Source organism: Serratia sp. FS14, assembly GCF_000695995.1.
GTDB classification, from domain to species: Bacteria; Pseudomonadota; Gammaproteobacteria; order Enterobacterales; family Enterobacteriaceae; genus Serratia; species Serratia nematodiphila.
In genome coordinates this window covers 4181947-4236658 of the sequence record NZ_CP005927.1, presented here as the reverse complement: position 1 = coordinate 4236658, position 54712 = coordinate 4181947, and the positions used below count along the sequence as shown (strand labels likewise).

General features: G+C 57.9%; 60 protein-coding genes, 4 tRNA genes and 1 pseudogene (1 of these 65 cut by a window edge). 32 read left to right on the top strand and 33 right to left on the bottom strand.

The window, feature by feature from the left end; translation table 11 throughout:
• A complete protein-coding gene (locus tag L085_RS19395) occupies positions 1 to 855 on the bottom strand; it encodes an AraC family transcriptional regulator (RefSeq protein ID WP_031300114.1) in 855 nt (284 codons plus the stop codon).
• Between the two features lie 389 nt (positions 856 to 1244).
• Here L085_RS19395 and L085_RS19390 point away from each other — a divergent pair, with 389 nt between their 5' ends.
• From L085_RS19390 to L085_RS19380, 4 genes are read left to right on the top strand one after another with little or no spacing between them, the layout of a single operon-like run.
• Positions 1245 to 2192 (top strand): 4-hydroxyproline epimerase, encoded by a 948-nt coding sequence (locus tag L085_RS19390; protein ID WP_015377398.1) that lies wholly within the window; start codon positions 1245 to 1247, stop codon positions 2190 to 2192.
• Positions 2192 to 3316, top strand: coding sequence for an FAD-dependent oxidoreductase (locus L085_RS19385; protein ID WP_044031501.1), 1125 nt, complete (start codon positions 2192 to 2194; stop codon positions 3314 to 3316). Before L085_RS19390 ends, L085_RS19385 begins: the two co-directional genes overlap by 1 nt.
• The gene (locus L085_RS24855) at positions 3313 to 3573 is read left to right on the top strand and encodes a (2Fe-2S)-binding protein (RefSeq protein WP_071841650.1); all 261 of its coding nucleotides are present in this window, start codon (positions 3313 to 3315) and stop codon (positions 3571 to 3573) included. Before L085_RS19385 ends, L085_RS24855 begins: the two co-directional genes overlap by 4 nt.
• On the top strand, positions 3566 to 4834 hold the full coding sequence (locus tag L085_RS19380; protein ID WP_044031500.1) for an FAD-dependent oxidoreductase: 1269 nt from the start codon (positions 3566 to 3568) through the stop codon (positions 4832 to 4834). Before L085_RS24855 ends, L085_RS19380 begins: the two co-directional genes overlap by 8 nt.
• 40 nt (positions 4835 to 4874) lie before the next feature.
• Here the strand turns inward: L085_RS19380 and L085_RS19375 are convergent, their stop codons facing one another.
• Positions 4875 to 5234 carry a hypothetical protein gene (locus L085_RS19375; RefSeq protein WP_004927961.1) on the bottom strand — a complete coding sequence of 120 codons (360 nt, stop codon included), beginning with the start codon at positions 5232 to 5234 and terminating at the stop codon, positions 4875 to 4877.
• A 544-nt stretch (positions 5235 to 5778) separates the two neighbouring features.
• Here L085_RS19375 and L085_RS25445 point away from each other — a divergent pair.
• Together L085_RS25445 and L085_RS19365 are read left to right on the top strand one after the other, a co-directional pair.
• On the top strand, positions 5779 to 6093 hold the full coding sequence (locus L085_RS25445) for a hypothetical protein (protein ID WP_033633390.1): 315 nt from the start codon (positions 5779 to 5781) through the stop codon (positions 6091 to 6093).
• 171 nt (positions 6094 to 6264) lie between these two features.
• The gene (locus L085_RS19365; protein WP_028128013.1) at positions 6265 to 6696 is read left to right on the top strand and encodes a hypothetical protein; all 432 of its coding nucleotides are present in this window, start codon (positions 6265 to 6267) and stop codon (positions 6694 to 6696) included.
• A 17-nt stretch (positions 6697 to 6713) separates the two neighbouring features.
• Here the strand turns inward: L085_RS19365 and L085_RS19360 are convergent, their stop codons facing one another.
• Positions 6714 to 7055 (bottom strand): GlpM family protein, encoded by a 342-nt coding sequence (locus tag L085_RS19360; protein ID WP_004927953.1) that lies wholly within the window; start codon positions 7053 to 7055, stop codon positions 6714 to 6716.
• A gap of 123 nt (positions 7056 to 7178) precedes the next feature.
• Positions 7179 to 7403 (bottom strand): DUF2594 family protein, encoded by a 225-nt coding sequence (locus L085_RS19355; protein WP_004927950.1) that lies wholly within the window; start codon positions 7401 to 7403, stop codon positions 7179 to 7181.
• 704 nt (positions 7404 to 8107) lie between these two features.
• On the opposite strand from L085_RS19355, the gene uvrY reads away from it, so the two are divergent.
• From uvrY to L085_RS19325, 6 genes are all read left to right on the top strand, one after another.
• Positions 8108 to 8764 carry a UvrY/SirA/GacA family response regulator transcription factor gene (uvrY, locus tag L085_RS19350; RefSeq protein WP_004927947.1) on the top strand — a complete coding sequence of 219 codons (657 nt, stop codon included), beginning with the start codon at positions 8108 to 8110 and terminating at the stop codon, positions 8762 to 8764.
• Complete coding sequence (uvrC, locus tag L085_RS19345) at positions 8757 to 10589, top strand: excinuclease ABC subunit UvrC (RefSeq protein WP_004927940.1); 1833 nt, start codon at positions 8757 to 8759, stop codon at positions 10587 to 10589. Before uvrY ends, uvrC begins: the two co-directional genes overlap by 8 nt.
• Before the next feature lie 58 nt (positions 10590 to 10647).
• Positions 10648 to 11196, top strand: coding sequence for a CDP-diacylglycerol--glycerol-3-phosphate 3-phosphatidyltransferase (gene pgsA / locus L085_RS19340; RefSeq protein WP_004927937.1), 549 nt, complete (start codon positions 10648 to 10650; stop codon positions 11194 to 11196).
• Positions 11197 to 11340: 144 nt separating this feature from the next.
• Positions 11341 to 11416: transfer RNA gene (locus tag L085_RS19335), tRNA-Gly, on the top strand.
• Positions 11417 to 12129: 713 nt separating this feature from the next.
• A tRNA-Cys gene (locus tag L085_RS19330) sits at positions 12130 to 12203 on the top strand.
• A gap of 10 nt (positions 12204 to 12213) precedes the next feature.
• Positions 12214 to 12299: transfer RNA gene (locus L085_RS19325), tRNA-Leu, on the top strand.
• Between the two features lie 162 nt (positions 12300 to 12461).
• On the opposite strand, the gene L085_RS19320 is transcribed toward L085_RS19325, so the two are convergent.
• Positions 12462 to 13802 carry an anaerobic C4-dicarboxylate transporter gene (locus L085_RS19320; protein ID WP_044031499.1) on the bottom strand — a complete coding sequence of 447 codons (1341 nt, stop codon included), beginning with the start codon at positions 13800 to 13802 and terminating at the stop codon, positions 12462 to 12464.
• A gap of 237 nt (positions 13803 to 14039) precedes the next feature.
• Here L085_RS19320 and L085_RS19315 point away from each other — a divergent pair, with 237 nt between their 5' ends.
• The 3 genes from L085_RS19315 (at position 14040) to L085_RS19305 (ending at position 15433) form a co-directional block, all read left to right on the top strand.
• Complete coding sequence (locus L085_RS19315; RefSeq protein WP_044031498.1) at positions 14040 to 14492, top strand: PaaI family thioesterase; 453 nt, start codon at positions 14040 to 14042, stop codon at positions 14490 to 14492.
• A 142-nt stretch (positions 14493 to 14634) separates the two neighbouring features.
• On the top strand, positions 14635 to 14916 hold the full coding sequence (locus L085_RS19310; protein WP_004927927.1) for a hypothetical protein: 282 nt from the start codon (positions 14635 to 14637) through the stop codon (positions 14914 to 14916).
• Entirely contained in the window at positions 14882 to 15433 is a 552-nt protein-coding gene (locus L085_RS19305) for a hypothetical protein (RefSeq protein ID WP_004927924.1), read from the top strand. The genes L085_RS19310 and L085_RS19305 overlap by 35 nt, the downstream gene beginning before the upstream one ends.
• Before the next feature lie 57 nt (positions 15434 to 15490).
• On the opposite strand, the gene L085_RS19300 is transcribed toward L085_RS19305, so the two are convergent.
• The 6 genes and pseudogenes from L085_RS19300 to L085_RS19275 form a co-directional block, all read right to left on the bottom strand.
• The gene (locus tag L085_RS19300; protein ID WP_004927920.1) at positions 15491 to 15760 is read right to left on the bottom strand and encodes a hypothetical protein; all 270 of its coding nucleotides are present in this window, start codon (positions 15758 to 15760) and stop codon (positions 15491 to 15493) included.
• A 96-nt stretch (positions 15761 to 15856) separates the two neighbouring features.
• On the bottom strand, positions 15857 to 15994 hold the full coding sequence (locus tag L085_RS25560; RefSeq protein WP_162138956.1) for a hypothetical protein: 138 nt from the start codon (positions 15992 to 15994) through the stop codon (positions 15857 to 15859).
• Positions 15995 to 16129: 135 nt separating this feature from the next.
• The gene (proP, locus tag L085_RS19290; RefSeq protein WP_015377406.1) at positions 16130 to 17632 is read right to left on the bottom strand and encodes a glycine betaine/L-proline transporter ProP; all 1503 of its coding nucleotides are present in this window, start codon (positions 17630 to 17632) and stop codon (positions 16130 to 16132) included.
• A gap of 414 nt (positions 17633 to 18046) precedes the next feature.
• Entirely contained in the window at positions 18047 to 19414 is a 1368-nt protein-coding gene (locus tag L085_RS19285) for a TolC family protein (protein WP_044031497.1), read from the bottom strand.
• A 3-nt stretch (positions 19415 to 19417) separates the two neighbouring features.
• Positions 19418 to 21355, bottom strand: a complete 1938-nt coding sequence (locus tag L085_RS19280; RefSeq protein ID WP_015377408.1) for a MacB family efflux pump subunit — start codon at positions 21353 to 21355, stop codon at positions 19418 to 19420.
• A pseudogene (locus L085_RS19275) lies at positions 21352 to 22556 on the bottom strand (efflux RND transporter periplasmic adaptor subunit). The gene L085_RS19280 and the pseudogene L085_RS19275 overlap by 4 nt, the downstream one beginning before the upstream one ends.
• Before the next feature lie 216 nt (positions 22557 to 22772).
• On the opposite strand from L085_RS19275, the gene cho reads away from it, so the two are divergent.
• The 5 genes from cho (at position 22773) to L085_RS25905 (ending at position 25143) form a co-directional block, all read left to right on the top strand.
• Positions 22773 to 23621: an excinuclease Cho gene (gene cho / locus L085_RS19270; RefSeq protein ID WP_044031496.1), complete on the top strand. Its 849-nt coding sequence runs from the start codon at positions 22773 to 22775 to the stop codon at positions 23619 to 23621.
• A gap of 112 nt (positions 23622 to 23733) precedes the next feature.
• Positions 23734 to 23830 (top strand) — tRNA-OTHER (locus tag L085_RS19265).
• 185 nt (positions 23831 to 24015) lie between these two features.
• A complete protein-coding gene (locus tag L085_RS19260; protein WP_021504894.1) occupies positions 24016 to 24315 on the top strand; it encodes a sigma-S stabilization anti-adapter protein IraP in 300 nt (99 codons plus the stop codon).
• 123 nt (positions 24316 to 24438) lie between these two features.
• Positions 24439 to 24942: a YlaC family protein gene (locus L085_RS19255; RefSeq protein ID WP_015377412.1), complete on the top strand. Its 504-nt coding sequence runs from the start codon at positions 24439 to 24441 to the stop codon at positions 24940 to 24942.
• A gap of 69 nt (positions 24943 to 25011) precedes the next feature.
• Positions 25012 to 25143, top strand: a complete 132-nt coding sequence (locus L085_RS25905; RefSeq protein ID WP_015377413.1) for a hypothetical protein — start codon at positions 25012 to 25014, stop codon at positions 25141 to 25143.
• Between the two features lie 61 nt (positions 25144 to 25204).
• Here L085_RS25905 and L085_RS25900 read toward each other — a convergent pair whose 3' ends face one another.
• The 4 genes from L085_RS25900 to mdoC all read right to left on the bottom strand — a co-directional run bounded on the left by L085_RS25900 (position 25205) and on the right by mdoC (position 29235).
• The gene (locus L085_RS25900; protein ID WP_016928228.1) at positions 25205 to 25333 is read right to left on the bottom strand and encodes a hypothetical protein; all 129 of its coding nucleotides are present in this window, start codon (positions 25331 to 25333) and stop codon (positions 25205 to 25207) included.
• A 240-nt stretch (positions 25334 to 25573) separates the two neighbouring features.
• Positions 25574 to 27295, bottom strand: coding sequence for a potassium/proton antiporter (locus L085_RS19245; protein WP_015377414.1), 1722 nt, complete (start codon positions 27293 to 27295; stop codon positions 25574 to 25576).
• 282 nt (positions 27296 to 27577) lie between these two features.
• On the bottom strand, positions 27578 to 27802 hold the full coding sequence (locus L085_RS19240; protein ID WP_004927891.1) for a hypothetical protein: 225 nt from the start codon (positions 27800 to 27802) through the stop codon (positions 27578 to 27580).
• Positions 27803 to 28104: 302 nt separating this feature from the next.
• Positions 28105 to 29235 carry a glucans biosynthesis protein MdoC gene (gene mdoC / locus L085_RS19235; RefSeq protein WP_044031495.1) on the bottom strand — a complete coding sequence of 377 codons (1131 nt, stop codon included), beginning with the start codon at positions 29233 to 29235 and terminating at the stop codon, positions 28105 to 28107.
• Positions 29236 to 29494: 259 nt separating this feature from the next.
• On the opposite strand from mdoC, the gene mdoG reads away from it, so the two are divergent.
• From mdoG to L085_RS19220, 3 genes are all read left to right on the top strand, one after another.
• On the top strand, positions 29495 to 31063 hold the full coding sequence (gene mdoG / locus L085_RS19230) for a glucans biosynthesis protein MdoG (RefSeq protein WP_004927882.1): 1569 nt from the start codon (positions 29495 to 29497) through the stop codon (positions 31061 to 31063).
• Positions 31056 to 33614, top strand: a complete 2559-nt coding sequence (mdoH, locus tag L085_RS19225; RefSeq protein WP_015377416.1) for a glucans biosynthesis glucosyltransferase MdoH — start codon at positions 31056 to 31058, stop codon at positions 33612 to 33614. The genes mdoG and mdoH overlap by 8 nt, the downstream gene beginning before the upstream one ends.
• Positions 33615 to 33776: 162 nt before the next feature.
• Positions 33777 to 34010, top strand: coding sequence for a YceK/YidQ family lipoprotein (locus L085_RS19220; protein WP_044031494.1), 234 nt, complete (start codon positions 33777 to 33779; stop codon positions 34008 to 34010).
• Between the two features lie 6 nt (positions 34011 to 34016).
• On the opposite strand, the gene L085_RS19215 is transcribed toward L085_RS19220, so the two are convergent.
• Positions 34017 to 34562, bottom strand: coding sequence for a GNAT family N-acetyltransferase (locus L085_RS19215; RefSeq protein ID WP_044031493.1), 546 nt, complete (start codon positions 34560 to 34562; stop codon positions 34017 to 34019).
• A 33-nt stretch (positions 34563 to 34595) separates the two neighbouring features.
• Entirely contained in the window at positions 34596 to 34973 is a 378-nt protein-coding gene (locus L085_RS19210) for a MysB family protein (protein ID WP_004927872.1), read from the bottom strand.
• Between the two features lie 209 nt (positions 34974 to 35182).
• Between L085_RS19210 and leuA the strand changes: the two genes are divergently transcribed.
• A complete protein-coding gene (gene leuA / locus L085_RS19205) occupies positions 35183 to 36871 on the top strand; it encodes a 2-isopropylmalate synthase (protein WP_044031492.1) in 1689 nt (562 codons plus the stop codon).
• Here leuA and L085_RS19200 read toward each other — a convergent pair.
• Positions 36822 to 37622: a helix-turn-helix transcriptional regulator gene (locus L085_RS19200; protein WP_044031491.1), complete on the bottom strand. Its 801-nt coding sequence runs from the start codon at positions 37620 to 37622 to the stop codon at positions 36822 to 36824. The genes leuA and L085_RS19200 overlap by 50 nt on opposite strands.
• A gap of 135 nt (positions 37623 to 37757) precedes the next feature.
• Here L085_RS19200 and L085_RS19195 point away from each other — a divergent pair, with 135 nt between their 5' ends.
• Genes L085_RS19195 through L085_RS19180 form a run of 4 tightly spaced genes read left to right on the top strand, consistent with a single transcriptional unit; the run spans position 37758 to position 39319 of the window.
• Complete coding sequence (locus L085_RS19195; RefSeq protein ID WP_004927863.1) at positions 37758 to 38075, top strand: metalloregulator ArsR/SmtB family transcription factor; 318 nt, start codon at positions 37758 to 37760, stop codon at positions 38073 to 38075.
• Positions 38065 to 38499, top strand: coding sequence for a membrane protein (locus L085_RS19190; protein ID WP_044031490.1), 435 nt, complete (start codon positions 38065 to 38067; stop codon positions 38497 to 38499). Before L085_RS19195 ends, L085_RS19190 begins: the two co-directional genes overlap by 11 nt.
• A 2-nt stretch (positions 38500 to 38501) precedes the next feature.
• A complete protein-coding gene (locus L085_RS19185) occupies positions 38502 to 38930 on the top strand; it encodes a YeeE/YedE family protein (RefSeq protein ID WP_044031489.1) in 429 nt (142 codons plus the stop codon).
• The gene (locus L085_RS19180; protein WP_044031488.1) at positions 38921 to 39319 is read left to right on the top strand and encodes a VOC family protein; all 399 of its coding nucleotides are present in this window, start codon (positions 38921 to 38923) and stop codon (positions 39317 to 39319) included. The genes L085_RS19185 and L085_RS19180 overlap by 10 nt, the downstream gene beginning before the upstream one ends.
• Before the next feature lie 49 nt (positions 39320 to 39368).
• On the opposite strand, the gene L085_RS19175 is transcribed toward L085_RS19180, so the two are convergent.
• The 4 genes from L085_RS19175 to L085_RS19160 form a co-directional block, all read right to left on the bottom strand.
• Complete coding sequence (locus L085_RS19175) at positions 39369 to 40922, bottom strand: peptide MFS transporter (RefSeq protein WP_044031487.1); 1554 nt, start codon at positions 40920 to 40922, stop codon at positions 39369 to 39371.
• Between the two features lie 474 nt (positions 40923 to 41396).
• A complete protein-coding gene (gene mdtG, locus L085_RS19170) occupies positions 41397 to 42635 on the bottom strand; it encodes a multidrug efflux MFS transporter MdtG (protein WP_044031486.1) in 1239 nt (412 codons plus the stop codon).
• Between the two features lie 198 nt (positions 42636 to 42833).
• On the bottom strand, positions 42834 to 43118 hold the full coding sequence (locus L085_RS19165; protein WP_004927842.1) for a YciI family protein: 285 nt from the start codon (positions 43116 to 43118) through the stop codon (positions 42834 to 42836).
• A 101-nt stretch (positions 43119 to 43219) separates the two neighbouring features.
• Positions 43220 to 44140, bottom strand: a complete 921-nt coding sequence (locus L085_RS19160) for a Kdo(2)-lipid IV(A) acyltransferase (RefSeq protein WP_015377426.1) — start codon at positions 44138 to 44140, stop codon at positions 43220 to 43222.
• A 261-nt stretch (positions 44141 to 44401) separates the two neighbouring features.
• Here L085_RS19160 and L085_RS19155 point away from each other — a divergent pair, with 261 nt between their 5' ends.
• On the top strand, positions 44402 to 44560 hold the full coding sequence (locus tag L085_RS19155; RefSeq protein ID WP_015377427.1) for a hypothetical protein: 159 nt from the start codon (positions 44402 to 44404) through the stop codon (positions 44558 to 44560).
• A gap of 118 nt (positions 44561 to 44678) precedes the next feature.
• Positions 44679 to 45746, top strand: coding sequence for a rhodanese-related sulfurtransferase (locus L085_RS19150; protein ID WP_015377428.1), 1068 nt, complete (start codon positions 44679 to 44681; stop codon positions 45744 to 45746).
• Between the two features lie 43 nt (positions 45747 to 45789).
• On the opposite strand, the gene L085_RS19145 is transcribed toward L085_RS19150, so the two are convergent.
• Positions 45790 to 46368 (bottom strand): YceI family protein, encoded by a 579-nt coding sequence (locus L085_RS19145; RefSeq protein WP_015377429.1) that lies wholly within the window; start codon positions 46366 to 46368, stop codon positions 45790 to 45792.
• A gap of 23 nt (positions 46369 to 46391) precedes the next feature.
• Positions 46392 to 46946: a cytochrome b gene (locus L085_RS19140; protein ID WP_044031485.1), complete on the bottom strand. Its 555-nt coding sequence runs from the start codon at positions 46944 to 46946 to the stop codon at positions 46392 to 46394.
• A gap of 442 nt (positions 46947 to 47388) precedes the next feature.
• On the opposite strand from L085_RS19140, the gene L085_RS19135 reads away from it, so the two are divergent.
• Complete coding sequence (locus tag L085_RS19135; RefSeq protein ID WP_044031484.1) at positions 47389 to 48447, top strand: AI-2E family transporter; 1059 nt, start codon at positions 47389 to 47391, stop codon at positions 48445 to 48447.
• Here L085_RS19135 and L085_RS19130 read toward each other — a convergent pair.
• From L085_RS19130 to pyrC, 8 genes are all read right to left on the bottom strand, one after another.
• Positions 48395 to 49399 carry a zinc-dependent alcohol dehydrogenase family protein gene (locus L085_RS19130; protein WP_044031483.1) on the bottom strand — a complete coding sequence of 335 codons (1005 nt, stop codon included), beginning with the start codon at positions 49397 to 49399 and terminating at the stop codon, positions 48395 to 48397. The genes L085_RS19135 and L085_RS19130 overlap by 53 nt on opposite strands.
• A gap of 3 nt (positions 49400 to 49402) precedes the next feature.
• Positions 49403 to 49519 (bottom strand): DUF2770 family protein, encoded by a 117-nt coding sequence (locus tag L085_RS24850; protein ID WP_004927822.1) that lies wholly within the window; start codon positions 49517 to 49519, stop codon positions 49403 to 49405.
• 122 nt (positions 49520 to 49641) lie between these two features.
• Complete coding sequence (locus tag L085_RS19120; protein WP_044031482.1) at positions 49642 to 50268, bottom strand: LuxR C-terminal-related transcriptional regulator; 627 nt, start codon at positions 50266 to 50268, stop codon at positions 49642 to 49644.
• A 216-nt stretch (positions 50269 to 50484) separates the two neighbouring features.
• Complete coding sequence (gene solA, locus L085_RS19115; RefSeq protein WP_021504910.1) at positions 50485 to 51600, bottom strand: N-methyl-L-tryptophan oxidase; 1116 nt, start codon at positions 51598 to 51600, stop codon at positions 50485 to 50487.
• A 139-nt stretch (positions 51601 to 51739) separates the two neighbouring features.
• A complete protein-coding gene (bssS, locus tag L085_RS19110) occupies positions 51740 to 51994 on the bottom strand; it encodes a biofilm formation regulator BssS (protein WP_004927812.1) in 255 nt (84 codons plus the stop codon).
• A 201-nt stretch (positions 51995 to 52195) separates the two neighbouring features.
• Positions 52196 to 52474 carry a hypothetical protein gene (locus L085_RS19105; RefSeq protein WP_004927809.1) on the bottom strand — a complete coding sequence of 93 codons (279 nt, stop codon included), beginning with the start codon at positions 52472 to 52474 and terminating at the stop codon, positions 52196 to 52198.
• 130 nt (positions 52475 to 52604) lie between these two features.
• The gene (dinI, locus tag L085_RS19100; RefSeq protein ID WP_015377444.1) at positions 52605 to 52844 is read right to left on the bottom strand and encodes a DNA damage-inducible protein I; all 240 of its coding nucleotides are present in this window, start codon (positions 52842 to 52844) and stop codon (positions 52605 to 52607) included.
• Positions 52845 to 52919: 75 nt separating this feature from the next.
• Positions 52920 to 53966, bottom strand: coding sequence for a dihydroorotase (pyrC, locus tag L085_RS19095; RefSeq protein WP_004927803.1), 1047 nt, complete (start codon positions 53964 to 53966; stop codon positions 52920 to 52922).
• A 213-nt stretch (positions 53967 to 54179) separates the two neighbouring features.
• Between pyrC and L085_RS19090 the strand changes: the two genes are divergently transcribed.
• The gene (locus tag L085_RS19090; protein WP_015377446.1) at positions 54180 to 54467 is read left to right on the top strand and encodes a putative quinol monooxygenase; all 288 of its coding nucleotides are present in this window, start codon (positions 54180 to 54182) and stop codon (positions 54465 to 54467) included.
• Between the two features lie 60 nt (positions 54468 to 54527).
• Here the strand turns inward: L085_RS19090 and rne are convergent, their stop codons facing one another.
• A protein-coding gene (gene rne, locus L085_RS19085) for a ribonuclease E (protein WP_071841649.1) crosses the window boundary here: on the bottom strand, positions 54528 to 54712 show its end. Its footprint extends 3148 nt past the window's final position; only the last 185 of its 3333 coding nucleotides appear in the window; the start codon falls outside the window, past its right edge — the gene reads right to left on this strand; it ends in the stop codon at positions 54528 to 54530.

Sequence of the window (54712 nt, the reverse complement as noted above, 5' to 3'; positions counted from 1 at the left end):
TTAAGCGGAAAGCGTCAGGCGAAAATCGCGCGGCGTGGAGCCGGTCATCGCTTTGAACTGACGGCTGAAGGCGCTGTGATCGGTATAGCCGCACTGCAGCGCGATGTCCGTGATCGGCAGATCGCCGGCCAGGAGTTCCGTGGCCTTTTCCAGCCGCACTTTGTGGATCATCTGGCGCGGGGTGAGGTGGAAGATACGTTTGCAGTAGCGTTCGATCTGCGCCACCGATAACCCGGTCAGCGCCGTCAGCTCTTCAAGCGCGATCGGTCTGGCGTAGTGGCGGCGGATATGCACGTCGATCGCCGCCAGCCGCTGGTAGGCCGGGTGATTGGCTCTGGCCTCCTGCAGATCGTGAGAAATACCCGCCATACCGATGATTTTTCCCTGCGCGTCATACAGCGCCAGCTTTTGCGTCAGGCACCAGCCGGTTTCTCGGCCGTTGTACAGGTGCATTTCCAGCTGATCCTGGATCAGCACGCCGTGGCGCAATACCCGCAGATCCTGCTCGGTATAGCCGGATCCGAGCTGAGCGGGAAAAACATCGGCGGAGGTTTTGCCCAGCAGCGGCGTCACGGTTTTGAAACCGCAGCGCCTGGCCAGCGTCAGGTTAGCCAGCAGGTAGCGAGCCTGGGCGTCTTTGATAAAGAACACCACGTTGGGGATCGCGTTCAGCAACGGCGCGATCAGCGCCAGCGTATTCAGCAGATCGCGCAGGTTGTTCGGGCGCTGCTGCGCCAGCCCGTCGCACAGGCGCGACAGATGTTCGACGGCAAAAACGTCCTCCTGCTCCGGCAGCCCCACAAGCGAAGGCGGCGAGAGCGAAACCGGAGGCGGGTAGTCTGAAGTGGATCGCATAACAGTCCCTTTTCGGTCGTTAGCCGGAAAAACAGGCGAGCCAGGTTGGCGCTTTCGCATCAATATTAACTTTTTTGTAACGAAGCAAGCGCTATTTCCGGCGGGCTGCCAAATATGCGGATTGCCGCATACTTTTGCCGGACGGTGTTTGGCGGTTGCTTGAAAACTGCGGCGTTTCTCGCTACGCAAGGGTTTAGCATAAAAATAACGACATGATAAATAAGTCATTATTATGACAACCGTTAAACTCATACCCGCGACGCGTCAGGCCTGACGTTTGTCACTGTGCTGATTTCTTCATTCGCTGCGCCGAAACGCATCAAGCCGTCATGCTCACATTCGTTCAGGCTAATGCCATTGGTAACATCTCATTAACCCAGGAGACGCCGATGGCACTTTCTGCGCATATCACCGCTTTGCGGGCGATCGATTCTCACACCGGCGGAGAGCCGACCCGCCTGATCGTGGAAGGTTTTCCCGATCTCGGCGAGGGTAGCATGGCGGAACGGCGGGCGCGTTTCGCACAACATTATGACGATTGGCGCTGCGCGGTGATGCTCGAACCGCGTGGCAATGACGTGCTGGTGGGGGCGTTGCTGTGCCGCCCCTGCTCGCCACAGGCCACCGCCGGGGTGATCTTCTTTAACAACAGCGGCTATCTGGGCATGTGCGGGCACGGCACTATCGGGCTGATCGCTTCGCTGGCTCATCTGGGGCGCATCCACGCCGGGCGCCATCTGATCGAGACCCCGGTCGGCCCGGTAAGCGCCACGCTGCATGATGACGGCAGCGTCACGGTGGAGAACGTGGCGGCTTATCGCTACCGCCGCCAGGTGCGGCTTGAGGTTGCCGGTCACGGGCCGGTGACGGGTGACATCGCCTGGGGGGGCAACTGGTTCTTCCTGATCGGCGAGTCACCGTTGCCCATCGATAAACACAATCTGGAGGCCTTGACCGCGTTCACCTGGGCGGTGCGGCAAACGTTGGAACAGGCGGGCATCCGCGGTGAAGACGGCGGTGCGATAGACCATATCGAACTGTTCGGTGACGATCCGCAGGCCGACAGCCGCAGCTTCGTGCTGTGCCCCGGCAAAGCCTATGACCGTTCTCCGTGCGGTACCGGCACCAGCGCCAAACTGGCGTGTCTGGCGGCGGACGGCAAACTGCCGCCGGACACGCAGTGGCGGCAGGCCAGCGTGATCGGCAGCGAATTCCAGGCCTATTATCGTTGGAACGGCGATCGCATTGCCCCCTTTATTCGCGGGCAGGCCTATGTGTGCGCCGATAGCCAACTGCTGCTCGACGAACGCGATCCCTTCGTCTGGGGGATACGCTGATGGGCGCCGAGCGGGGAGCCGATGTCATCGTGGTCGGTGCCGGTATCATCGGCGCCGCTTGCGCCTGGCGGCTGGCGCGGGAAGGGTATCGTGTCTCGGTAGTGGACGATCGCCGCGCCGGCGCCACCGCCGCCGGTATGGGGCATCTGGTTTGCATGGACGATAATCCTGCCGAGCTGGCGTTGAGCGCTTATTCGCTGGGGTTGTGGCGCGAAGTGACGGGGCACATGCCGGAAGCCTGCGCCTGGCGTGGCTGCGGTACGCTGTGGTTGGCGGATCAAGCGGATGAAATGGCCATCGCCGAGCAAAAGCGGGCGCGGCTGGCGGAGCAGGGCGTGGCCGCGGAACTGCTGACGGCAGAGCAGCTCGCCGTCATGGAGCCGATGCTGCGGCACGGCCTGGCCGGCGGACTGCGGGTGCCGGGCGACGGCATTCTGTATGCGCCGCTCGCGGCTCGCTGGCTGTTGGCCGACCGTGGTGCGGCAATTGACGTCGTGCATGGTGAAGCGACAGCGTTGGAAGAGGAAGCCGTGCGGCTGGCGGACGGCAGACGTCTGGCCGCGCCGGTGGTGGTCCTGGCCTGTGGCCTTAGGGCCAATAGCCTATTATCGCAGACTTTGCTTCACGCCAAGAAGGGCCAACTGGCGATCACCGATCGCTACCCGCCGCGGGTGCGGCATCAACTGGTGGAGCTGGGGTATGGCGCCAGCGCGCATGCCAGTAACGGCACGTCGGTGGCTTTCAATGTGCAGGCGCGGCCCACCGGACAATGGCTGATCGGCTCTTCCCGCCAGTTCGACGCCGTCGATTCGGCGTTGGACATGCCGCTGTTGGCGGCAATGCTTACGCGTGCGCAGCATTTCTTGCCCGCACTGGCGCAGATGAACATCATTCGCTGCTGGACCGGGTTGCGCGCCGCCTCTGCCGACGGGCTGCCGCTGTTGGGCGTGCATCCGCAGCATTCCTGGCTGTGGCTGGCGCTGGGGCATGAGGGATTGGGCGTCACGACTGCGCTCGGCAGCGCTGCGCTGATTACTGCGCAAATTGGCCGGCAAACGCCGGAGATTGACGATTCCCCGTATTTGGCTGCGCGGGCGTTTGCCGCCGAGGAGTTGCCTGTATGAATGAAAGACAAAATACGATCGCGTTGAGCATCGATGGAGAACACCGGCGGGTGCCGGTTGGTCTCAGCGTTGCTGCGGCGCTCAGCCTGTGCGGCGACGATCGTTGTCGGTTGTCGGTTTCACGCCAACCGCGTACTCCCTTTTGTGGCATGGGCGTTTGTCAGGAGTGCCGGGTGACCATTAACGGCCTGCGTCGCCTGGCGTGCCAAACGCTGTGCCAAGCCGGCATGCGCATAGAGAGGAACGATGATGAGTAACTTCAGTTGTGAGGTGCTGATCGTCGGTGCCGGGCCGGCCGGCATGGCGGCGGCGCTGGCCGCTGCGGAAAGTGGTGGCCAGGTGCGAATGATTGATGATAATCCGCATCCCGGCGGGCAAATCTGGCGCGATGGACCGCAGGTGGCGTTGCCTGAAACGGCGAACCGCTATCGGCAGGCGGTGGCGGCGCGGGAAAATATTGCGCTGCAGTCTGGCTGCAAGCTGGTGGCGCAGTGTGGCGCTAACCGATTGGCATATGAAGACGCCGAGGGCTGCGGCGTGATTCGCTATCAAAAGCTGATTTTATGCAATGGCGCGCGTGAACTGTTGTTGCCGTTTCCCGGCTGGACGCTGCCGGGGGTGACCGGCGCCGGTGGTCTACAGGCGCAAATCAAGCAGGGGTTGGCGATCCGCGGCGAGCGAGTAGTGATCGCCGGCAGTGGTCCGCTGCTGTTGGCGGTGGCCGACAGCGTGAAACAGGCCGGTGGAGAGGTGGTCATGTTGGCGGAGCAGGCGCCGCTGTGGCGGTTGGCGGCTTTCGCCGGCGGCCTGTGGCGCTGGCCGGCCAAGCTGCGTCAGGCGTTTTCTTTGATGCCGCATCGTTACCGTGCCGGTAGCCGGGTGCAGGCGGCGTTGGGGCAAGCACGTTTAACCTCGGTGCGTGTCAATAACGGCGGGCGGGAAAGAACGATCGCCTGCGACAGGTTGGCCTGCGGTTTTGGTCTGGTGGCGAACATTGAGCTGGCGATGCTGTTGGGGTGTCGGATAGAACATGACGCCGTAGCGGTGAATCATTGGCAGCAAACCAGCCAGGTGCAAATTTTTGCTGCCGGGGAGTGTACCGGCATCGGCGGCAGTGAATTGGCGCTCACTGAAGGCGCCATTGCCGGCTATGCCGCCACCGGGCAGCGGGAAAAGGCAGAGCGCCTGGCGGCGCAGCGGCGGCGGTGGCGGCGTTTCGCCACGGCGGCGGCAAATGCCTTCGCACTCGATGAGCGCTTGAATTCGCTGGCCAATCCGCAAACGTTACTGTGCCGCTGCGAAGACGTTACGTTGGAACAGGTACGCCATCAGCCGGATTGGAACACGGCTAAGATGAGCAGCCGCTGTGGTATGGGGGCATGCCAGGGTAAAGTCTGCGCAACGGCGGCGAGGCAGCTTTTGGGCTGGCCTTTGCCGTCGCCGCGTGTGCCTTTAACGCCGGTCAGGACGGAAACGCTGGTTGCGCTGGGGCTGAACCGATGTGATGACGATGGTTGAATGGGTTAGCGGCATCTCGCCCCAGGCAAACGCCGCCACATTACCATTGCGGCCAATAGTAGGTTTTCTCCCGCCAGCCTTTGCCGTACATACAGGCTTCGATGGTGGCGTCTCGGGCGGACTGATTGCGATCGGTCTGCACTGTTTTAATCGACGGCTCCTTGTCGTAGCGGTATCCCGATGGACAGTCTTTCTTATTCTTCTCGCAAGGAATGTATTTGTTTTCGTAGCTGAACTCCACGTCCCGCACCACGTCCGGGGGGAAGCGATCGTATCCGCGGCTGCGGCATTCGGCATATTCGGCATTCCGGGTACTCTCAACTGCGCCAGGCCTTTCCCATTGGGTGCAGGCGGTCAACATCAATAACGGCAAAACAATCAAACAACGGCAATTCTTCATGGTGTCCCTAACTCTTTCTCTATCCTGAGGCTCGCAGCCTAGGAATGTTCCTAACTGACGAGGTGGGAAAGTGTAATAAACTGGCGGAACAATTGGAAATGATAATGGTTATTGTTTAGGTGTGATTGAGGAAGTGCCGCGTTGAGAGAGGATGTGGCGCATTGAGGGCAGTCTGTAAGGATCAGCGACCTCACGGCGAGGGCTGGACGATGTGGCATTGATTTTATTCATTCTCTTTATGCCGCAATGATCCGACCGCAATTGCATCGTTTTAATGAGGGAAATAATATGCAAGCTAAGTATTTTCTTATCTGGTATGACTATTATTTTTATTTAGGATATTTACCCATGCCAAGGATTTAATGCTCAGTATTAATACCTTAGTTTTTTATTTCTGTTTTTTTATTGGGGTTTTATTTTCAGGTTTTTTCTGGGGAAGACTTTTTAGTTACAGGGAATTCATTTGCATTTTAAATTTGGATTTTTTAAATTCATTTTAGAGGAAGGATAACCGTACGCGATAGAGTCAAAAAAGGAGTTTATTTTGTCTGGGATAAAGAAAACGCCTGAAAGTCATGACGGTTTACCTTCACCATCAGAGGATTATGATACTTTTAAGCACCTCTCCGATGTTGGCGCCGTGTTGGGATATGGGCGAACCCGCTTTTATCAGTGGTGCCGTGGGCGCGGATTTCTAACCCCGATGAACGTTCCGTCCCATGAAATGATCAGCCTGGGATATATGGTGGCGGTGTTATCAGAGACCGGTCATACCCGGGTTTATGTCACGCAGGATGGTTTCAGTTACGTCAGTGGTGCTTTTGCGGCAGATATCCAACGTGGCATGATCAAGTTTTAAATCTGCAAGAATCGCCTTTATTTCAATGGCTTTAATGCAGAATCTTCTTATCCCTGCAGGTTCTTGAGAGGAGTGGGAAGTTATCCGATTTTTTCGTCTCTGCGGTATGAATGCTACTGGAGAAAGCTATTCTCTTGCTACGATAAGCATTATTTTCTTCAGGAGCCAAGGATGAAGCATTACGCCGCGTTGTTATTTGCCTCTGCACTGCTGACGGGGTGTGCGACTCAAGCCGTACCGCCGCAACAGGCTGAGTTGCCCCCCCCAAGCCGTCTGATGCTCTATCAGAATATCCCGGATACGCCTTACGCTACGGTGGTCGTGGTGCGCGACAGCGGAATGCTGGCGGGCAGCTGCCGCACTGGCGTCTATGTGAATGGGGAGTTTGCCGCTTCACTCGAGGCAAAAGAAAAAGCAGAGTTTCGCGTGCCGCCAGGCAATATTTCGGTCAGTATCGGGCAAGATATGATCGAGAACTCTCTATGTATTTGGCGTGAAACCAGCGGCAGCGTGCCGATGACGCTGCGCGCCGGTGAAAGCCGCTATCTGCGCATCGCCGGCGATCGGCAGCGAGGCTTCGTGTTGCAGGCAGGGCGGCCGTAACAGCCCAGGCAAGGGCGTTAACGCCCTTGCCACCATCCCCACAGCGTAATTAATAGCCACGCCGCCGCAATCCAGCACAGTACCGCCGCCCCCAGCGCTAACGACAGCCGCAGGCTGTTAATCAGGAAATACAGCGAAATCAAATATACCAGGTAGGGCAATACCGCCCACATGCCGAAAATCAGCGTCGTTTTCAGTGCCGCAATTGAACGTTCGCTGCCGACAATGTAATGCGCAATCAGGGCGAAAGTGGGAAAGAGCGGGACTAAACCGGCGATATAATAGTTGCGCGTTTTGGCCAGCAGGCCGATTAGAACCACGACCAGCGCGCCGATCAGCGCTTTGACAAGGATGCCCATAACGGTCTCGGGTGTGGGGGAGAAAGTCAACACACTGCCCGAAAGCACGTGCAAGATCAATGGAGTGTGGCGCAGCGTGGTGAAAAGCAGACCCACAAGAAGTGCGGGTCTGGGGCGCAACGCTTACTGACGGTAAGCGTGCTTGATTTGCTGAATGCTGTTCTTGAAGATTTCTGCCTGAGTCGGATCTTCAATCTGCGCGATGAAACGTTCCATGTTGATGATGACTTTCCCGGCGTCGGCCTGGCCGATCGACTTCAAGATCAGCGTCAGCGTAGCTTTGAGGCAGGCAACCTCGGTCGCCAAGATTTCCGGGTTTGCAGACGTAGTGAAATCAACGTTGCTCATTTTCTCTCCTGATTTTTTGAGGCCGTAGCCTGATACAAGCTGCTTTGGCGCACCGCGCGCGGGCTAAAAAGTAGCCCCGGGCGCGGCGGCGAATTTAACTGGGCGCGGAGTATAGCATAGCATGAGTCTGTCATCTGCACCGGGCTTGCTCAGGTCTCGCGGGTGGGCAACGTTCGCTCATTGCCTGTCTGAATCATCTACTCTCGGCAAGTTATTTCGAGGTGGTTAACAAGTATTTTTCCGGTACGTTATTGTTGAACAATCGGGGTTATTATAATTATTGGGGGCGGAGGCGCCGATTTTACCGGAGTTTGCCGGGAATAATAGTTTCGACCGAGGGTTGCCGGACCCACGTTGGCCGCAGATTTTGTTACGCCTTTAAATATCAAATGATTACAAACAGCCAACAGCCGTGTTAATATTATTCATGTCGTGATTGCTTACACAGATTTCTCCCTCGCGGCATGATTGTCGCGCTATCCTGTGTCAGACGCAGCGCGACGAAATTATTTTCGTCGCCCGATCTTTTCCGACGTGACGATTTATCGGCGGCATAGACGGCTAAAATTGAAAAATCAGCTCTGCTCCGCAAAGTTATTCGGAAGTATGTATTAATCTGTGTTCATTCTTGTCTGAAAAACAAGTAATATCTCTGGCGAAAACAGAGGCCGATTGCGTTACTCCCTTTTTTTGGAGATTTTTCCTTGATTAGCGTTCTTCTTGTTGATGACCACGAACTGGTGCGCGCAGGGATACGACGCATTCTTGAAGATATCAAAGGTATAAAAGTTGTCGGTGAGGCTCAGTGCGGTGAAGACGCCGTAAAATGGTGCCGTGGCAACGCTGTCGATATCGTGCTGATGGACATGAATATGCCGGGCATTGGCGGGCTGGAAGCCACGCGCAAGATTGTGCGTTATGCACCCGACGTCAAAGTCATCATGTTGACCATCCATACTGAAAACCCTTTGCCCGCGAAGGTGATGCAGGCGGGTGCCGCCGGTTACCTGAGCAAGGGCGCCGCGCCGCAGGAAGTGATTAACGCCTTGCGTTCCGTGCATGCCGGGCAGCGCTATATCGCGTCTGATATCGCACAGCAGATGGCCCTGAGTCAGTTGGAACCGCAGGCTGAAACGCCGTTCAGCTGCTTGTCTGAACGCGAGTTACAGATCATGTTGATGATCACCAAAGGCAAAAAAGTGAATGAGATCTCGGAGCAACTGAGTCTCAGCCCGAAAACGGTGAACAGCTACCGTTACCGCATGTTCAGCAAACTGAATATCAGCGGCGACGTCGAATTGACTCACCTGGCCATCCGACATGGATTGTTCAATGCGGAGACGTTGTTAAGCAGTGAATGACCGTTTTGATGCCAAAGCCTTCCTGAGTACCGTCACCAGCCAGCCCGGCGTCTACCGTATGTATGACGCCACGGGTACGGTGATCTACGTCGGTAAAGCCAAAGACCTGAAAAAGCGTCTCGCCAGCTATTTTCGGCAGCAGGTCAGCAGCCGTAAAACCGAGACGCTGGTTAAAAATATCGCGCAAATAGACGTAACGGTTACCCACACCGAAACAGAAGCGCTGTTGTTGGAACATAACTACATTAAATTGTACCAACCGCGATATAATGTTCTTTTGCGAGACGATAAATCTTATCCGCTGATTTTTCTCAGTGCGGATACCCATCCCCGTTTGGCGGTGCATCGCGGCGCCAAACACGCCAAAGGCGAATATTTCGGGCCTTTCCCCAACTCTTACGCCGTGCGCGAGACGCTGGCGCTGCTGCAGAAACTGTTCCCAATCCGCCAGTGCGAAAACAGCGTGTATCGCAACCGTTCGCGTCCGTGCCTGCAGTATCAGATCGGCCGTTGTCTGGGGCCTTGTGTTGCCGGCCTGGTGAGCGAAGAAGAGTACCGGCAGCAGGTGGACTACGTGCGGCTGTTTCTTTCTGGCAAAGATCAGCAGGTATTGCACCAGCTGATTGAGCGTATGGAAGAAGCCAGCAAACTGCTTAATTTCGAAGAGGCGGCGCGCATTCGCGATCAAATTCAGGCCGTGCGCCGCGTCACCGAACGGCAGTTCGTGTCGGGCGACAGCGACGATCTGGACGTGATCGGCGTGGCGTTCGATGCCGGTATGGCGTGCCTGCATGTGCTGTTCATCCGTCAGGGCAAGGTGCTGGGCAGCCGCAGCTATTTCCCTAAAGTGCCGGGCGGCACGGATATGGGCGAGGTGGTGCAGACCTTTGTCGGCCAGTTCTATCTGCAAGGCAGCCAGGCGCGTACGCTGCCCGGCGAGATCCTGCTGGATTTCAGCCTGCCGGAAAAAGACCTGCTTGCGGAATCGCTCTCCGAGTTGGCGGGGCGCAAGATCCAAATTCAAAGCAAACCGCGCGGCGATCGCGCCCGTTATCTGAAACTGGCGCGCACCAACGCGGCAACGGCGTTGACCACCAAGCTGTCGCAACAGTCGACGATCCATCAGCGGCTGGCGGAATTGGCCAAAGTGCTGAACCTGACGGAAATCAACCGTATGGAGTGCTTCGATATCAGCCATACCATGGGTGAGCAGACCGTGGCTTCGTGCGTGGTGTTCGACGGAAACGGCCCCGTGCGAGCGGAGTATCGGCGTTACAATATCAGCGGCATCACTCCTGGCGATGACTACGCGGCGATGACGCAGGTGCTGAAGCGCCGTTACGGCAAAGCGCTGGAAGAGAAAAAGATCCCGGATGTCATCTTCATCGACGGCGGTAAAGGGCAGCTCGGCATGGCGATCGACGTATTCAAATCGCTGAATGTTACCTGGGACAAAAATAAGCCGCTGCTGATCGGCATCGCCAAAGGCGCCGACCGTAAGGCAGGGTTAGAAACGTTGTTCTTTGTGCCGGAAGGTGAAGGGATTTCTCTGCCGCCGGATTCGCCGGCGCTGCATGTGATCCAACACATCCGCGACGATTCGCACAATCATGCCATTACCGGTCACCGGCAGAGAAGGGCGAAAGTCAGGAATACCAGCGCATTGGAGCTGATTGAAGGCGTAGGGCCGAAACGGCGCCAGGTGCTGTTGAAGTATATGGGCGGACTGCAACCTTTGTTGAACGCCAGCGTGGAGGAAATTGCAAAAGTGCCGGGTATTTCACAAGCATTGGCAGAAAAGATCTACAATGCATTGAAACACTGAGGGCAATGTAGCAACATACTCTTAATTTCCACTCTAGCCAGATAGTTACCGTAGCATTATGCAATTGAATATACCGACTTGGCTTACCCTGTTTCGCGTAGTTCTGATCCCATTCTTTGTGCTGGCGTTTTATCTGCCGTTCAACTGGGCTCCGATGGTTTGCGCCGTTATCTTTGTGTTTGCCGCCGTCACCGACTGGTTTGACGGCTTCCTGGCACGTCGCTGGAAACAAACGACGCGCTTCGGGGCGTTTTTGGATCCGGTCGCGGACAAAGTGATGGTGGCGGTGGCGCTGGTGCTGGTGGCTGAGCACTACCACAGCTGGTGGATCACGCTGCCGGCGGCCACCATGATCGCCCGTGAAATCATCATTTCGTCGCTGCGCGAGTGGATGGCGGAAATTGGCAAACGCAGCAGCGTGGCGGTGTCCTGGATCGGCAAAGTGAAAACCATGGCGCAGATGATGTCGCTGGTGGGCTTGCTGTGGCGGCCGGATCGTTCCGTAGAGTATGTGGCGATTGGCTTGTTGTATATCGCGGCGGTGCTGACTTTCTGGTCGATGTTCCAATATTTGAACGCGGCACGCAACGATTTGCTGGAACCGTGATCGATACGCTGCAAAAAGCGGCAAACGATCGTGGTGTGCCAACAATTTTATTGACTCATCACGTCAGGTAAGTAGAATGCATCGCATCAGACGACAACGATGAATTGCCGAAAGATAGCAAAGAAATCAGTCAGTTCTGGTAATGCGGGAATAGCTCAGTTGGTAGAGCGCAACCTTGCCAAGGTTGAGGTCGCGAGTTCGAGCCTCGTTTCCCGCTCCAAACATTAGCCTGTTGAATCTTCGTGATTCGGCAGGTAAGAAAAAGGGGCTTCGGCCCCTTTTTCGTTTTCTATTCCTTTGCCGTCCGGCGAAACCTTTCTTCATCTTCCTGCATCGATTCTTGTCCCTATATCTCCTGCCATTTTCATACCGCAGGATACCTCCTGAAAACAGGCACATTTGATTGGATATCATGTCGATGCTCTGTGGGGTATTGATGCCGAGCCATCGTGCGGCGTACAACGCGATGTGAGTCTCCAGTTCTGCAGTTGCGTTGGTCGTTCAGGGCGGTGGCACCGAAGATTGCGCGATGTCCCCATGATGATGCTTTGCCCGGTACCCCATGATCATAAGCAAATGAAAAGCCGGGGAGGGCACGGGTAAGCGATTCCTGTCGAGAAAAAAGATCCGATTTGCCCGTGAATCCCTAAGCCGATGCATATAAAATCAACATTCCGCTTGCCTTTCCGTTGGCATTGTGAACAGTGCGCCCACAAAATAAGCAGTTGAAAGCGTTAGAGAACTTTTTGCTATTTCGGGGGGTTGCCAAGGTGGGGGGTTTAGTCCATAATGCAGTCCATCGATTCGGCGGTAACGAAATAAATTACTTAAGAATCAGATGATTAAGATGAGCGATTTCAACATCGCGATTGAAAAGAACAAAACGAAGTGGGTGAATCACCGGCTTTGGCCTGAAAAGGCAAACAGAATAAAGGCGCGTTAACAAAGCGGTTATGTAGCGGATTGCAAATCCGTCCAGTCCGGTTCGACTCCGGAACGCGCCTCCAACTTTCCCGAGCCCGGGTGGTGAAATCGGTAGACACAAGGGATTTAAAATCCCTCGGCTTATGGCTGTGCGGGTTCAAGTCCCGCCCCGGGTACCAGGGAACAAAAATACCGAATAATCAAAGCAATAAGTAGTAATGTCGTAACCGCCGAGAGGCGGTTTTTTTGTGCCTGAAATTCGCATTACGCCTGCATTTTTCCCTTTCTTGTCATGCCGCTACCCTGCCTGCAGGGAGCCCCGCAGGGCTCCACAGTACAGATCATAAGAAACCGAACGCCGCGGCGAGGATCCAGCCGAAGACGCAGGAGACGCTGACGCCGATCAGGCCCGGTAGAATGAAGCTGTGATTGATCACGAAGCGGCCGATGCGGGTGGTGCCGGAGCGGTCGAACTGAATTGCCGCCAGATCGCTGGGGTAGGTCGGCAAAATATAATAACCGTAGCAGGCCGGCGCTGAAGCGACGATATAGGCCGGGTTGACGCCGATCGCCAGCGCCACCGGCACCAGCGCCGCCAGCGCGGCAGCCTGCGAATTGACGAATTTCGACACCAGCAGCAGGATCAGCGCATAGGCCCAGGGGTACTCTTTCACCAGCACGCCCAGCGTGGCTTCTATCTGCGTCAGGTGCGCGCCGAACATGGTTTCCGCCATCCAGGCGACGCCATACACCGCCACGATGGCAATCATGCCGGAACGGAACACCTCGTTTTTAGAGATAGACGCCGGGTTGGTGCGGGTGATGATAACGATCAACGCCCCGGCCATCAGCATGCACATCTGGATCACCAGAACCATGGAGAGCGGCTTGCCGCCGAAGCTGGGCCGCAGGCCGGCAAAGGCCCCCAGCACCGCCACCAGGGCGATGGTGGCGAGGAAAATCCACATGGCGATCCAGTTGCTGCGCGGCAAGACCCGATCCAGCAGGGTAGCGGCGTCGCCGTAGACATAGCGATGGTTCTCCGGCACCGAGATGAACTTCTGGAACTCCGGATCTTTGTCCAGGTCTTTGCCGCGGAACCAGCTGAAGATGCCGATCGCCAGAATGCCGCACAGCGTCGAAGGGATGGTGATAGACAGCAGATCGAGGAATTCCAGATGGCGGCCATTGAAGGTGTAGCTGCTGAGCATTGCCACCAATGACACCACCGCCACCGAGACCGGGCTGGCGATAATGCCCATCTGCGCGCCGATCGAACTGGCCGCCATCGGCCGTTCCGGGCGGATATTATTTTTGATCGCCACGTCATAGATGATCGGCAAGATGGTGTACACCACATGGCCGGTGCCGCACAGGATAGTGAGAATGCAGGTGACGAAGGGGGCGATGATCGAGACATAACGCGGGTTGCGCCGTAGCATCCGCTCGGCGATCTGCAGCATGACGTCCAACCCGCCTGAGGCCTGCAGGGTGGCGGAGGCCGCCACCACCGCGATGATCACCAGCATCACGTCTACCGGCGGTTTGCCGGGCTGCAGGTGAAAGCCAAACACCAGGATCATCAAACCGATACCGCCCAGTAACCCCAGCGCAATGCCGCCCTTACGCGCCCCATACAGCAGGCATGCCAATATAACCGCTAATTGCAGAAAGAAATCCATGATAGATACGCCTTAATAATGTTGAACTTAACTGCGTTCAGTTTCCGGCGGTGTTTACAGTAGAAAGTTGTTTTAAATCTAAAGGCGCTAAAAAATTGTGGTTATTAGCTCTAAAGAGTGATGACGGTCACGTTCAGAGGATCTGAAGAGCAGGCGGCTGACGACATCAGCACGAAAAAGCAAGTTAAGAGGTCAGACCTCTTCTATATAACCGGTTTACCACCAGAGGAGAGAGCAATGGATCCGACAAAAATGACCGGGCTGGCGTTATTACAGGCTGCGATGGCTGGCAAGATCCCACCGGCCTCGATCGCTGAAACCGTGCCCATGAAACCGGTCGAGGTGGAAGAGGGGTATATTCGCATCGCGGCGCGGGCCGACGGGCGCCATCTGAATCCACTGGGGGGCGTACATGGCGGTTTCGCCGCCACGGTTTTGGACTCGGTGACCGGTTGCGCGGTGCACAGTACGCTGGGCGCGGGGATTGGCTATGGCACCGTCGATCTGCAGGTTAAAATGTTGCGCCCTGTGCCGAAGGAAACTGATCTGATCGCTGAGGGGCGTCTGGTCTATGCGGCGAAGAACGTCGCTTTCGCTGAAGGCACGCTCAAAACGGCGGAAGGGAAGCTGCTGGCTTCGGCAACCGCCACTTGCTTTATTATTCGCCCCACCGAACAAGCACCGCAATAACCTGCTTTTTTATCGGGCTTCGGGTTATCAACCCGGAGCCGGATGCATTTATCTTCGGCTGCATACCTTGCTGCGCTACGATGGCAGGCGCGATACGCCATTGTGGTCTAGTATTCTTGGGTGAAAATTTATCGGGGTGATTATGCAGCCGTATAAAGAGGTTGAGTTTGATCATGAGCTTTGTCTGGCGATCGGCAAAGCCGTATTAGACGTGGTGGCGCAGGGGGAAGAAACCAGCGCTCCGGCGGTGATGAACGCGATTGAGCGGTCGGTGGCGCAGGGTCTGAATGACGACGAAACCGCCATCGCCGACGACGCCCTGGATGTGATGGCTCGTCTCATCCACGGTTTCAGATTCATTAATCTCGCGGGTGAAGAGGATACTCCCCATGCATTGGTTGAATTTCAAGCGCTACAAGAGTGACGTTGCCAAACAGGCCGTGCCGCCGCATTTGAATGCGGCTGAGTTTGCGCGGCATTACGCCGACAAGCCGCAAGCCGATACGGAAGAGTACCTTTCGTTGAGCGGGGAGATGTGCTGGGATGCGGTGGTGCTTTGCGCTCACCGTTCAGGCGCGCTCAGCAAGGCGAAATACAAGCAGCTGTGGCTGACGGTGTTCGATAAGCAATATAAACATTTCGTCAGCCCTGATGATACCGAGATCCGCACCATGGCGGATATGCTGCGCGCGCCGCAGGGATGTTTTATCGGTATATTTTCCATGCGCGATGCGGCGGCGCCCCGATTGCTGCATGCCATGATCGGCACCGGTGCGGGATTTGCCGCGGGCAATAAAAATCTTTGCATCGGCGTGGGCGGCGCGGTCGGTTGGGAAAATCTCAATCTGGCGCGCGATCTGCGCTGGCAGCCGGAAGGCGGTTTTTTACGCCAGGGCGACAACGAAGTGCTGCGCATTTTTTATCGGCCTTTCCCCGCCTGAACCACCGGCCGCAGGCTTTTTAGGATAAAAAACCGCCGCCCGGCGGTTTTTTGTTGCTTACTTAAACCCGCCGTTGCGTATGAACTCGAGACCGGCGGTGGTGATCCGCGTTTGGTGCGGATCGATATCATAGTTGTTCTCGTCGATGTCGCTCATCACATAGGCTTGTATCAGCCCCTTGGTTTTAAGATAGGCGAAGGGATCGGCGAAGGCGTGCGGGCTGGTGGCGTCCTGCTTCCACAGTTCGTAGGTTTTTTCATCCAGCGTGCCGGGGTGATTGGCGGCCAGGTGGGTCAGGATCTGATTGTAGAACTCATAGTCGGTCATGATGCGGTCCTCTTTATCGCGAGCGACAGTCTCGGAAAATGGCGTAACGTCTATCAATCATAGCCGAAGTTTCCCACCGCCTGCGGCGGCGTCGGGTTAGCCGCGTTGGCTTTCAATCCAGTGAAACAGACGTGAAATGCTGAAGGTGATATCGCCAATGTTGAAAAGCGCGCCGAGCCACAGGGTCAGCATCACCAGGATGCCGATGATGATGGGAAGGTCCATTTTGCTCATGATCATGTTCTTCATCAATAAAGAGTGTGCGGCAAAGCGTACCACCAATCCTGATTGTCATAAAAATGCGCTGCGCATTATTTCTTTTGAAATCAAAGTAAAAAAGCCACCCAAACGGGTGGCTTTCAGCGGCGATCAGTCCAGCTTGGGGTGCTGGTCTATCAGGATCTGCTTTTTCTTTTCCAGCTCGGCGATCTGCGCGTTGATGTCCTCGACTTTCTGTTCGATGTTGTCGTAGGTCTCCTGCAGCAGTTCTTTCGCTTCGGTACGGTCAGAAGCGGCCGGCGTCGCGCCGCGCAGCGGCTTGTTGGCGGTCTCTTTCATGTACAGACCGGTGATAAGACCGATTACAGCCACAACCATCAGGTAGTAGGCCGGCATGTACAGGTTGCCGGTCGCTTCGACCAGCCAGGCAGCGACGGTCGGCGTTGCACCGGCGATCAGTACCGAAATGTTGAACGAAATCGCCAGCGCGCTGTAGCGGATGTGCGTCGGGAACATTGCCGGCAGAATCGAGGCCATCACCCCGGTGAAGGAGTTGAGCAGCACCGCCAGCACCAGCAGACCGACGAAGATCAGGCCGATGACGTTGCTGTTGATCAAAATGAAGCACGGGATCGCCAGCGCCAACAGGCCGATGCTGCCGCCGATGATGAACGGCTTACGACCGATACGGTCGCTGGTCAGGCCGATCACCGGCTGCACGAACAGCATGCCGATCATGATGGCGATGATGATCAGAACGCCGTGATCCTCCGAGTAGTGCAGGTTATGCGACAGGTAACTCGGCATGTAGGTCAACAGCATGTAATAGGTCACGTTGGTGGAAATCACGATACCGACGCACACCAGCAAACTTTTCCAGTGTTTGGCCGCGATCTCTTTGAACGAGGTTTTCGGCGGATTTTCGATGGCGTTGCGATCTTCTTTCTCCATCTTATCCACGTGCTGCTGGAACGCCGGGGTTTCTTCCAGCGCATGGCGCAGATAGAGACCGATCAGACCCAGCGGCGCGGCGATGAAGAACGGAATGCGCCAGCCCCAGTCGAGGAAGTTGGCTTCGCCGACGATGCTGGAGATCAGCACCACTACGCCTGCGCCCATCACAAAGCCGGCGATGGAGCCGAAGTCCAGCCAGCTGCCCATAAAGCCGCGTTTGCGGTCCGGTGAGTATTCGGCGACGAAGATCGCCGCACCGGAATATTCACCGCCGACGGAGAAGCCCTGCGCCAGTTTGGCCAGCAGCAGCAGGATCGGGGCCCAGATGCCGATCGACGCATAGGACGGGATCAGGCCGATACAGAAGGTGCTGACCGCCATGATGATAATGGTGACCGAGAGAACTTTTTGCCGGCCGAACTTGTCGCCCATAGCGCCGAAGAACAGGCCGCCGAGCGGACGCACCAGGAAGGGCACGGAGAAGGTCGCCAGCGCGGCGATCATTTGCACGCCGGGAGAGGCGCCGGGGAAGAAGACCTGGCCAAGCGCATAGGCGACAAAGCCGTATACGCCGAAGTCGAACCACTCCATCGCGTTGCCCAGGGCCGCCGCGGTGATCGCCTTCTTGAGTTTGCTGTCATCGATGATGGTGATGTCGTTAATGTGCATCGGTTTATGTCGTTTTTTTCTTAACTTCATATAATCATCCCTTAATGAATTATTCGTTGTTCGTGAAAGCGTCATCTCCGTTCACTGTTGTTTTCGAGTTATCAAATCGGCTAATCGAATCGCGATTCAAAACGATTCATTATCCACATTTAAGTTGGGATGTGGATCACAAAATATCGTCGTTTATGCCAAGGTTATGTCATTTAGGTGACTAATTATTTTGCATCTATAGCTTAACGTTATATCTTGCGGCGATCAAATTAAGCAGTTTAACTTAAGTATTTGCACCGATTTGGTGCGAGAATAGTCTAATAATTGTGCTATTTGACGGTTTTTCGTCTGATTGATGATGTTTCAAGTATAGAGAGTACGGGAGATAAAACAGGAAAAATTGATGTGTTCGTCGCTAAAAAAACGCCTGACCAACTGGCCAGGCAGTTTGGATTAGGGCGCCGACGAACCGCCGAACTCCAGATAGATTTTCGCCAGGTTCTGGTACTGCGCGAAGCGGTTTTCGTCTACCGCCAGTTCCGCCTGACGGCGTTGCTCCTGAGCGTTCAGCCAGTCGGTAATGGTGACGGCGCCCTGCCGGTAGCGCACCTCGTTCAGCCGCTCCGATTTGCGCGCCAGCGCCAATGAGGCGCGCAACTGCGTCTCCTGCGCCAGCAGCTGCGTGCGCAGTGACAGCGCATTGTTCACATCGCCCATCGCTTTGTACAGCGCCTGCTTGAAGGCCAGAACTTGCTGTTCATAGTCGTTGCGGGCGATCTTGATCTCCACGCCCATTTGCCGCCACTGCAGGAACGGCAGCGTCAGGCTGGCGCTGAGGCTGCCCGTCGGGTTGCGCAGGAATTCCAGCAGCGCGCTGCTGCTGGCGCCCAGTGAACCGGTCAGGCTGAACTCGGGATAGTATTGCAGACGTTTTTCATCGACGTTGGCCAGGGCGGCGCGCAACCGCAGCTCTTGAGCGCTGAGATCCGGGCGACGGCTCAGGACGCTGGCGGGAATGCCGGTGTTGATCTGCGGCATCGCCGCCGTCGGCAGGCGTGCGGGCGCGATGGTGGCCTGGCCCGAAGGCGCACCCAGCAGCACCGCCTGTTCGTTCAGCGCCTGTTGGCGTTTGTGCTGCAACGCCAGCAGTCGGCTTTCCTGCGTCAGCAAGCTTTGCTCCGCGTTCACCACGTCCAGCGCCGAGATGCTGCCGGCCTGATAACGGGCGTTGGCCAGCCGTAGCGTCGTTTTGGCATAGGCGATGCTCGCCCGGCTGACGTCGATCTGCTGATTGAGGAAGCCGATGCGCCAGTAATTCGTGGCGGCGTCGGCCAGCAGCGTCAGGCGCGCCGTTTGCAGATCCTGCTCGGAAGCCTGGCTGGCCCACTCGGCGGCGTCGCGCTGGCGCGCCAGTTTACCCCACAGATCGACTTCATAGCTCGTAGAGAGTGTCGCGTTGCTGGTTTTATTCCACGCGGAGGACTCGGACAGCGGGCGATTAATGCCGCTGCCTAATGAGGCGCTGACGCCGGGCGCGGTGCTGATGCCGACGCGTTCCGCCTTGAGCCGCGCGCGGTAAACGCGCAGCACGGCGGCGGCCAGATCGTTATTGCTCGCCATCACCAGTTGCAGCCAACGATCGAGCTCGGGATCGTGGAAATCGCGCCAGTCGAACGGCGTCGGCGCGGCGTTGTCGGCAGCGTATTGCCACCCCGCAGGATAGTTGACCTGCGGCGCCCGGTAGTCGCTTTTCAGGGCATTACCGCAGCCGGCGGTGAGCAGGGCGGCGAAGCTTAACGCCAGGGGAGATAAAATTTTCATGGGTTACTCGCTGGCCAATGAAACGACCGGATCCATCCTTGCCGCTTTGCGGGCGGGGAGATAACCGAAGATCATGCCGATTAAGGTTGAACAGAAAAATGCCGTGGCGGCGGCTTGCCAGGAATAGATGGCGGTGAACATGCCGCCCGCCAGCGAGGTGAACAGCGACCCGGCGGCGAACGATAGCGCGATGCCCAAAGCACCGCCGATCAGACAGACCAGCACCGCCTCTATCATGAACTGTTGCATGATGTCGCTGCGCCGCGCGCCGACCGCCATGCGCACGCCGATTTCGTGGGTGCGTTCGGTCACCGAGACCAGCATGATGTTCATCACGCCCAGGCTGCCGATCACCAGCGCGATGGACGCCACCATCAGGATCAGCAGGCTGAAAGTCATTGACGTGCGTTCGATGGACTTTCGGATTTTATCGAAGTTGTACAAACGGAAATCTTTTACGCCATGGCGTTGGGTCAACAGCTGTGTGATAGCGGTGACGGCCGATTCGCTGGCGACATTGTCCTTTAGCCGAACGGTGATGCCGCTGAGCGTCGGTTTGCCTACCATGCGATACATCACCGTGCTGTAGGGCATCCAAACAGTAATGCGATTGGGCGCGTAGTTGCGATTGCTTTTCGCCACACCGATCACCCGTGCCGGCACCGAGCCGAGAAACACGATCTGGCCGAGCGGCTCGACGCCGAAATCGCCGAACAGCGCCTGGCGCGCATTGTCGTCGATGATCACTTCCTGCAGCGCATTACGATCGTCGCGGAAAGTCACGCCTTGTAACAGCTCGACGCCGTTAACGCGGAAATAGTCGCGCCCGACGCCGGTGATCGAGGCGGTGGCGGATTTGCTGCGAAAACGGATGCTGTCGGAAGCGTCTACTTCCGGGCTGACGCTGTCGACGAAGCTTTGCTGCGCCAGCGCGTCGGCATCGGCCGGCACCAAGGTGCGGATGCTGTCGATGGCGTCGTCGAAGAAATCGCGGCCCGGATAGATGCTTACCACGTTAGTGCCGAGATCTTTGAGGTTTTCCAGCGTGCGCTGTTTGGCGCCTTCGCCCAGCGCCACTACCGTGACCACGGCGGCGATGCCGAAGATGATGCCGGTCATGGTCAGCGCGGTGCGCAGACGATGAGCGTTCATCGCTTTCAGCGCCATGTGCAGCGATTCGCGGGTGCGGTCAATCAGGCGTTGCCAGCCGCTTTGCCGGCTGCGGTTCGGCGGCGGCAACGATGGGCCGGACGCCGATTTGCGGCCGCTGTCAGCGATGATCTTGCCGTCTTGCAGTTCGATGACGCGCTGCGCATGTTGCGCCACTTTCATATCGTGGGTGACGATCACCACGGTATGGCCGCGCTGATTCAGTTCGCTCAGGATCGCCAGCACTTCCTGGCCGGATTGGGTGTCCAGCGCGCCGGTCGGTTCGTCCGCCAGGATAATTTCGCCGCCGTTGATCAGGGAGCGGGCGATGCTGACGCGCTGCTGTTGGCCGCCGGAAAGCTGGCCGGGCTTGTGGTCTTCGCGTCCCTCCAGGCCTAACCGCGCCAGCAGTTGCGCCGCCCGCAGCCGCCGCTGATCGCGCCGGGCGTTGGCGTAGATGGCCGGGATTTCGACGTTGCCCAGCGCGCTGAGATCGGGCATCAGGTGATAGCGCTGGAAGATAAAACCGATATGTTCGCGGCGCAGGCGGGCCAGTTCGTCCGGCGACAGGTGGGCGGCGTTCTGGCCGCTGATGTAGTAATCGCCGCGATCCGGCACATCGAGGCAGCCCATGATGTTCATCAGCGTCGATTTGCCGGAGCCGGAAGCGCCGATGATCGCCACCAGCTCGCCGGCGGCGATGGTCAGATCGATGTCTTTCAACACCGTTAACGCTTGACCGCCGTTGGTGTACGTTCGGCTGATGCCTTTTAGTTCGATGATCGCGTTCACAGGAAGATGCCATCCTCAGCCGATTTGGCGGCGGGCTGCGACAGCACCACGGTTTCACCGGCTTTCAGGCCGCTGAGGATCTGAATGTCGACATTGTTGGTGATGCCGGTGGTCACTTTGCGCGTTTCCAGCCGCTGGTCCTGGGTCAGCACCTGCACCTGCTGCATTTCTCCTTCGGTTTTATGCACCGCCTGGATCGGCACCAGCAGGGTGTTCTTCGCGTCGCCGAGCAGCAAGGACACCTGCGCGGTCATGGCAATGCGCAGGCGGTTCTCCGGGTTGGGTACGTCCAGCAGCGCGTTGTAATAGACCGAGGCGTTCGAGGTGCCGGAGCCGGAAGCGGAGCTGGTGCCGGCGAGCGAATCGTCTTTCATCACCGATTCCGGCGCCAGCTCGATGGTGCGCAGCGTGGCGTCGTACCGTTTATCCGGATCGGAGAAAATAGTGAAGTACGCCTTTTGCCCCGGTGAAATGCGGGTGATGTCGGCTTCGGAGATCTGCGCCTTGATGGTCATCATATCCAACCGCGCCAGCTTGACGATGGTCGGCGCGCTTTGGCTGGAGTTGACCGTTTGCCCCTGCTGCGTGACCACGGCGATAACGATGCCGTCCATCGGCGCAACCACGCGGGTATAGCCCAGATCGATTTTTTCTTCTCGACTTCGATCTGCGATTGCACCAACTGCGCATTGAGCGCCTGCAGATCGGCGCGAGTGGTGGCGAGCGAGGCTTCGGCGGTTTCGAAGTCTTCCCGCGAACTGGCTTCGTCGTTCAGCATGCGGCGCTGGCGTTTGAAACGCGACTCCGCCTGTTTCAGCAAGGCCTGTTTGGCTAACATATTGGCTTTGACTACGTTCAGCGCCGCCTCGGCGTTGCGCAGATCGTTGCGCTGTTGCAGATCGTCGATGTCGGCGATCGGTTGCCCTTTGGTAACGCGATCGCCCAGCTTGACCTTCAGCGATTTGACTTCGCCGGAGACGCGGGCGCCGACGTTGACGCGTTCGATAGCATCCAGCCGCCCGGTGGCCAGCACGGCGTTTTCGATATCGCCCAGGCGGGCCGGCGCAGTAACGTAATCCTGCTGCGGCGGGCGTTGCCAAAAGATGGCCAGCGCGACGGCGACGGCGATGAAAACGATGGCGGCGATCAACGCCAGACGGCGGGAGGGGAGTTTCAGTGATGACATACCCAGGTTTTCCATAACGATAAAAGCGGCGGTTCCAGTCTGCCATCATGGCAGCGCCAGCTTGAACTGGCGCTAAACGTGAGGCGCTTTCCCGCTGGAAAGGGGATAGTAAAGTCTTTCCCGCTAAAGATCACGGTGAGTTATTATCCGCCGGGTGTGCAACCGGCTGCAGGGCGCGTTATACTGGGTAAAAAACCAGTATTCATTCATCAGCAGGATAATGCCACCGCCATGATGCCAAACCGCCTCGAGCCGGAACTCGACATTTATCAATACCCGGAGCACCTGCGCGCCTGCCTGGCGCCGTTGCCCAAAGGGCCGGGCGTGTATGTGTTTCACGGTCAAAGCGAGAGCCTGCCGCTTTACATCGGTAAAAGCGTCAATATACGCAGCCGGGTGATGGCGCACTTCCGCGCGCAGGACGAGGCAAAAATGCTGCGCCAAACCCGACGCATCAGCTTTATCGAGACCGCCGGTGAGTTGGGCGCATTGCTGCTGGAGGCGCAGTTGATCAAACAACAACAGCCGCTGTTCAACAAACGTCTGCGGCGCTCGAAACAGCTGTGTGCGCTGCGCTTGCAGGCAGATGTGGTGACGATTGCTCACGCCAAAGAGATCGACTTCGCCGTCACGCCCGATCTCTACGGGCTGTTTGCCAATCGCCACGCCGCGCTGGAAAAGCTGCGCGCCATCGCCGACGAGCATCGTTTATGTTACGGCAGGCTGGGGATCGACAAGCTGCCGGCGGGGCGAGCCTGCTTCCGCTATAGCCTGCGCAAGTGCGCCGGCGCCTGCTGTGGCGTGGAGTCGGCGCAGGAACATGCTCTGCGGCTCAGCGCGGCGCTTGAACAGCTACGCATCGTCTGTTGGCCGTTCGCCGGGCGCGTGGCGCTGGAGGAGCAGGGCGAGGCGCTGCGTCAGTACCATGTGATCCACAATTGGTTTTATCTGGGATCGGTCGGCAATCTGGCGCAGGCGAAGTTGCTGCAGAGCGCGGCCAGCCACTTTGACAGCGATGGCTACAAGATTCTGTGCAAGCCGCTCATGGCCGGCGATTACCGGATTATTGCGCTGCCTTAATGCCAGAACGCTATCGATTACCTAAGACTTATCCGTAAATGCATGACATTATGCTAAAAAAGCTTGAGTCCATAATGTTGTTATGGATAATGTCGCCCCGAAGCGAAGGAACGCGCTATTAACTCAGTTGGCAGAGTGATTGGTTTTATAATGGCTTGTTTTGGCTTGAAAATTGATAGACGCGGGTTCGAGTCCTGCATAGCGCGCCAGCTTTCTTTCCTTCATCTCACCGCGCTTATCGTAAAGCGCACCCGGGTTGATTTGCACTATCGGCTCCTCGTTGGGATTTTCGGGTGTGCTTTACCGTAACCGCTGGCTTTCCTTCCTCTTTCTCTTTCGATCCTTTGCTAAACTGTAATCAGGCAGGCTTGCTGCCCGGCAACAGGAGGTCGATATGTCTCACTCCGAGCAACTGCAGGAGCTCTTGCAACGCGTCGCCGCCCTTGAGGCGAGAGAGAAAGCGCTGACCGCCGCATCCAACGCTTATCAGGCGATTATCACCACCATGTTGGGCAATATGGAGAAGGTCGAACGTGACCGGATCATCGCCATGATCGATCAGGCCCATGAAATCGCCTACGCCCGCGCCATTCAACGCAGCAACGAACCGCAAAAGCAAAAAATCAAACAGGCCGACGACGTCGCCCAGCGCATGTTCATGTTTGCGCAAGGCAAAGCCGCTCAGCCGCGCTGAAGCCGAACTATAACAGTTGCCGCCATTAAGTTGGCTAACTGATCTACCCGGCAAAACTGTACTTGTGTTACTTTTAGCGGTGAGATTTGATGGCAATGCTGTTTCCAGCATAAGGTTGTAACGATGGACGCGATTAAAAGCATCTTGGTTAAAGAGATTGAACAGATCAATCGGCGCGAGGGGCGCGACGGCAAGCCGCGTTTCAACAGCGAATTCGCCCGCACTCACCGCTATTTGTGCCTTGCCATGTTCGCCGGTTACTTCGCGGTGATCGCCGTGATGTATCAGGTGCCGTATATGGGGATGTATGCCTTCCTGGGCTTCACCGCTTTCGTGCTGTTCATGTTCGCCATGCTGCTGATCGAGATCCGGCCGGTGTATCGTTTCGAGGACATCGGGGTGCTGGATTTGCGGGTTTGCTACAACGGCGAATGGTACTTCACCCGCGCGCTGTCGCCTTATGCGGTGCAGCAGCTGCTGGATGAGCCGTCCATCGGCGCCGCGCTGAAACAGAAGATGCGAATCATCATCGGCAACAAGGGCGAAATCGATTTCTACGACGTGTACGACATGGCCTACGGAAAAAAGCCGCAGGATGAGCCGTCTCAGCTGGCGGCGGCGAACTGAAAGGTTTCCGGCCGGCGGCTTGTCGATTATACTCAGCGTTTGAACGCGAAGCAGAATGAGGACCAAGCGATGAGTGATGATATTTTCGATTTTGATATCGATGCCGAACTGGCGAAAGCCGAAGAAAAAGCGGCGCAGAAGGTAAAAGAGGTCCCCGAGTTCCTCGAAGACGAAGCGGACTGCGAAGGTTGCAAGATCTGATCGCCTGCCCCATAAAAAAAACCGCGCGCGGTTTTTTTTTATGTCTGAGCGTCGCGCGGCGTCAATCCAGCACGAATCCCCAGATCAGGAACGCCGCCACCAGAATCAGGCAAAGCGCGGACACCGTCACCAGTATTTTCCCCAGAATGTCTTTTTCTTGTTCCTGCTGCGTCACGTTGAAATTATCCAATTAAAAGTCTATGGACCAAACCGGCGATGCCGAGATCGAGCACCGCTACGCCCAGCGCCATGATCACTATCACCGAAAGAAATCGAGTCTTGCCGTTCACTTCCCTAATCCCTATCGGCGCCGTTATATCAAAGGGATATAATTTGGCGGCGCCGTACTGCATACATCGTGATAGAGATTAAGAGCGTTCTTAAGGCCAGAAGTTCCCTCATCTGATAGGCCGGCGCCTGAGCGGCAGCGTTAGTCGGTCACGATCCGCACGCCTATCTTGCTGACTTGATTGCCGTCCATTTCGGCGATGGTCCAGGTCAGACCGTCCCATTCCACCTGGTCGCCGATCACCGGTTCACCGCCGATCAGCTGAATGACGAACTGCCCCAGCGTCTGCTGCTCGTCCACGTCGTCTTGCAGATTGAGGCCATAGACCTGCGAGATATCGCTCAAACGGGCATCGGATTGCAGTATAAAGTCGCCGAAGAAGCGCTCGTCGAGCGTCACGGCCGGCGCCTGGCTGAACAGCTTGCCGAGGATCGGCAGATCGTGCTCATGGCCGATGACGCACAGAATATCGTTCTCTCGCAGCCGGGTGCTGCCGCTCGGGTGCAGCAACTCTTTGCCGCGGAACAGGGCGGCGATGCGGGTATTGGGCGGCATTTTCAGCTCACGCAGCGCCGCGCCGACGCACCAGTTTTCCGCCGAAAGCTGATACACGAACTGTTCCCACTGGTTTTCCGGGTGCACGTCCAGCCCAACGCGGGAGATCGGCGTTAGCGCCGGCGGCACGATCACCTTGGCTTTTTTGGCGGCAAACGACAGCGTGGTGCCCTGCAGCAGCAGGGAGACCAGCACCACGAAGAACGCCACGTTGAAGAACAGCTGGGCGTTGGGCAGCCCGGCCATCATCGGGAACACCGCCAGGATCACCGGCACCGCGCCGCGCAGGCCGACCCAGGAAATAAAGCCGCGCTCGCGCAGGGTAAAGCTGCGGAACGGCAGCAGGCCGATAAACACCGACAGCGGGCGGGCGAACAGGATCATCCACAGCGACAGCAGCAGGGCAGGGATGGCGATCGGCAGCAGCTCGTGCGGGTTAAGCAGCAGCCCGAGCACCAGGAACATGCCGATCTGGCTGAGCCAGGCGAGGCCATCGAAGGTTTGTACGATGCCGTGACGGTTGCGGATCGGCCGGTTGCCCAGCAGCAGGCCGCACAGATACACCGCCAGAATGCCGCTGCCGTCCAGCGCGGTGGTCAGCGCGAAAATAAGAATACCGCCGCTTACCGCCAGCAGCGGATAGAGGCCGTCCGCCAGTTTGATGTGGTTGATCAGCGTCAGCAGCAGCCAGCCGCCGCCCAGACCGAAGACGATGCCCATGCCGAACTGCTGCATCAGATGCAGCGGGAAGGTCCAGCTCAGTGCGGTTTCCCCGGCGGCGATCATCGCAATCAGCGTGATGGTGAGAAACACCGCCATCGGATCGTTGCTGCCGGATTCGATCTCCAGCGTGGCGCTGACGCGTTCGTTCAAACCTTTGCCCCCCAAAAGAGAGAAGACCGCGGCGGCGTCGGTGGAACCGATGATGGCGCCGATCAGCAGCCCCTGCAGCAGATCGAGATTGAACAGCCAGGCGGCGGCCATGCCGGTCAGGCCGGCGGTGATCACTACGCCGACGGTGGCGAGAGAGAGTGCCGGCCACAGGGCGACGCGGAAAGAGCTGACCCGGGTACGCATGCCGCCGTCGAGCAGGATCACCGCCAACGCGAGGTTGCTGACCAGATAAGCGACCGGGTAATTGCTGAAGACGATGCCGCCGGGGCCATCGACGCCGGCCAGCATGCCGATCGCCAGGAAGATCACCAGGATCGGAATGCCGAGCCGGGAAGAAAATGAGCTGAGCAGAATGCTTGCCCCCACCAGCACGGCACCGATGACGAACAAACTGTTAATGGTGCTGGCATCCAAAATATCGCTCTCCTGAGGCTGGGGGATAGGGGCACTGCGCTGGTGTCGATGATAACGTGTTTAGTGGGTAAAACGCCAAGGCTGATTGCGAAAACAACCGATCAATTATTGCCCTTTGGTGCGATTAACCGAATAAAGTGAGGGGAAGAGGGAGAATGCTGTCTTTTATCCAACATTATCAGGCTGCTGTATTTCTGCTTTGGCAACAATGCCGGGTTTGCACGGTGGGAAAAACCATTAAGCCCGCGCAGGCAGGCTTAATGGTTTGCAGGCGCGGTAGGATTAATGATCGAGCGATTCCAGCGCCCGTTTGATCAGCTCGGTGGCCAGCTTGCTTTCCGCTTCAGAAATGCCGTCGAGATTGAAGTTGGAAAGCTCAGCGACCAAAACGCTGCGTTCTTTGCCGCTGATCGAAGCGTCCAGCGCGGACAGCAACCTGCCGAGGATCTTCAGCAGGGTGGCGTTTTCCGCTATGGCTTCTTGAGCCGGGGTGTTCTTATCGGTCATTCAAAATCCTCTCTGTCGTGACGGAAGGGAGATGCAGCTAACGCCACCGAATAAATTAAACGATCGCGCAGCCCTTCGGGGGTGTTGAGCCCAATCACTACCGTAAGGCAGGGATCCGGATTTCTACTTATGCATTGCAGTTATAACGGCTAGGTTATCTATGCAGCCGTATCACTTTGCCTTAACGGTCGACGCCAGGCTGAGCAATGTGTGCTCTGTATGCAAACCACCAGTATAGGCTTTTTACACGGCGGCAATATGACAGAAGCCCCCTGCAAACGGTCGGGTTTACAGGGGCAAGGTTATTGCGGTTTGCCGGAGAACAGGAAGCGCAGCACCGGAATGCGCTTGTGCAGTTCATATAGCGCGAAGGCCAGAGAGAACACAAACAGCAGGCCCAGCAAGAATCCCAACAGGTTGTTGCCGATATACGGCGTCACGAAAGCGCCATATATCAGGGTCAACGGATGGTGCACCAGATATATAAACAGCGAGGCGTTGACCAGATAGGTGATGCGCGGCGAGTGATAATTCAGCAGGTTATGCCCGAAAGAGAACACGACGTTGGTCATCAGGATCCCCATTAGGGTTTTGATCACCACTTCCAGCTCGAACATATAGCTGCTGTGCGCCAACAGCTTTTGGTTCAGCATATATGCGATAAACAGCAGCAGCGAACCGAGCAGCGCCAGCGGCGAACGGCGCAGAAAAATCTCCTTAAGCCACACATACTTAAACGCATAGGCGCCGAGGAGGAAGAACGGCAAGTAGAACATCGTCTCCATCACCACGAAATTGAACAGGCCGTTGGATAATAGCTGCGGGGCGAAAATTAAAATAATGCGGTGCGCGGCCGAACAGCATACCGCATAAATAAAGAAATACAGTGAGATGTTTCCTAATCCACGCATTCTGTTTATTAGCGTTGGAATATATTCACGAGTTTGACGCTTGATTTTACGGAACAGATAAAAACAGGCGCAGGTTAACAATGACAGCGTCAATAAGAACCACAGATGAGAAACCAATTCCCAAACTGTTACATTTATTTTCTGATAGAGAGAAAATTCATCCCAGCCGTTTAATTTGTCGGTGAAATATTTCAGCATGAAAAACTGCGGCACCGTGATCAGCGGGATGGAGCTCAACAGCGGGATCGCTACCCGCTCCAGCCTGACCTTCAGCCACTGGTGGCGCTCGTAGCGCTCGTAAAGCATGTAGGAGAAGTAGCCGGATATCACGAAGAACACCTGCATGCGGAAGGCGTGGATGAAGTCGTTCAGCACCGTGAGCGAAAAGGAGGGCGACGCGCTGTTCACCGCCCAGGCGTGGCTGGAATAAATCAGGGAGAGGTGAAACGGGATGCCGAGCAACATCAAATAGGCTCTGATGGAGTCGAGGAAAAACTCGCGCTGTTTGCTGCCTTTAGTCATAGATTACCGCTGGTGATTTAATCGAGAGTTCATTAACACGCTTAATAAGTCGTCAAACGTTAAATTGTTATCCGGAACCCTACTATAGCCCCCCGCATTTTTCCATAGCGTCTTGTTGCGCGGCTTGCTACGCTGGTGTTCCATCAGCTGCTTAAACAATGAGCCGTAAACATGAACCATCCATTTATCATGTTGTCGGAAAGCTGAGTAATCCATTAATATGGATTTAAATGCTTTGAGCACACGAATAGGGGGGGATGTGCTAGTTAATATATTATCCGGACAACCACGCGCCGCGAGCGTTCGTTGGTTAGGTGCGACCGTATTGTTCACGCTGTTCAGTTCGCCGGCTTGGGCCTTTTCTATTGATGATGTCGCCAAGCAGGCGCAGGATCTGGCGGCGAAAGGTTTCGAAGCCCCGAAAAGCAACCTTCCTTCTCAGTTCCGCGAGATGAAGTTCGCAGACTATCAGCAGATTCAGTTCAATCACGATAAAGCCTATTGGAGCAAGCTGAAAACCCCTTTCAAGCTTGAGTTTTATCATCAGGGGATGTACTTCGATACGCCGGTGAAAATCAACGAAGTCACCTCCACCAGCGTAAAACAGATCAAGTACAGCCCGGATTACTTCAACTTCGGTTCGGTCAAACACGACCCTGAATCGGTGAAAAACCTCGGCTTTGCCGGTTTTAAGGTGCTTTATCCGATCAACAGCGCCGACAAAAACGATGAGATCATGAGCCTGCTGGGCGCGAGCTATTTCCGCGTGGTGGGTAAAGGACAGGTTTACGGGCTTTCCGCTCGCGGCCTGGCTATCGACACCGCTTTGCCGTCCGGCGAAGAGTTCCCGCGTTTCCGCGAATTCTGGGTTGAGCGTCCGAAGCAGGGCGACAAGCACCTGGTGATCTATGCGCTGCTGGATTCCCCGCGCGCCACCGGCGCTTACCGTTTCACGGTGATCCCGGGCCGCGACACCACCGTGGACGTCGAGTCTAAAGTGTTCCTGCGCGACAAGGTGGGCAAACTGGGCCTGGCGCCGCTGACCAGCATGTACCTGTTCGGGCCGAACCAGCCGTCGCCGACGCTGAACTACCGCCCGGCGTTGCACGATTCCAACGGTCTGTCTATCCACGCCGGCAACGGCGAGTGGATCTGGCGTCCGCTGAACAATCCTAAACACCTGTCCGTCAGCACCTATACCGTCGAGAATCCGAAAGGCTTCGGTCTGCTGCAGCGCGGCCGCAACTTCAAGGATTACGAAGATCTGGACGATCGCTACGATCTGCGCCCGAGCGCCTGGATCGAACCGAAGGGCGACTGGGGCAAAGGCAAGGTCGAACTGGTGGAGATCCCGACGGCGGATGAAACCAACGACAACATCGTCGCGTTCTGGACGCCGGATACCTTGCCGGAAGCCAAAAAGCCGCTGACGCTGAGCTACCGTTTGAACTTCACCCGCGATGAAGACAAACTGCATTCGCAAGATATCGCCTATGTGGCCCGTACCATGCGTTCGACCGGCGACGTGAAGCAGTCCAACCTGATCCGCGAGCCAGACGGCAGCGTGGCCTTCCTGGTCGACTTCGTTGGCCCGGTGCTGAAAGGGCTGGACGCCAATACCCCGGTCGCCTCTCAGATTAGCATCGGCGACAACGGTGAGATGGTAGAAAACAACGTCCGCTATAACCCAGTGACCAAAGGCTGGCGCCTGACGGTGCGTCTGAAAGTGAAAGACGACAAGAAGCCGGTAGAAATGCGTGCGGCGCTGGTCAATGGCGATAAGACTCTGTCGGAAACCTGGAGCTATCAGCTACCTGCCAATGAATAAGCCTACTCAACCCGCCCAGGATTATCTTGCGGCGCTGCCTCTGACCGCCGAGCGGTCGGAGGCGCTCAACCCTCAAACGGCGGATGGCGCTCAGGCACTGGAGGCGCTCCATCGGCAGATGGGCGCCGCCGACGCCAACGTTAATAGCCTGTCGGCGGATGACGTGGCGCTGGCCTCGGTCAAACCGCGTATCGAAAACGCCTGGCCGGATGCGGTCAGCGATGACGACTTCGATACCGACGCCGAAGGGCGCGCCATTCTGAAGGCGACGCCGCCGATCAAACGCACCACCATGTTCCCGGAAGCCTGGCGCACCAACCCGGTGGCGCGCTTCTGGGATTCTCTGCTGGGGCGGTCGCCGCACAATCGGCACGCCACCAAAGAGGAGGCCGAGGCCGAGAACCGCTGGCGTACCGTCGGCTCCATGCGCCGCTATGTGCTGCTGGTGCTGATGCTGGTGCAAACCGGCATCGCCACCTGGTACATGAAAACCATCTTGCCTTATCAGGGCTGGGCGCTGATCGATCCTATCGCCATGCTGGATCAGGATCTGATGCAGTCGGTGTTGCAGCTGCTGCCGTATGTGCTGCAAACCGGCATTCTGATCCTGTTCGCCGTACTGTTCTGCTGGGTCTCGGCCGGTTTCTGGACCGCGCTGATGGGCTTCCTGCAGCTGCTGATCGGCAAGGACAAATACAGCATTTCCTCCACCATCAAGGGCGATGAGCCGATCAACCCGGCGCACCGCACTGCGCTGATCATGCCGATCTGCAACGAAGACGTCGAACGCGTGTTCGCCGGCCTGCGTGCGACCTATGAGTCCGTCGCCGCGACCGGTCAGCTGGAACACTTCGATATCTACGTGCTGAGCGACAGCTACGATCCGGACATCTGCGTGGCCGAGCAAAAGGCGTGGATGGAGCTGTGCCGCGATGTCGATGGCCACGGCCGCATCTTCTATCGCCGCCGCCGCCGCCGCGTCAAACGCAAGAGTGGCAACATCGACGACTTCTGCCGTCGCTGGGGCGGTGAGTACAGCTACATGGTGATCCTGGATGCCGACAGCGTGATGAGCGGCGAATGCCTCACCGGGCTGGTGCGCCTGATGGAAGCCAACCCGAACGCCGGCATCATCCAGTCGGCGCCGAAGGCGTCCGGCATGGATACCCTGTATGCGCGCGTGCAGCAGTTCGCCACCCGCGTTTACGGGCCGTTGTTCACCGCCGGCCTGCATTTCTGGCAGCTGGGCGAGTCGCACTACTGGGGGCACAACGCCATCATCCGCGTGAAGCCGTTTATCGAGCACTGTGCGCTGGCGCCGCTGCCGGGCGAGGGCTCTTTCGCCGGGTCTATCCTGTCGCACGACTTCGTTGAAGCGGCGCTGATGCGCCGCGCCGGCTGGGGCGTGTGGATCGCTTACGATCTGCCGGGCAGTTATGAAGAGCTGCCGCCAAACCTGCTGGACGAGCTGAAGCGCGACCGTCGCTGGTGTCACGGCAACCTGATGAACTTCCGCCTGTTCCTGGTGAAAGGCATGCACCCGGTGCACCGCGCGGTGTTCCTTACCGGTGTCATGTCCTACCTGTCGGCGCCGCTGTGGTTTATGTTCCTGGCGCTCTCCACCGCATTGCAGGTGGTGCATACGCTGATGGAGCCGCAATACTTCCTGCAGCCACGGCAGCTGTTCCCGGTCTGGCCGCAGTGGCGGCCCGAGCTGGCGATAGCGCTGTTCTCCACCACGCTGGTGCTGCTGTTCCTGCCGAAGTTGCTCAGTATTGTGCTGATCTGGGCCAAGGGCGCGAAAGAATACGGCGGGGCGTTCCGTCTGTTCATTTCGATGCTGATGGAAATGCTGTTCTCGGTGCTGCTGGCGCCGGTGCGCATGCTGTTCCATACCGTGTTCGTGGTGAGCGCCTTCCTCGGTTGGGAGGTGGTGTGGAATTCGCCGCAGCGTGACGATGATGATACGCCGTGGGGCGAAGCGTTCCGCCGCCATGGCTCGCAGATGTTGCTGGGCCTGGTGTGGGCCGGCGGCATGGCGTGGCTGGATCTGCGCTTCCTGTGGTGGTTGGCGCCGATCGTGTTCTCGCTGATCCTGTCGCCGTTTGTGTCGGTGTTGTCGAGCCGCGCAACGCTGGGCATGAAAAGCAAACGCGCCAAGCTGTTCCTGATCCCGGAAGAGTACAATCCGCCGCGTGAGCTGTTGGCGACGGAAGAATATCTGCATCTCAACCGCAACCGCGCGCTGACCAACGGCTTTATGCATGCGGTGGTCAATCCATCCTTCAACGCGCTGGCGACGGCGTTGGCGACGGCGCGTCACCATCTGCGCGCGACGCTCGATCGCAATCGTGAGGAGCGGGTGAACGAAGCGCTACAGTTAGGGCCTGAGAAGCTGGTGAAGGGCAAACGTCTGGAGCTGCTGAGCGATCCGGTCACGCTGGCTCGTTTGCATCAGCGCGTCTGGCTGTTGCCGGAAGGCGCCGCCTGGCGTGAGCATTATCAGCAGTTGCCGCACAACCCGCTGGCGCACCCTACGGGCCGGCGTTAATTGCTAATCGGCAACGCTCAGACGGGGAATGCGCATGGCGCATTCCCCGTTTTTTTACCTTTTGCTTACGTGCGCCGGTACCGGTGGAGAAAGGGAACTGTGATAGACTGCGGCCGATGCGTTGTTCACTCGCGAAACAACCCCTTGCTCAGAGTCAATGTCGTGAAGCTCTCTTCCTATCTTCGGCTGGCCGGCGTGATGACACTCACCGGCTGCGGCAGCATTATCAGCCGCACCGTGCCCGGTGCGGGGCATGGCCACCAGTACTATCCCGGCGTGCAGTGGGATCTGCGCGATACGCCCTGGCGCTACGTCACGGTGATAGACGTGCCGCTGTCGATGGTGGTGGACACCTTTATGCTGCCGTTCGATGCGCAGCATGGCCCCTACGAGTAACTTCGTTCAGCGGGTGGCGAACACCACCAGCTGATAGCCTTGCTGCCCGCAATGGAAAGGCGCCAGCACCGTCATCCCCAGCCCTTGCACGTGAGCGGCCAACGAATGCGGATTGTCGTCGTCGATAAACAGTGCGCCCACGTCGTAATCATGGCGGGTGTGCGCTTTGACTGCGGCGTAGAGGCGCTTTAATACGCCTTTGCCGCGCCAGGCCATGCCGAGGCAGACCGGGCCGTAGAGAAATACCCGCTGCTCACGCAGCGGCCGTCCGGCGAATGAGTGCGTGGCGAGCGTCGCCAGCATCGCCTCCACCACCGGCGGGCGCGGTTGCACGTCGGCGGGCATCAGGCAAACAAACCCCGCCAGTTGGTTCTCCTGTTCGGCCACCCATATGCCGATGCCGCGGTTGATCGCCGCCAGCTGCGCCTCATTCATGCGCGATACGATAAATCCCTGCCGTTTTTGGCGCTCGTCGAGCGCTTCCGGCACGTTTTCCCCCTGCAGCTGCAAAATGGCGGGGTAGTCGGTAGGGCGGGCCCGGCGAATAATCATGCGGCCTCCTTGGCGATGAAAGCGTGGTGCGGGTTAACGTTCATCCCACTCATCGGCTGCGGCCTGGCCTTCTTCGGTATCCAGCGGCGGTTCGAGCTGAAAGTCGCCTTCCTCCCATTCGTAAAGGGTGTTTTCATCTATCCACTCGGCGGTAATTTCCACCTCGTCGTAGTCACCGTCGAAGATCGCCTGCGCCGCCGCACCGCTGCGCAGCGTCAGGCATTCCACCGCCTCGCCTTCTTCTTCGAAGAACTCCGCCTGCCACATCGTGTCGCCATCCTGCATCACGTACTTTTGCAGATTGAACTGCTGGGGCACCGGCGGTTCGTCACCGCTGCCGCCTTCGGCGGTGTCGATAAACTCTTCGCGTGCGGCCTCGATGGCTTCTTCCAGGGTTGCATACAGGCTCATGTTCGCCTCCGTTGACAATGAGAGTAAAGCGTCCGGCGCATTGCCGGTGCGGTGGGGGAAACGTCAAAACTAATTGTTGTCTCACTGGCGCAGGATGCAAATTTTTTTGTTGTCCGCTTTGCGACGATGGTTGTCCGCAAAGCGGGAGAAGAGGAGGCGATGGCGGGAAATAATGACGCGATCGTTCACTCTGGCGTCAGGAGAAGCCCATGTTAATCGACCCTTCAAGCAAATACCGACCTTTCCCGCCGGTGGCGTTGCCGGACCGCCAATGGCCTGCGCGTACGTTGCGGCAGGCGCCGCGCTGGTGCTCCAGCGATCTGCGCGACGGCAACCAGGCGCTGGCGGAGCCGATGGATAACGCGCGCAAGCGCGAATTCTATCAATTGTTGTTGCAGTGTGGTTTCAAAGAGATCGAGGTGGCGTTCCCTTCGGCGTCGCAAACGGATTTTGACTTTGTACGCGCGCTGATCGACGAGCGGCTGATCCCGGACGACGTTACGATCCAGGTGCTGACGCAGTCACGTGACGATCTGATCGATCGCACCTTCGAGGCGCTGCAGGGGGCGCCGCGGGCTATTGTGCATCTGTATAACGCCACGGCGCCGATGTTTCGCGATATCGTGTTCCGCCAGGATAAGGCGGCGACCGTGGCGCTGGCGGTGAACGGCGCGCGGCGCATTCGCCGGCAGTGCGAGGCGCAGCCCGATACCGCCTGGTGCTTCGAATATTCGCCGGAAACCTTCTGTTTTACTGAGTTAGAGTTTGCGCTGGAGATCTGCGAAGCAGTGGCGGAGGTTTGGCAGCCGGGGCCGCAGCGGCCGATGATCATCAACCTGCCGGCGACGGTGGAAGTGAGCACGCCCAACGTGTATGCCGATCAGATCGAATGGTTCTGCCGTCACTTCAGCCGTCGCGCCGATGTGGCGATCAGCGTGCATCCGCATAACGATCGCGGCACCGGCGTGGCCTGTGCGGAGCTGGCCTTGCTGGCCGGCGCCGATCGGGTCGAAGGCTGCCTGTTCGGCAACGGAGAGCGCACCGGCAACGTCGATCTGGTCACGCTGGCGTTGAATCTCTATACCCAGGGCGTGGCGCCGGGTCTCGACTTCAGCCGCCTGAAGCAGGTGGTGGAGGTGGTGGAGCAGTGCAATCAGCTGCCGGTGCATCCTCGCCATCCTTATGCCGGCGAGTTGGTGTTTACCGCCTTCTCCGGTTCGCATCAGGATGCGATCAAGAAAGGTTTCGCCGCACAGCGGCAGCGGCAAGATGGCCGCTGGCAGGTGCCATACCTGCCGCTCGATCCCGCCGATGTCGGTTGCAGCTATGAGGCGGTGATCCGGGTCAACAGCCAGTCCGGCAAAAGCGGCGCCGCCTGGCTGTTGGAGCAGAATCATGGGCTGGCGTTGCCGCGTGGTTTGCAGATTGATTTCAGCCAGGTGGTGCAGCGCGCGACCGACGATAGCGGCAAAGAAATGAGCGGCGCGCAGCTGTGGCGCTTATTCCGCGATACTTACGGGCTGGTGGAGCAGCCGCGTTTGCAGCTGTTAAGCTACCAGACGGAAAGCCATGGGGTAGAGGCCTACAGCTTCAACGCGCGAGTTGCCTGCGAGGGAGAGCCGCTGCGTCTGCAGGGGGCCGGCAACGGTCTGCTGTCCAGCGCGGTGGATGCACTGCGTCAGCGCTTCGGTTTGCCGCTGGCGATCGAGGATTACCACGAGCATACGTTGGGGCATCAGAGCGATAGCCGAGCGGTGGCCTATATTCGCTGTACGCTGCCGCAAGGTGAGGCGACTTATGGCGTTGGCATCGACGTCGACTCCGCCAGCGCCTCGCTGCAGGCACTGTTCAACGTCGCCGGGCGCTATCTGGCGCCAACGTCGGCGCAGTCCGACTGAAATAGTCGCTGGGTGCTACTCCCAGCAGCCGGCGGAACATGGCGCTGAACGCGCTGGGGCTGTCATAGCCGAGATCCAGCGCCACTTCCAACACCGAACGACCGGTCGCCAGCGCGTTTAATGCCGCCAGCAAACGGGCGCGTCGCACCCAGTCGCTAAAATGTAGCCCGGTTTCTCGCAGGAAGCGCCGCGACAGGGTGCGTCCGCTGACGCTGAGATGAGCGGCAGCCTGTTCCAGCGTCCAGGGCTGCGCCAGCGTGGCCTGGATATGGCGGCACAGGGCGAGCAACGAGGCTTCGCGAGGTTCCGGCAGGTGCAGCGGCAGGATCGGCAGCATTCGCAACTCATCCAGAATCAGTTCCATCACGCGCTCATCGCGCCCGCCGCTGGGGTAGCCGGGCGCAATCTCCATCGCACAGATAATCAACTCGCGCAGCAGCGGGGAAACCTGCACTACCTGGCATTGGGCCGGCAAATCGGCGCGCGCCAACGGATCGACGAACAACGTCCTGGCCGCCACCTGGCCGGTGATACGCAGGCTGTGCACCACTTTCGCCGGCACCCAGACGCCGCGGCCGGGCGGCACCACCCAGCTACCGAGCCGGGTCGTGACCTGCACCACGCCGCTCAGGCTGTGGATCAGCTGCGCGCAGTTATGGTAGTGGCCCGGCTCGCTGTCGCCGTGGCGATAATCCCTGGCTAATGGCCGGACAGGCCGATCGGGCGGCAGAACGTCGTGAAAAAGCAGCATCGTAAGCAGGCTCCGCGCGGCAAAAGGGGGAGGACAGCATGCCATGCGTCGCTGTTTCACACCAGTCTGTGGCGCGGCATGGTAAAATGGTTTATAAAATTATATTATATAATTTTATAAACTGAAGGAGGGGCAATGGATATTGATGCGATGCGCAAGGCGGCGGCGCAGGCCGGTGCGATGCTGCGTACCCTGGGCAACGAAGATCGGCTGCTGCTGCTGTGCCGGCTCAGTCAGGGCGAGATGGCGGTGAGCGAACTGGCGCAGGCGCTGGATATCCGCCAGCCGACGCTGTCCCAACAGCTTGGCGTGCTGCGCGAGGAGGGGTTGGTCTCCACCCGGCGAGCCGGCAAGCAGATTTACTATGCGGTGGCCGATGCCAAAGCGCTGGCGCTGCTCGCGACCCTGTATCAACTGTATTGCCCACAGCCGGAGAACCGCGATGACCATTGACTGGCAGCACTTCACGCCGTATTCCGCGTTGACGGGCGGGGCCATTATCGGCGGCGCGGTAGCGCTGCTGCTGTTGTTCAACGGCCGGATCGCCGGTATCAGTGGCATTACCGGCGGTTTATTGAGCGCGGGTGGCCTGGAGCGGGGCTGGCGCGCCGCATTTATTGGCGGGTTGCTGCTCTCCCCGTGGCTATATGCTGCCGCTGCGACGTTGCCATCCGGTGAGATCTCGGTTGGCAACGGCTGGCTGGCGGCCGCAGGGCTGTTGGTGGGCTTGGGTACTCGATTGGGCAGCGGTTGCACCAGCGGGCACGGCGTGTGCGGCGTCGCGCGGTTGGCGCCGCGTTCACTGGCCGCCACGGCGTTGTTTATGCTGCTGGGCTTTATGACCGTGTGGCTGATGCGCCATACGTTGGGGGGGTGAAAATGCTTAAAACGCTGTTGGCGCTGCTGAGTGGCGTCATTTTCGGTCTGGGGTTAATTATTGCCGGCATGGCCAATCCGGCCAAGGTGTTGGCGTTTCTCGACGTTACCGGCCAGTGGGATCCCTCGTTGGCGCTGGTGATGGCTGGGGCGATCGCGGTGGCGGCGCCGGCCTTCCTGTGGGCGCGGCGACGCGAACGGAGCCTGTTGGGGGAAACGTTGCAGATCCCGGCCGCCGGGCGTGTGGATCGCCGTTTACTGGCGGGCAGCGCGCTGTTCGGCATCGGCTGGGGCATCGCGGGTATTTGCCCTGGCCCCGCCTGGGTGTTGGCCGGGGTGGAGATAAGCCGGGTATGGCCGTTCCTGCTGGCGATGCTGGCGGGCATGGCGCTGTATGACGTTATCATGAGGAGGAAGAGTACATGTCGATAGCCAAAGCGGTGTTGCGCATCGCGCGCCCGACCGATCGGTTGCAAGAGATTGCGACGCTGTATTGCCGCGGGCTGGGTTTCGAAAAGCTGGGCGAGTTTGTCGATCATCAGGGGTTCGACGGCATAATGATCGGGCATCCGCAGCATGCCTACCATCTGGAGTTCACGCAGCATCGCGGGGTACGGGTCGGACAGGCGCCGACGCAGGATCATCTGCTGGTATTTTATCTGCCGGATGAGAGCGAATGGCGGGCCGCGTGTGAGCGGATGCGGGCGGCGGGGTTCTTGGCGGTCGCCGCCTATAATCCTTATTGGGATCGGGCGGGGCAAACCTTTGAAGATCCCGATGGCTACCGGGTGGTATTGCAGCATCAGGCCTGGCAAGCATAAAAAAACCGGCGCATCGAGCGCCGGTTTGCGAGATAAAACGGGCTATCCGTCAGGCGTTAGTCGCCGGTTTTTGCGCGTTCTTGGACTGGGTATTTTCCAGCATGCGGCGAATCGGCACGATCAGCACGATCAGCACGGCGGCGCAAATCAGCAACGCGACTGAGCAGCGGGCGAACAGATCCGGCAGCATATCCAGTTGGTCGGCCTTGACGTGACCGCCGATCAGACCGGCCGCCAGGTTGCCCAGCGCACTGGCGCAGAACCACAGCCCCATCATCTGACCGCGCATTCTCTCCGGCGCCAGCAGCGTCATGGTGGCCAGCCCGATCGGGCTCAGGCACAGCTCACCCAGCGTCAGCATCAGGATACTGCCCACCAGCCACATCGGCGATACGCCGGTGCCGCCGTTGCTCAGCACATTCTGCGCGGCCAACATCATCAGGCCGAAACCGCCGGCGGCGCACAGGATACCGATCACGAACTTGGTGATGCTGCTCGGACGCACGTTATTGCGTGCCAGCGCAGGCCAGGCCCAGCTGAACACCGGCGCCAGCAGGATGATGAACAGGGCGTTGATCGACTGGAACCACACCGCCGGGATCTCGAAGCCGCCAATCATGCGATTGGTGTAATCGTTGGCGAACAGGTTGAACGAGGTCGGTTTTTGCTCAAACGCCGACCAGAAGAACGCAGCGGAGATCAGCAGGATGAAGCACACCAGCAGGCGTGCGCGCTCTTTGCGGCTCAGGCCGGCAAAGGCGAACAGATAGATGAAGTACAGGGTGACCGACGCAGCGATCACGTACACCAGCATGCTGGCCACTTCGACCGGATTGATGACGATGGTGCCCTGAGCGATCAGCACGATGACGGCCACCAGGATGACCGCCAGCGCCAGCAACCAGGCGCCGACGCCTTTTTTCTTCGCTACCGGGCTGTTCCAGGTTGAGTCCAGGCCCACTTCGCGGTCATAGCGTTTCATCGCCGGGACGGCGAACACCCGGAAGATCACCAGCGCCACCAGCATCCCGATACCGCCGATGCCGAAGCCCCAGTGCCAACCGTGTGACTTGATCAGCCAACCGGAGATCAGCGGAGCGATGAACGAGCCGATGTTGATGCCCATGTAGAACAGCGAGAAACCGCCATCGCGGCGCGCATCGCCTTTTTTGTACAGCGTGCCGACCATCACCGAGATACAGGTCTTGAACAGGCCGGAACCGAGCACGATGAACATCAGGCCGATGAAGAACAGGTTGGTGCCCATCACCGCGGACAGGGCGATCGACAGGTGGCCGAGCGCGATCAGGATCGAACCGTACCAGACGGCCTTGCGTTGGCCGAGCCAGTTGTCCGCCAGCCAGCCGCCCGGCAGTGCCGCCAGGTACATGCTGCCGGCGAAGATGCCGACGATCGCCGACGCGTTCTCGCGCGCGAGACCCAGACCGCCGTCGTACACGGTGGCGGCCATAAACAGGATCAGCAGCGGACGGATGCCGTAGAACGAGAAACGCTCCCACATTTCGGTGAAGAACAGAGAACCCAGCGGATAGGGATGGCCGAAGAAGGTCCGGCTTTCTGACTTATTGACAGAGGATTGCATAACGATTTCCCAATAAAAGGCGCTGCAAGGCTGCAGCCCGTACTGTGGTATGTATGTGTATTTAATAAAGGCGATCCGCCCAATGCGGATTACCCGACAAACACCGTGGCTGCAACGCTGATAAACCGTGGAAAGTGTGCTGACCTTTTCTTCACTTGGCCGATGTTTCACATCTGGCGTGATATTATTTAACCATTTGATAACTGGTCGTTGGTTTTGTCTAGTACCTGTATCCCATTTTTTAGACGAAAAGTCGACAAGCATCTCCTTTTCTGGTTTTTCTGTTGGTTGTGACAGGAATATGATTGACAGCGGGTTTTATGTGCTGAAAGTTATTTTTTGTTGATAAACAAAATGTTGAGATAAGAAAATTCTGGGTGGGACGAAAAATCGCCGGCCCGAAGGAGGCATTATTAAAAGTGGGGGAAATACGCCGTTGATCCGGCCAACGGAGGAAGCTGGCGATAAATGCAGCTATTGTTCTTCCTGCAGCGTGTCTTCCCGCAAATAGCCCGGCCGCCGTCGCAGACACCACCAGGAATAACCGGCGTTGAACAGCACCACTAAAGCGGTGACGGCGAAGACCGCGCGGAAACCGTAGCCGGCGGAGACTGCAGCGCCGAGCAGCGGACCGCTGACGTTGCCGACGTCGCGGAACGATTGGTTGTAGCTGAAGATTCGGCCGGCTACCTGATTGGTGCAGTTATAAATCAACAGCGTCTGTACCGCCGGCAGCAGCGCGCCGTCGGCCGCCCCCAGCAGAAAACGCAGCACCCCAAGCTGCCACGGCGTTTGCACGAACGCCATCGGGATCAGCAGCAGCACCGAGACGATCAGCATAAACACCAGAATGCGCTCCGGGCCGATGCGATCGCCCAGCTTGCCCAACCGTGGGGCGCTCATCAATGCCGCGACGCCGGGCACCGAGGCAATCAGCCCGCTGATAAACGCCAGGTTATGGGTGGCGCCGGCCAGATCGCGCACATACAGCGTCAGGATCGGTGCGATCGAGCCGGTGGCGATCTGAATGATCATGGTGGTCACGAACAGGCTGAGCACCAGCTTCGGGTTCTTCAGCGAGGCGAACACCTGTTTTGCGTGCAGCATGTCGCGTTTTTGCACCGGGGTGAATTGCTCTTTGACATACAGCAGCGTCAGCACGAAGCAGACGAACAGCACCGCGGCGGTAATATAAAACACCGGGCGCAGACCATAAAGGTCGGCCAGCAAACCGCCGATCAGCGGGCCGACCAGCGCGCCGCCGACGCCGCCGGTTGACAGGGTGCCCAGCGCCCAGCCGCTGCGGTTGCGCGGCACCTGGGGGGCGATCAGCGCGTTGGCATTGGGGATGAACCCGCCGAGCAGCCCCAGCACCGCGCGCAGCGCGAGAAACTGCCAGACCGTTTGCGCCATGCCCATCAGCACCATGACGATCGCCATGCCCAGGGCGGAGCGCAGCAGCATCAGTTTACGGCCGCGTCGGTCGGCCAGGGCGCCCCAAAACGGCGCGGCGATAGCGGAAAACAGGAAGGTGATGCTGAACAGCAGACCGGACCACATGTTGAGCGCCTGATGGCCGGTTACGCCCAGCGTCTCTACGTACAGCGGAAGAAACGGCATCACCAGGCTGAAGGCGGCGCCAGTGAGAAAACATCCCAGCCAGGCGACGAAAAGATTGCGTTTCCAGTTAACGGGTTCTGCTGCCGAAGCCATAAATGTCCACTGCCGAAAGGTGACGCGTTTTGCCGGTGGCGAGATGATGGGCAAAACGTGAAAGTTAGCGTGGTAAGTATGCGCCGCCTGCGTGGCAACGGCAAACCAGAGGACGGAAATAGGGCGAAAAATGAAATAAAGTTTTAAAAATGGCGTTTAAACCTTATTCCGCGCTTAGCGCGCGGAATTTACAGCGTTTTATAAGCCGGCCAGCGCCTCGAAACCGGCGGCGGTGGTGGTCGCGCTAAAGTCGATGACCTCGTAGTGGGCCACGGCGTTGAATGGATCTTCGGCCAGGATGGCGTCCAGCTGCGCACGCTCAATGCCCTTGGCCAAGATCACGCCGCCGGTGCGGGGATTCTTGCGGCCGGAAGCGACGAAGGTGCCGTCCTGAAAATATTTCTTAAGCCAGGCGATGTGCCCGTCAAGGTGGCTGTCGACGTCGGCGATCGGGCGATGGTAGGTCAGGCTGACAATGTACATAGCGGCTCCTGGGGTGTCGGCAAAGGCATTACCATCCCACCCTCGCCAGCGATTCTCAAGAGGCACGCAATAAAAAACCCGCCGACGGCGGGTTGGTTTTATCAGTAAAGCGAAGGCTCGCCTTCCGGACGGGTCTTGAAGCGGCGATGCAGCCACATGTATTGGTCCGGCGCCATCAGGATCTCTTTTTCCACCACTTTATTCATGAAGGCGGCGGCGTCGAGTTCATTATCCAGCGGGAAGTTTTCCACCGCCGGCTGCATGATCAGCTCATACCCTTTGCCGTCCGGCAGGCGACGCGGGGTGAACGGAATGATCGCCGGTTTACCCATCCGCACCAGCACATAGCTGCCGGTGGTGGTGGCGGCTTTGTCCACGGCGAACAGCGGCACGAAAACGCTGCTGCGCGGGCCGTAGTCGTGATCCGGTGCATACCAGATGATATCGCCCTGTTTCAGGGCACGGATCATGCCTTTGACGTCCTTGCGATCCAGCATCGACTTGTTGGAACGCATGCGCCCCCAGGTTTGCAGCCAGTCCATCAGCTTGTTGTCGTGCGGGCGGTAAACGCCGATGCCCGGGTTGTGAATGCCGAAGATGCGCGCGCCCAGCTCCAGCGTCAAAAAGTGCAGGCCAATCAGCAGCACGCCCTGCTGGTTGTCGCGCGCTTTTTGGATATGCTCCAGGCCGCTGACCTTGAACCAGCGCTCGATGCGCCAGTTGGGCCAGAACCACGCCATGCCGGTTTCAAACAGCCCCATGCCGACCGATTCGAAATTCTTTACCACCAGCGCATCGCGTTCGGCCTGCGGCATGTCGGGAAAACAGAGCTCGAGGTTGCGTTGGGCGATAGCGACGCGCCGCTTGAGAAAGCGCATGGAAAATCGCCCAATCGAGGTGCCGAGCCAGTAGATGACGGGGTAAGGCAGCAACACCAGCAGATACAGCAAGCCGATGCCGACCCAGGTCAGCCAGTAGCGCGGGTGCAATAAGGAGCGATTGAAAGTAGGAACTTGAGTCATGGGTTCTCTATTTGAATACGGTTGTTTAAGTGTAATGACAGCGTCATCGCACGGTCTGGCTGCCGGGTGAACTCGGCGGCAAGGTTCGTTTCTGCCGTTTGTTTGCGACTATTGTGGCATTTTTCTGGCGATCCGGGAAAACACAACGCATTAAAATCCCTTTTGGGGCGTTAAATATGCATCGAATGCCGAATTTTTCCACAATCTTTCCTGCCAAAGATAATGGCAATATTATTGTCGGTAATTATTTAGAGGGTAAATATGTTGGCATCATGGATCAGTGCGGGGCTGCTGGTGTTGGGTGCGGCGGTCGGCAGCGTCGGCGCACATCTGCAAATGAACGCGATATTGGCGCTTGCCGGCGTGATGATGGCGCTCGGTATGGTGGCTTCCGCGTTTACCGAAGGTGGCGGGCGCTGAACGGGGCGCTGCGCCAGGGCTGCGCGGCGGCGGTTTTTCGGGTATGATGTGCGCCGCGCGTGGGCCTGCTGGCTGCGCGCGGTAATCAGTCACCTCCCGAAAGACAGGAAAGTACACCATGCCAGTGTTACATAACCGAATTTCTAATGAGGAACTGAAGGCGCGCATGCTGGCGGAAACCGAGCCGCGCACCACAGTTTCTTTTTACAAATACTTCTCCATCGACGATCCCAAGGCGTTTCGCGACAGCCTGTACGTTCAGTTTGAAAAACTGAAGGTGTTTGGCCGCATCTACGTGGCGAAAGAGGGCATCAACGCGCAGATCAGCGTGCCTCAGCATAACTTCGACGCGTTCAAAGCCGCGCTGTTCGCCTCGCACCCGGCGCTGGATCAGGTACGCCTGAATATCGCGCTCGAAGACGACGGCAAATCCTTCTGGGTGCTGCGCCTCAAGGTGCGTGAGCGTATCGTGGCCGACGGCATCGATGACGAAAGTTTCGATCCGAGCAACGTCGGCGAGTATCTGCAGGCCGAGCGCGTCAATCAGATGATCGACGATCCGAATACGGTATTTGTCGATATGCGCAACCACTATGAGTACGAAGTCGGTCACTTCGAAAACGCCATCGAGGTGCCGTCGGATACCTTCCGCGATCAGCTGCCGATGGCGGTGGAGATGCTGCAGGACAGCAAAGACAAGAATATCGTCATGTACTGCACCGGCGGCATTCGCTGTGAAAAAGCCAGCGCCTATATGCTGCACAACGGTTTTAAAAACATCTACCACGTGGAAGGCGGGATCATCGAGTACACCCGCAAAGCGAAAGAACAGGGGTTGCCGCTGAAGTTTATCGGCAAAAACTTCGTGTTCGATGAGCGCATGGGCGAGCGCATCTCCGACGATGTGATCGCCAACTGCCACCAGTGCGGCGCGCCGTGCGACACTCATACCAACTGCAAGAACGACGGCTGCCATCTGCTGTTCATTCAGTGCCCGAGCTGCGCCGCCAAGTTTGAAGGATGCTGCAGCGAGATTTGCCGCGAAGAGCTGAAGCTGCCGCGCGAAGAGCAGCGCGCGCGCCGTGCCGGCCGTGAAAATGGCGTCAAGATCTTCAATAAGTCGAAAGGCTTGCTGCAGACCACGATGCACATTCCGGCACCGGAAGAAGAAGGCCCAGCCCGCTGAGCCTGAGGAAATGAGAAGCCCGGCCGCCAAGCCGGGCTTTTTTTTATTTCTCGCGCACGCCTTCTACGGAGATGATCAGCTCAACGTCTTGCGACGCCGGGCCCAGATCGGTGGTGATGCCGAAATCTTTCAGCTTGATCTTGCCGTTGGCTTCAAAGCCGGCGCGGTAGCCGCCCCACGGATCGTTGCCCTGGCCAATCAGTTTGGCATCGAGCGTAACCGGTTTGGTGACGCCGTTCAGCGTCAGGTTGCCGACCACCGCATAACCGTCGCCGTTTTTCTTCACTTCGGTGGATTCAAACTTGGCCTGCTTGTTCTTCTCCACGTTGAGGAATTCGGCGCTGCGCAGGTGCTTGTCGCGCTCGGCATGGTTGGTGTCGACGCTGGCGGTATTGATGGTCACGTTGACCTTGTCCTTCGAAGGATCTTTTTCGTCGAAGGTGAAGCCACCGTCGAAGTCTTTAAAGCTGCCGTACAGCCAGCTGTAGCCCAGATGCTGGATGCGGAACTCGATAAAGGCGTGCTGGCCCTGTTTGTCGATCTTGTAGTCCGCCGCCAGTGCGGAACCGGCGCTCAGCAGCAGGGCGCCTGCGGTCAGGCCCAATACGGTCTTTTTCAACATAGCAATCTCCATAAATCCAAAGGTTAATCGGCGCTGCTACCCAGCATCCGTTTCAAAGTGACATCACGATCGATAAAGTGATGTTTAAGCGCGGCCAGCCCGTGCAGTACCGAGAGCACTACCACGGCCCAGGCCAGGTAAAGGTGTATGGCGCCGGCGGTGTCGGCCTGTTCCGCCATGCCGGTCACGGTGGCGGGCACGTTGAACCAGCCGAACACGCTGATCGGTTGACCGTCGGCGGTGGAGATCAGATAGCCGCTGATCAGAATGCCGAACAGCACGGCGTACAGCGCCAGATGCGCGAGGATGGCGCTGACGCGAGTGAGGCGGCCATAGCTGGCCAGAGGTTTGGGCGGCGGTGAGACAAAGCGCCAGATCACGCGGATCACCATCACGATGAACAGCAGCGTGCCGATGCTTTTGTGGATCTCCGGCGCCTGGTGATACCAGACGTCGTAATAGCCCAGCGTGACCATCCACAGGCCGAGCGCGAACATGCCGTACACTGTCAACGCCACCAGCCAGTGGATCAACACTGACACATGGCCGAAACGATCGGCGGTATTTTTCCAGAGCATCCTGTTTCCTTCGATTACCGATTGGCTGGCTGCAATAATTAAACTTTAGGAAACATAAAATCAATAATAAATTTAACTATGTTACTTCTTAGAAATATTAGTCAGTGAATTTGTTTGAGATGTTCGGGAACCTTCAGATAAATCGTTGAAGATGATATTGTTTCTCTCGTCCGGTGATTGTGCTAGTTGTTGAAAATTAGGCTTATTATCTATTAATGTCAGCTTTTGTCATTTTACGTAAACCTCGCGTGAGTTGCCCGGTGAGATTATTTGTTGGCAAAGGTTATGCCTATTTTTTGCGGCGCAGAGCAGGGCGGAAAGATTAACATTGTCGAACGGTTTCGCTAAATCCCCTGCGGTGCAGCGGCGGATTTTGCTACCATTAGCGCCAAGAGACGGCCCCATGAGGCCGGTTAACCCAGTGAAATAACAAGGAAACGTCATGGGCCGAACCCGCGTGACCGACAGCAGCCTGCGTCTGGCCGTCCTGCTGGCGATGTTGGTGATCATTTTGGCCGGGGTGAAAGCCGCCGCCGACATCGTGGTGCCGTTTTTGCTGGCGGTATTTCTCGCTATGGTGTTGAACCCGCTGGTGGCGATGCTGGAACGCAAGCGGGTGCCGCGTATCGTCGGGGTGACGCTGCTGCTGACGGCGGTGATCGTGGTCGTGATGCTGTTTATCGGCATGCTGGGTGCTTCGCTGAACGAATTCGCCCGCTCGCTGCCTCAGTACCGCGGCATGATGATCGAGAAGCTGCGCGAGCTGCAGCATTACGCCGAACGCTTCAATATCAGCCTCTCCAGCGAAGCGATGCTGCAGTATGTCGATCCCAGCGCGGCGATGAATCTGGTCACCCGCATGCTGGGGCACCTGTCTGGCGCCATGACCAACGTCTTCCTGCTGCTGATGACCGTGGTGTTTATGCTGTTCGAAGTGCAGCTGCTGCCTTACAAGCTGCAGCAGGCGCTGGATAAGCCGAACGAGGGGCTCGCCGCGATGCGGCGGGCGCTGGACGGCGTGACGCGCTATCTGGTGATTAAAACCATCATCAGCCTGGCCACCGGGGTGATCGTCTGGATCTTCCTGGCGGCGGTCGGCGTGCGTTTTGCCTTTATCTGGGGGCTGCTGGCGTTTCTGCTCAACTATATTCCCAATATCGGCTCGGTGTTGGCCGCCATTCCGCCGCTGATTCAGGCGCTGCTGTTCAACGGATTGGGGGATGCGCTGGTGGTGGCGGGCGGCTTTATCGCTGTCAACATGGTGATCGGCAATATCCTCGAGCCGCGCGTGATGGGGCGCGGGCTGGGGCTGTCGACGCTGGTGGTGTTCCTGTCGCTGATCTTCTGGGGCTGGCTGCTCGGCCCGGTGGGCATGTTGCTGTCGGTGCCGCTGACGATCGTGGCGCGCATCGCGCTGGAGACCACCGAGGGCGGCTATCGGCTGGCGGTTATCCTGGGGGACGGCCGCCCGCCGCGCCAGCCTCCGGCGGCGCCGGAGTGAGGAAGATTTTTCCGCTCACGCCAGGTTGTGCGGCATGCTGCAGCGCCGCTGCGTACTGATGCAAAGGATAAATCGCGGCGGGTGGGCGCAGCGCCAGCTGGCCGCGCCGCAGCAGCTGGAACAACTGATAAAACGCCATTTGCCATTGCGCTGGCGCCGCCTGTGCGTTCCATTTGCGCAGGTGGAACAGCGAAGCGCGCAGCTTTAACTCGTCCACCACGCGCCGCCAGTCTACCTGGCGGCCGCTCAGCAGGCCCAGCGCCACAAAATCGCCGCCGGAGCGCACCGCCCGCGCCAATTGCAATCCGTCTTCTCCTCCGATGCAGTCGATGGCCGCACGGGCGCCAAAATTCGTCATTTCCACCAGCTGCGGCGCTTCGATAACGCGCCAGGCGCCGGCGGCCAGTAAAGCCTGGCGATGAGCGGCGTTGCGCACCACGACCGCCAGACGAATGCCGCGCAGCGCCGTCAGCTGCGCCAGCAGCAGGCTGACAGCGGAGCCGCCGCCGTTGAGCAGCAGTACGTCGCCGGCGTTGAGCGGCAGCCATTGCGTCAACAGCACCCAGCAGGTGAGCGGGTTGATATAGATTTGCGCTGCGCCAGCGTCGTCGATGTCGTCCGGCACCCAGATCACCCGATCCTCAGGCAGCGTGACGAAGGTTTGCCAACTGCCGTTACCCGCTACCGCCAGCGCGCGTCGGCCCGTTGAATGCCCATTCTGCGGATTGACGATGATGCCTACGCCTTCATATCCCGGCACCTGCGGCAGGGCGATGCGGTGCGCGTATTGGCCGTGGATCGGGATCAGATCGGAAGGGTTGATCGGGGCATAGCGCATCTGCAATAACCGCTGCCCGGGGCGCAGCAGCGGTCTGCTCATCTGCTGCAATGCCAGCACCTGGGTGGGATCGCCGAAGCGGCTGAAGCTCAATCGGGGAAATAACGGCGGCATGGCTTACATGACGAAGAAGAAATAGACATCCAACGCCAGCAGCACCAGCCACAGACAAAGGTAAAGCACCAGGTGCTCCCGCACATTGTTGACGATAGCCGCCAGTATTCGGTTTAACATTTCAGCCGCCTGAAGAGAAGGACCCTTGATTATAGTCCTTTTCTCGGCGTCTTTTACAGCGCGCCGCGCGTGAGTGCTGGAAGAACGGCGATAAAAAAGCCTGCGTTATCGCAGGCTTGATGTTATACCGCCAGCAGCGCCAGCGGCGTCGAATTGGTTGGCGTGCTCGGTGGGTAGAAATAGCGCAGCACGTTATACAGCGAGTAGAACTCCAGCCGGTTGCGCGCGTTGATCTTCTCCGTGATGTGACGCTTGTGCACGTACACCGTATGCGAGCTGATCTGCAGCTTTTTCGCGATGCGGTAGTTGGGCATTTCCGCCATCCAATATTTCATTACCGTCAGTTCTTGCGGGCTGAACAGGGAACGCTCTTCGCCGTCATCGGCCAGCGCCAGCGGATTTTCGCGCAGCGTGCGTAAGGTGAGCGGCAGAATGCTTTTATTGAACAGAAAGGCATTATCGGCAATGCGCATTGGCGCTTCGCTGTAAGGATAAGGTGTATCGAGATAGATAAACAGCAAGGCGGACTGGCTGGCTTCCATAAATGCCTGCAGCTGTGCGTCCGCTTCGTTATAGCGGCATTGGTTGCTGAGGTTCACCAGAATGTGGCTCGGCTGAAAGCTGTCCAACAGCGGCGTAGCGTATTCAATGCTGTGGCAGCACTTGATCGTCGTAATCCCACTATCAGCAAAGTAGCTGGCTATACCGACCCGGGTGAAGCAGCATTCGTCCACGACAAGTAGTTTCATGGTGACGTCCTTGTTGAAAGCCGATGGAGCATATCTTCTGTAAAATAGGACTTACACTGCAAGTGTTCAATTCGGAAATTCAAATGCTGAATGCAAGAAATTTCCGTTATTAGAATTTTTACTTGGTATTTAAAAGAGTTAGCAGGTTAATAAATTGTAACCGGCAGATTTCGCTGTCCAGGGAGCGACGGGAACGTGGACAGCGAAATCCTTCGCTTAGCTGAATCGCTTCAGACCAAAGCTGGAGAGGTCAACCGGCGGCGCTTTGTCCTGCGCGAACAGCGCGGCGATCTCGCCCAGTGCGCTGGCGAACTTGAAGCCGTGGCCGCTCAATCCGCTGATGACCATCAGGCGATCGCAATCCGGCAGGGTATCGATAATAAAATCTTCGTCGGGGCTCATATCATAACTGCAGGCTTCGCCGTGTAAACATACGCCTACACCCGGCAAAAATTGCCGCAGGAAGGAGAAAACTTCCGTGCCGTCGCTGGCGTAGCTGCCGAAGGGTTTGCGCTGTTCGGGGGCATCCATCGGCTGGCCGCCGTCGTGTTTGCCCACTTTCAGGCCATCGTTATCCGCCGGGAAGCCGTAATAGTGCGTGCCGTCCTGCGCTTCGACGGTAAAGGCCGGGAAGCGATTGTTCACGCTGTAGCGGCCGTCCGCCTGATGCCAGGAGAATACCTTGCGCAATGGCGCGATAGGCAGCTGCGGCAACAGTGCTTTCACCCAGGTGCCTGCGGTGACCACCGCTTTTCGCGCCGTGAAACGCCCTTCGCCGGTGACGATCTCAACGCCGCCATCAATGGGGTTCACCGCGCTGACCGGGCAGTTGAACAGCTGGCTGCAGCCGGCCTCTTTCGCCAGTTTGATCAGGCTGGCAACCGCCTGTTCGGAGCGCAGGAAGCCGGCGTCTGGCTCGAAGACGCCGACGTAACCTTCCGGCGCGCGGAATTCCGGCCAGCGTTGAGCGATCTGTTCGGCGCTGAGGGTTTGCGCATTCAGGCGAAACTTTTGCGCGCTCTGCTGAGCATTGCGAATGAATTCGGAGTGCTGCGGCCCCAGGTTGAGTACGCCGCACGACTGGAACAGTTCTTCACCGGATTGCTGAATCAGCGCATTCCACAGCGCCTGCGCACGCAGCACCAGCGGCACGTACTTTTCACCTTCGCCGTAAGCGTGACGAATGATGCGGGTATCGCCGTGATGGCTGCCGTTGCGGTGTGGAGGAATGGCGCTGTCGATCATCAGCGCTTTCAAGCCGGCCCGGGTAGCGTAATACCCTGCCGCCGCGCCGACTGAACCGCTGCCCACCACGATCAAATCATATTCCACGTGCCCACCCTCTCTGATAGCAATTGCTTATCGCCCCATGATAAAAGGTTGGCGAGCGCAATGCACTGATTGAACGGTGAAAGGCAAAGAAAAAGGCGCCGGGAACGGTCACGGCGCCTTAGGGTTAGGGGACGATGAATCAATGTTTTCTGCGATCAAGATCCTGGTAATCCGTAGCTTCAATCTTGGCGATGCCGGCCTCTAAAATATTGATTAATTGACGGGCGACATCTGTAGTCAGCCAAAGCGTTCGGTCTACTTGGGCTTCTTCGGGCGTTTGGTCTAGTGAAGACAGGTAATGAAGGCGTATCATCATGGCGTCGTAAACGTCGACAGTACTGATATCCCAACCGACAAGCGGGTGCGTCTGAATTACTTCATCATTTCTGTCCATAAAGACCCCTTATTGAGTAGTAACTACCGTGAGTGACTAACGAGGATCAATGCGGCTCATCATCATGAGAGCAATTACAGTATACGCATCCGCTTTCAACGGTGGAGAGGGTTGTCACCGAAATTTGCAAAATAAATATTTATTTGAACAATTATTCTACAAATTTGTATGTGCAGTAGTGGATGAGCAGAGCGCAGCGCGTTATTCCGCGTCGGCAGGCGGCGATGCGCCATGCAGACATTTTTCCAGCTCTTCGGCCAAATGGGCGAAATGCTTTTGCGTTTCGGCATCGCGATTCTGGCTGTGCGATTCCAGCTTCAGGCTGTGGATCAGCCGTTGGTTGGCTTTGTCATCCAGGCTGAAGGCCAGATAAGAAAAAGCCACTTCCAGTACGTTCAAGCGCCTTTTCTGATCGGCTATCAGCGCCAGCAGTTCGCCAAACGTCATCGCGTCTTCGGATTTCACCTTGTCCGGGGCCATGCTTACTCCTTTGCGTTAAATACAGCGCTGAGGCGGATTTTGTTCCAGAGTAAGGGTAAGCGATGAATGGGCAGGGCGCCAGAAACAAAAAAGCCGGAGAGCGACCCCCGGCAAAAACAGCATTGCAGTGTTATTCTGCGCTAAACCATTCGTCTGCGCTTTCCCAGGTTTCCTGAAGGATTTCCTCGATCAGATCCCGGTCGGTTTTGGCGCCCCCCAGCACGGAGAGCCCGTTGGCGCCGGCATAACGTACGTGCACGACGGCGTCTGGAAACTGGCGGTTGACCCGCTTGCCCAGTTCTCCGGTCAGCGCCTCAATGGCGCCCGCCGGCAGCGGCCGGGTTTTATCTATAGTGACTTCAACACGCATAATTGCCCCCGAAGCGATTTACTGTTTATTTATACAGTTAACCGAGTGCGGGGGCAAGAGGGCGAAGCAAAAATATCAGTCTTTCAGCGACCAGTTCAGGGTTTCACCCGCCAGGAAGGGGATCACGGATTCATTGCCGAGGGCGATCTCTTCCGGCTGGGTGGTTGGCACGCGCTGCAGTTCGATGAAGTCTTCGTTGAGCGGCAGGCCATAGAAGCGCGGGCCGTTGAGCGAACAGAAGGCTTCAAAGTGTTCCAACGCGCCGAGTTGTTCGAACACGGCGGCGTAAGCCGGGATGGCATTCGGCGCGTTGAAGCAACCGGCGCAGCCACAGCTGGACTCTTTACGGTGCTTGAGGTGCGGCGCGGAGTCGGTGCCAAGGAAGAAGCGGTCCGAGCCGCTGGCCACCGCCTGACGCAGCGCCTCCTGGTGGACATTGCGCTTGAGGATCGGCAAGCAGAACAGGTGAGGGCGAATGCCACCGACCAGCATGTGGTTGCGGTTGAACATCAGGTGCTGCGGCGTGATGGTGGCGCCGAGGAAACGATTGCCTGCCTGCACATATTGCGCCGCTTCCTTGGTGGTGATGTGCTCGAAGACGATCTTCAGCTCAGGGAAATGCTGACGAATCGGTTCCATCACCTGTTCGATAAAGCGCGCCTCGCGGTCGAAGATATCGACGGCGGGATCGGTCACTTCGCCGTGGATCAGCAAAGGCATGCCGATTTTTTGCATCTGTTCGAACAGCGGGTAAATACCGGTCACGTCGCTCACGCCGTGGCTGGAGTTGGTGGTGGCGTTAGCCGGATACAGCTTGGCGGCAGTAAACACCCCTTGCTCGAAGCCGTTGACCAGTTCACTGGCCGCCAGGGAGTTGGTCAGGTAGCAGGTCATCAGCGGAGTGAAGTTGTGCCCCTGCGGGACCGCCGCCAGAATGCGATCGCGGTAGGCGCGCGCGGCGGCCACGGTCGTTACGGGCGGAACCAGGTTCGGCATCACGATCGCCCGGCCAAATACCTGACTGGTATAGGGCACCACCGTTTTCAGCATTTCATCGTCACGCAGGTGGATATGCCAGTCGTCTGGGCGGCGGATTTTCAGAACTTGAGGTTGTGCGGTCATCTAGCTAGGCTCCGGCGGTCAAATACGTCTAATGAAAAGCGAATAATGGGTTTATTCACGCCGGGGTGTAAGGATAAGCGGAAAGTGCCGCAGATGCATCTGTTTGTTGGCGACAAGTTGAAATCAATAGCGCGGCGGGCGCATAGTAACCGGGATTTCAACGATGCCGACGCCAATACCGTCGACCTTCATCAAGTGGAAAGGGAGAAAGCAATGGAAGTACGCGTTATCGCCACCCTGCAAGCGAAAGCGGGATTTGAAGCCGCCGTCAGCGAAGCGGTGCACGACATTATCGAGCCGAGCCGCCAGGAGTTGGGCAACCTGCAATATGACTTGCATCGCGATCTGGAAAAGCCGGGTGTTTTCGTGTTCTTTGAGCGTTGGGCCAGCAGTGAAGCGCTGGATAAGCATAATGAGACGGCGCATTTTCAGCAGTTCGTCAGCCGGCTTGACGGCAAGCTGGATGTTCTGGACATCAAAAAACTGAAGAAGATCGCCTGAGTATTTTACAGGCAAGAAAAAACCCGCCGATGGCGGGTTTTTTTAGGGGTGCAGATTAACTTATTCGTTAACCGGCTGCGGTTTGGTGGCCGGCGCGGTTGCCTGGCTCACCGCCGAATGGCCGCCTGCGGATCCTTTGCCTTCGAAGTTGAAGGAAGGGCGCTGCCAGTCGCTGTGCTTGCGTTCTTCCGGTACATAGGCTGGTGCCGGCGCTTTGGTCATCGGCGCAGTGGCGATGTGTTTGT

What these genes read in the sequence shown, in the direction of transcription:
- L085_RS19395 (WP_031300114.1), bottom strand. Translation starts at nt 855, where the DNA reads ATGCGATCCACTTCAGACTACCCGCCTCCGGTTTCGCTCTCGCCGCCT.
- L085_RS19390 (WP_015377398.1), top strand. Translation starts at nt 1,245, where the DNA reads ATGGCACTTTCTGCGCATATCACCGCTTTGCGGGCGATCGATTCTCAC.
- L085_RS19385 (WP_044031501.1), top strand. Translation starts at nt 2,192, where the DNA reads ATGGGCGCCGAGCGGGGAGCCGATGTCATCGTGGTCGGTGCCGGTATC.
- L085_RS24855 (WP_071841650.1), top strand. Translation starts at nt 3,313, where the DNA reads ATGAATGAAAGACAAAATACGATCGCGTTGAGCATCGATGGAGAACAC.
- L085_RS19380 (WP_044031500.1), top strand. Translation starts at nt 3,566, where the DNA reads ATGAGTAACTTCAGTTGTGAGGTGCTGATCGTCGGTGCCGGGCCGGCC.
- L085_RS19375 (WP_004927961.1), bottom strand. Translation starts at nt 5,234, where the DNA reads ATGAAGAATTGCCGTTGTTTGATTGTTTTGCCGTTATTGATGTTGACC.
- L085_RS19365 (WP_028128013.1), top strand. Translation starts at nt 6,265, where the DNA reads ATGAAGCATTACGCCGCGTTGTTATTTGCCTCTGCACTGCTGACGGGG.
- L085_RS19360 (WP_004927953.1), bottom strand. Translation starts at nt 7,055, where the DNA reads ATGGGCATCCTTGTCAAAGCGCTGATCGGCGCGCTGGTCGTGGTTCTA.
- L085_RS19355 (WP_004927950.1), bottom strand. Translation starts at nt 7,403, where the DNA reads ATGAGCAACGTTGATTTCACTACGTCTGCAAACCCGGAAATCTTGGCG.
- pgsA (WP_004927937.1), top strand. Translation starts at nt 10,648, where the DNA reads ATGCAATTGAATATACCGACTTGGCTTACCCTGTTTCGCGTAGTTCTG.
- L085_RS19320 (WP_044031499.1), bottom strand. Translation starts at nt 13,802, where the DNA reads ATGGATTTCTTTCTGCAATTAGCGGTTATATTGGCATGCCTGCTGTAT.
- L085_RS19315 (WP_044031498.1), top strand. Translation starts at nt 14,040, where the DNA reads ATGGATCCGACAAAAATGACCGGGCTGGCGTTATTACAGGCTGCGATG.
- L085_RS19310 (WP_004927927.1), top strand. Translation starts at nt 14,635, where the DNA reads ATGCAGCCGTATAAAGAGGTTGAGTTTGATCATGAGCTTTGTCTGGCG.
- L085_RS19305 (WP_004927924.1), top strand. Translation starts at nt 14,882, where the DNA reads ATGCATTGGTTGAATTTCAAGCGCTACAAGAGTGACGTTGCCAAACAG.
- L085_RS19300 (WP_004927920.1), bottom strand. Translation starts at nt 15,760, where the DNA reads ATGACCGACTATGAGTTCTACAATCAGATCCTGACCCACCTGGCCGCC.
- L085_RS25560 (WP_162138956.1), bottom strand. Translation starts at nt 15,994, where the DNA reads ATGAGCAAAATGGACCTTCCCATCATCATCGGCATCCTGGTGATGCTG.
- proP (WP_015377406.1), bottom strand. Translation starts at nt 17,632, where the DNA reads ATGAAGTTAAGAAAAAAACGACATAAACCGATGCACATTAACGACATC.
- L085_RS19285 (WP_044031497.1), bottom strand. Translation starts at nt 19,414, where the DNA reads ATGAAAATTTTATCTCCCCTGGCGTTAAGCTTCGCCGCCCTGCTCACC.
- cho (WP_044031496.1), top strand. Translation starts at nt 22,773, where the DNA reads ATGATGCCAAACCGCCTCGAGCCGGAACTCGACATTTATCAATACCCG.
- L085_RS19260 (WP_021504894.1), top strand. Translation starts at nt 24,016, where the DNA reads ATGTCTCACTCCGAGCAACTGCAGGAGCTCTTGCAACGCGTCGCCGCC.
- L085_RS19255 (WP_015377412.1), top strand. Translation starts at nt 24,439, where the DNA reads ATGGACGCGATTAAAAGCATCTTGGTTAAAGAGATTGAACAGATCAAT.
- L085_RS25905 (WP_015377413.1), top strand. Translation starts at nt 25,012, where the DNA reads ATGAGTGATGATATTTTCGATTTTGATATCGATGCCGAACTGGCGAAA.
- L085_RS19240 (WP_004927891.1), bottom strand. Translation starts at nt 27,802, where the DNA reads ATGACCGATAAGAACACCCCGGCTCAAGAAGCCATAGCGGAAAACGCC.
- mdoC (WP_044031495.1), bottom strand. Translation starts at nt 29,235, where the DNA reads ATGACTAAAGGCAGCAAACAGCGCGAGTTTTTCCTCGACTCCATCAGA.
- mdoH (WP_015377416.1), top strand. Translation starts at nt 31,056, where the DNA reads ATGAATAAGCCTACTCAACCCGCCCAGGATTATCTTGCGGCGCTGCCT.
- L085_RS19215 (WP_044031493.1), bottom strand. Translation starts at nt 34,562, where the DNA reads ATGATTATTCGCCGGGCCCGCCCTACCGACTACCCCGCCATTTTGCAG.
- L085_RS19210 (WP_004927872.1), bottom strand. Translation starts at nt 34,973, where the DNA reads ATGAGCCTGTATGCAACCCTGGAAGAAGCCATCGAGGCCGCACGCGAA.
- leuA (WP_044031492.1), top strand. Translation starts at nt 35,183, where the DNA reads ATGTTAATCGACCCTTCAAGCAAATACCGACCTTTCCCGCCGGTGGCG.
- L085_RS19200 (WP_044031491.1), bottom strand. Translation starts at nt 37,622, where the DNA reads ATGCTGCTTTTTCACGACGTTCTGCCGCCCGATCGGCCTGTCCGGCCA.
- L085_RS19195 (WP_004927863.1), top strand. Translation starts at nt 37,758, where the DNA reads ATGGATATTGATGCGATGCGCAAGGCGGCGGCGCAGGCCGGTGCGATG.
- L085_RS19190 (WP_044031490.1), top strand. Translation starts at nt 38,065, where the DNA reads ATGACCATTGACTGGCAGCACTTCACGCCGTATTCCGCGTTGACGGGC.
- L085_RS19185 (WP_044031489.1), top strand. Translation starts at nt 38,502, where the DNA reads ATGCTTAAAACGCTGTTGGCGCTGCTGAGTGGCGTCATTTTCGGTCTG.
- L085_RS19180 (WP_044031488.1), top strand. Translation starts at nt 38,921, where the DNA reads ATGTCGATAGCCAAAGCGGTGTTGCGCATCGCGCGCCCGACCGATCGG.
- L085_RS19175 (WP_044031487.1), bottom strand. Translation starts at nt 40,922, where the DNA reads ATGCAATCCTCTGTCAATAAGTCAGAAAGCCGGACCTTCTTCGGCCAT.
- mdtG (WP_044031486.1), bottom strand. Translation starts at nt 42,635, where the DNA reads ATGGCTTCGGCAGCAGAACCCGTTAACTGGAAACGCAATCTTTTCGTC.
- L085_RS19165 (WP_004927842.1), bottom strand. Translation starts at nt 43,118, where the DNA reads ATGTACATTGTCAGCCTGACCTACCATCGCCCGATCGCCGACGTCGAC.
- L085_RS19160 (WP_015377426.1), bottom strand. Translation starts at nt 44,140, where the DNA reads ATGACTCAAGTTCCTACTTTCAATCGCTCCTTATTGCACCCGCGCTAC.
- L085_RS19155 (WP_015377427.1), top strand. Translation starts at nt 44,402, where the DNA reads ATGTTGGCATCATGGATCAGTGCGGGGCTGCTGGTGTTGGGTGCGGCG.
- L085_RS19150 (WP_015377428.1), top strand. Translation starts at nt 44,679, where the DNA reads ATGCCAGTGTTACATAACCGAATTTCTAATGAGGAACTGAAGGCGCGC.
- L085_RS19145 (WP_015377429.1), bottom strand. Translation starts at nt 46,368, where the DNA reads ATGTTGAAAAAGACCGTATTGGGCCTGACCGCAGGCGCCCTGCTGCTG.
- L085_RS19140 (WP_044031485.1), bottom strand. Translation starts at nt 46,946, where the DNA reads ATGCTCTGGAAAAATACCGCCGATCGTTTCGGCCATGTGTCAGTGTTG.
- L085_RS19135 (WP_044031484.1), top strand. Translation starts at nt 47,389, where the DNA reads ATGGGCCGAACCCGCGTGACCGACAGCAGCCTGCGTCTGGCCGTCCTG.
- L085_RS19130 (WP_044031483.1), bottom strand. Translation starts at nt 49,399, where the DNA reads ATGCCGCCGTTATTTCCCCGATTGAGCTTCAGCCGCTTCGGCGATCCC.
- L085_RS24850 (WP_004927822.1), bottom strand. Translation starts at nt 49,519, where the DNA reads ATGTTAAACCGAATACTGGCGGCTATCGTCAACAATGTGCGGGAGCAC.
- L085_RS19120 (WP_044031482.1), bottom strand. Translation starts at nt 50,268, where the DNA reads ATGAAACTACTTGTCGTGGACGAATGCTGCTTCACCCGGGTCGGTATA.
- bssS (WP_004927812.1), bottom strand. Translation starts at nt 51,994, where the DNA reads ATGGACAGAAATGATGAAGTAATTCAGACGCACCCGCTTGTCGGTTGG.
- L085_RS19105 (WP_004927809.1), bottom strand. Translation starts at nt 52,474, where the DNA reads ATGGCCCCGGACAAGGTGAAATCCGAAGACGCGATGACGTTTGGCGAA.
- dinI (WP_015377444.1), bottom strand. Translation starts at nt 52,844, where the DNA reads ATGCGTGTTGAAGTCACTATAGATAAAACCCGGCCGCTGCCGGCGGGC.
- pyrC (WP_004927803.1), bottom strand. Translation starts at nt 53,966, where the DNA reads ATGACCGCACAACCTCAAGTTCTGAAAATCCGCCGCCCAGACGACTGG.
- L085_RS19090 (WP_015377446.1), top strand. Translation starts at nt 54,180, where the DNA reads ATGGAAGTACGCGTTATCGCCACCCTGCAAGCGAAAGCGGGATTTGAA.